The following is a 52,378-nucleotide window of genomic DNA, read 5'->3' as shown; positions in this document are numbered from 1 at the left end:
TCGAGTCCTACAACGGCTTCTCGAAGTGGCTGTCCTTCGGCGGCGATGTCATCGCCGAGAACGATCCGGACGAGCAGCAGAAGCGCCTACGCTACAACGACATGGTCGCCTCCTCGGTGATTCTGCAAAACACCGTCGATATGATGCGCATCCTACAGAAGCTCGCCCATGATGGCTGGCAGTTTACCGATGAGGACGTATCGTTTCTGAGTCCTTACCTGACCAGCAACGTCAAACGCTTTGGGGAATTCAACCTGAAACTCAAGCGCCCGCCGGAACCCTGGATCAAGGACTCCATTTTCCAGCAGGCTGCGGGTTCAATTCGTGGGCAACAGATGCCCCCTAGCAACGTTGAGGAGACGAACTGATGCACATTCCGCCCGCTTCATTTCGAGTGACACCCTATGGGGAAGTGGATGCCAAGGCACTTGATGCCCTGCGCGAGAGCTATGAGACCTCTCAATTGCTGAACGTGGTGGACCGGCTGGATGCCTGCCTGAGTGAAATCGGAGGAATCGGCAGCATTCGAGAAGACTTCTTACGCCTGCATGCCATGGCCATGACGGTACTGGAGGGTTCCCCCCTCACTGTGACTACCAGTGATGTCGACAGTATTTGGGAGCAGGCGATGAGCCTTCAAGAGGATATTTCTGCTTTATGTTCTTGCTTGCAAGCGGGTTCTAAATACGTTGTCCCTTTGGCAGCACTTGCTCCGGACTATCAGGACTAGACCATCAACGATGGCCTCTGCCGTGCGGATGGACTGCCGGCAGGCGAAAACAAACTGTCGATAGCCGGCCCAAGGGTATCGTTAACTGGATGTTAGGCATCAACCTTCCCTTGCAGCGCTTTGATCGCGTCCGCCACTTCATCAAACACCACTTCTGGCGCTATTCGGCCCCAAGCTCGGATCACGTCTGCGAGGCGATTCGGTAGGGCTGCCACCAGAAATACGGGACGGTTGCCGCGATCACTGAAAGTTCCCTCAGCGGCGCACTCAAGCTGAATTCGCTCTGCGGCATTCAATATGGAGTAGTCAGGTAGAGCTGCAAGCAGGCTCTTTGCGTTAGGAGTCAAAAGTTGTCCGGGCATAGGCGCTCCTTGAGGCTGCAGAGTGTGCGAACCAGTGCGTTGGGCGACGTGGAGTTGTCACCGAGCTGGATCACTGCGACAAGGGTGGAATGTGGATGAGTCCAATATCGCAATAAGTTTGGCCGTACCGATATTGAAGCCAGACGCCCTCATCGACCAAGCAAAAGGGATGAGATTCGTTGACGACGAGGCGCTACACCTCATGGGGTGCTGAACATCGTTGGCGGTGGCGCCGGGGTAGGGGGCGCTTTCAGTACTCATCCGGGCATCGACAAACTGTCCTTCACGGGCAGGAGCGCCCAGGGATGGGCGCTTACTGCGGCTGACAGTCGATATGACCCTAGTTGCATGCCCTTCCTCAACCCGTAGGACGCATCAATATCGCCCAGGCCTCGGCGGTGAAGCGATAGCTCTTGTCCGCCTGATAATCGATGACCCGCTCTTCGCACAACCGCTTGAGCACTTCGCGCACGCTGATGAACGTACATTCCACCGCCGATGACTCCAGCCAGGCATGGGTCCCGTTGACGCCTATTGAGCGGCCCTCCCTGTTGGCGATCAGCAGGGCGTCGATTACCTTGAGGCGGATCAGACTGGTGCGCAGGCCATAAAAGCCCAGCAACTCGCGGATGGGTTTGTTGGTTTTGCGCTCCAGTGCAGAGGGTTCCTGAACGTTCATTGCCTGGCGGTCGTACATGCGAACAGTCCTTTTCGATAACGTTTCGACAGTTGAATGGCTGATGTTGTTTTTGACGTTTTTTTACCAATCGCTCCATTAGAGTGCCCCTTTCGGTCACGCAGGTAAGGGTCGATGAAACCTTCCAGCCCTCACGAAACAGATGATGAAATCCTCACCCATGCCGCACACTGGTGCCTGCGCCTAAGTGACGAAACCTGCACCGCCAGCGAGCGTGCGACGTTCCAGCAATGGGTCCAGGCCGATCCGCGCCATGCGTTCGAGTACGCAAAAATGCTGGAAATCTGGGAACTCAGCGAGGCACTGCCAGACAACCCGGGCACCTCGAAAAAACTGCTGACCGATCCGCCCTCCCGCCATCACGGCGTGCTCAAGATGTAATCCTCTCAACTCACGCCCTCCTGGACACTGACCGCCCGACGCAAGCGCTCGGCCTGCCGCAGTACCAATACGAAAAATACCGGCACGAACAACACCCCGAGCACCGTCGCCGCCAGCATCCCGCCTATCACCCCGGTGCCGATCGCCCGCTGGCTGGCAGCGCCAGCCCCAGTGGCCAGCGCCAGGGGTACGACGCCAAGAATGAACGCCAATGACGTCATTACAATGGGTCGAAAACGCAGACGCGCCGCCTGGGCCGCCGCCTGGGCCAGGCTCATGCCCTGAGCGTGCAGCGCTTTGGCGAACTCGACGATCAGAATCGCGTTCTTCGCCGCCAAACCGATGATGGTGATCAGCCCCACCTTGAAGTACACGTCATTGGGTAGGCCCGTGACCGTCACCGCCGCCACGGAGCCGAGCATGCCTATAGGGACGATCAGCAACACGGCGAAGGGAATCGCCCAGCTCTCATAGAGCGCCACCAGCACCAGCAACACCATGGTCATCGACAGGCCCACCAGCATCGGCACCTGATCGCTGGCCTGCTGCTCCTGTAACGACAGGCCGGACCACTCCAGGCTGAAACCGGCCGGCAACCGACGGGCGATTTTGCGCAGCTCCTCCATCGCTTGCCCGCTGCTGTAACCCGGCGCGGCTTCACCGGAAAAACGCAACGAGGCCGAGCCGTTGTAGCGACCGATCTGCAACGGTCCGACCTGCCATTCGAAACGGGTGAAGGCTTCCAGCGGCACCAGGCGGTTCTGTCGATTGGACACCTGCAGGCGCAACAGCGCTTCGGGGTTTGCCGGCTACTGCCATCTGCCTGGACGATCACTCGTTGCATCCGCCCCTGATTGGCGAATTCGTTGATCTGTTCCGACCCCAGCGCCGAAGACAACGCTGCACTGATCACATCAAAACTCACGCCCAGGGCCTCGGCTTTTTCCCGGTCGATGCTGACCTTGATTTGCGGCGCATCGGCCAGGCCATCCTCGCTCAGGTGACCGATCACCTTTGATACCCTGGCCGCCTCAATCAACTGATCCCGCGCTTTCAACAGCGCTTCGCGCCCTTTTCCCGCCAGATCCTGCAAGCGCAGATCGAAACCGCTGGCAGTGCCCAGACCGTCCACCGGCGGCGGTACTACGCTGTACAGGGTGCCGTCGGCCACGTCTTCGAAGGCTTCATTCGCACCCCGCGCCACTGCCTTGCTCGACTCCCCACTACCGCGTAGCGACCAGTCCTTGAGGGTGACGTAGGACATGGCGGCGTTAGCGCCTTCCCCGGAAAAGCTAAAGCCCATGATCGCCAACACATGATCGGTGGTCGGCTGCGCCAAGGCATATCGCTCCCAGGCCTGCACCGTGACGTCGGTGCGTGAAGCCGAAGCCGCGGGCGGCAACTGGATATCGGTGACGATGTAGCCCTGATCCTCGGACGGCAGGAACGAAGTTGGCAGCTGTGCGTAGGCAAACGCCAGCACCAGCAGCAACAACAGATACAACCCCATGCTGCGGGCGCCGCGTCGAATCCAGCTCGCCCCCAGCCGTTCATAGCCTTGGGCCATGGCTTCGAAACGTCGGTTGAAGGCGTTCATCCAGCGATGGCTGTGGCTCTGATGCGCCGGGTCTAAAGGCTTAATCAGCGTGGCGCACAAGGCCGGTGTCAGGGTCAGCGCAAGGAACCCGGAAAACAGGATCGACACCGACAACGCCATGGCGAACTGCTGATAGATGATACCCACCGACCCGCCCATGAACCCCAGCGGCAGGAACACCGCCGACAGCACCAGCGTGATGCCCACAATCGCCTCGCTGATTTCCTTCATCGCCTTACGGGTCGCGGCCTTGGGCGCCAGCCGTTCCTGGCGAATCAAGCGTTCGACGTTCTCCACCACCACAATGGCATCGTCCACCAGAATGCCGATGGCCAGCACCATGCCGAACAGGGTCATCATGTTGATCGAGAAACCCAGCGGCGCCATTACCGCAATGGTGCCCAGTAGGCAGACCGGCACCACCACCGCCGGAATCAGCGTGTAGCGCAGGTTTTGCAGGAACAGCAACATCACCAGGAACACCAGGACCATGGCTTCGATCAGGGTGTAGATCACTTGCCGGATCGCTACATCGACAAAATATGAAGTGTCGTAGGGCACGCTAAGGGTCATGTTCGCCGGCAAGGTGCTCGACAGCTGTTCAAGATGCAGCTTGATCGCCTTCGCCGTTTCCAGCGCGTTGGCTTGCGGTGCCAGCTGCACCGACATGGCCGCCGCCGGCTTGCCGTTGAGGCGCGCGTCGAAGCGGTAGTCCTGTCGCCCTAGCTCGACCCGCGCCACGTCATGAATGCGCACGCTGGAACCGTCGTCATTGGCCCGCAGCACAATGTTGCCGAACGCCTCCACCGATTCGAGCTGCCCCTGTACCATCACCGTCGCCGTGATGTGCTGGTCGGCCGGCCCCGGTCGTTCGCCCATGCTGCCGGCGGGCACCTGGGCGTTCTGCGCGGCAATGGCCTTGCCGATATCGGCCATCGACAGGTTGTAGCCCACCAGTCGCGCCGGATCGATCCAGATGCGCATGGCCCGTTCAGCGGTGTACATCTGTACCCGGCCGACCCCGTTCACCCGACGGATTTCATTGTTGACGGCGCGGGCGGCATAGTCCGCCAGACCAATGGAATCCTGCTGGTCGTCGGTGTAGGACAGGGCATACACCAAGAGGAAATTGGAGCGCGACTGCTCCACCTTCAAACCTTGCTCGATCACCGCCCGGGGCATGCGCCCAATTACCCGTTGCAGGCGGTTCTGCACGTCGACCTGCGCTAGGTCGGCCTCGGTGCCCGGCTTGAAGGTGATGGTGATGTCGGCCCCGCCGTTGGCGCTGTTGGACTCGTGATAGATCAGGCCCTTGAGGCCATTGAGCTCTTCCTCGATCAGACTGGTGACATTCTGGCTGACGATCTGTGCCGATGCGCCGGGATAGCTGGCGCTGACCACAATCTGCGTCGGCGCCACGTCAGGGTACTGGTTGACCGCCAACGTCCCCAGGGTCAGCAACCCGGCAAGGGATATGAACAGCGCAATGACCCAGGCGAAGTTCGGACGGTTGATGAAAAAATCGGGCATCGATTGCATCCGTCAGTTGGGGGCCTGCTGCCCGGCCAGCGTTTCAACTTTGACCATTGTCTGGACGTTGACCTGTGCTTCGATGTTGACCTGTGTGCCGGTGCTGACCTTGTCGACGCGCTCGATCACCACCTGCTCGCCAGCCGCCAACCCCGAAGTGATCTGCCAGTCGGAACCTTGCATCGTTCCGGTGCTGACCACCCGCTCGCGCACCACGCCACCTTTGTCCACTAGCATCAACCGCGCCTGACCGTCGGCACCTCGCTGCACCGCCTGTTGCGGCACGAACAAGGCTTGTGGATCGACCCCGGCCGGCGCCACCACGCGCACGTACATGCCCGGCAGCAGTAGATGGTCCAGGTTGGGGAATTCGCCGCGCAGCGTCACCTGCCCGGTGCCGCGATCCACGGAAATATCGGAGAACATCAAGGTGCCACGGCGCACCTGCGCCGGGTTGCCCACCTGCAGCGTCACTTCGGCAGAACCGCTATCGCTCAGTGTCAGGCGCCCGCTGGCCAGCGCCTGTTGCAACGCCACCACCTGTTCGGCCGGTTGGGTGAAGTCGGCATAAATCGGGTCCAACTGCTGAATCCGCGCCATTTGCGTTGCCTCGTCTTGCCCCACCAGAGAGCCCTCGCTGACCAGGGCACGACCGATACGGCCACTGATCGGTGCACGTACCTGGCAGTAACCGAGGTTGAGCCGGGCGGTGGTCAGGTCAGCCTGGGCCGTCAGGCGATTGGCCTGGGTGCTCTTGAGGTCGGACATGGCGTCATCGAATGCCTGCTGGCTCACGGCGTTGATTGCCACCAGTTGTTTGAAACGCTGGACCTGGGCGTTCGCGCGATAAACATCCGCCTCGACTTTGGCGAGTGCGCCTTCGGCGCGCATCAAAGCGGCCTTGAACGGTGCCGGGTCGATGCTGAAGAGCAACTGGCCGGCCTTGACGTCGCTGCCCTCCTGAAATTGGCGGGTCAGCACCACACCGGCCACCCGTGCGCGCACCTCGGCGATGCGCACCGGCTCGATCCGGCCTGGCAGATCCGTGGTCATGGCAAAGGACCGCGGCTGTACCGTCAGCGTCTTCACCCGCGGTACCGCCACACTGTCTACGGCAGGTGCCTTTTGATCACCACAAGCGCTTAACGCAAGCACCGCCAGCAACAGCCAGACGGGCTTCATCGAGGCAAAAAACGTGTGCATTGCCACTCCCTGTCCAATGAAAAAAGCCCGCCGATTGCAATCGGCAGGCCCCTCTTTCGCGATGCCTCAGCGTAACGGACGCGCATTGATCGCAGCCGCCGCACAGAACAGGATCTGCGCGACGAAATCGATCTCCTGCTCGGTGATGATCAGCGGTGGCAGGAAGCGCACGGTGGCGCCGTGGCGACCACCGAGCTCCACGATCAGGCCGTGTTGCAGGCACGCTTGCTGGAAGGCCTTCGCCCGAGAGGTGTCCACCGGCGGATGGCCCTGGGCATCGCGGTCCCCCTGCGGGTCGACGACTTCCATGCCCAGCATTAGGCCCCGGCCTCGCACGTCGCCGATCCAGTCGAATTCGCTTTGCAGGCTCAACAACTGTTTGCGCAAGTGCGCGCCAGCCTTTTCGGCATGTGCCACCAGGCCCTCATCGCGGATGAAACGCAAGGTCGCGGTGCCAGCCGCCATCGCCAGCTGGTTGCCACGGAAGGTGCCTGCGTGGGCGCCCGGTTGCCAGACATCGAGGGAATCGTTGTAGACCATCACCGACAACGGCAGGCCGCCACCGATGGCTTTAGACAGGGTGATCACGTCCGGGGTGATGCCCGAGTACTCGAAGCCGAACATCCGCCCGCTGCGGGCGATGCCGCACTGAATTTCGTCGACGATCAACGGAATGCCATGGGCTTGGGTCAGGCGGCGCAGTTCCTGCAACCAGCGATCGGGGGCGGTGATAACCCCGCCTTCGCCCTGGATCGGTTCGAGGATCATTGCCGCTGGCGCGGTCACGCCGCTTTCCGGGTCGTTGAGCAGGTGCTCGAGATAGCGCACGTTCAGGGTCACGCCCTGCTCGCCCGCCACGCCGAACGGGCAACGGTAATCATGGGGGAACGGCAGGCGTTGAACGCCTGCCATCAAGCCGCCAAGAGCATTTTTCGGCGACAGGTTGCCGCTGATCGACAGCGTGCCCAGCGTCATGCCGTGGTAGGCCCCTTCAAAGGCGAGTACCGAATGCCGCCCAGTGGCAGTGCGGGTCAGCTTCAGTGCTGCTTCCACCGCATCGGCTCCACTGGGGCCACAAAACTGGATGCGCGCGTTTCGCGCAAAATCAGCTGGCAGGCAGCCGAAGACTTCCTGGACGAATGCGTCCTTCACCGGGGTCATGAGGTCCAGGGTGTGCATCGGCAATCCCGAGGCCAGCACCTGGGTGATGGCTTCGACAATAACCGGATGGTTGTGCCCCAGCGCCAGGGTGCCGGCACCGGCCAGGCAATCGACGAATACCTGTCCGCGACTGTCCCGCACATAGATACCGTGCGCCCTTTCCAGCACAAGCGGAATGCGCCGAGGGTAACTGCGGGCGTTGGACTCCTGCTGTTGCTGGCGTTCCAGCAGCGGCGTCGGATCAAGGCAGTAAGGGCTCGACAGACCGGTATGCGCCAGGCGTAGCTGTTGGGCGCCACCGGATGTGGCATTCGAAAAAGCACTCATGATTTCCTCCAGGGAGGCTGGGTTTGGAAAGGACCGGGGCTGCCTGAAAACGATGGTTTCAGGTAACGAGAGCCGTGAAACCGGACGAGGGGAATCCTTTCCCCTCGTCCATGGGTTTACATGTCGTAGCGCAAGATCAGACCCGCTGTGCGCGGAGCCCCGACATCGATGATGTCGCCACTGCGGTTGTTGGTGACGTATTCCTTGTCGAAGGCGTTCTTCACGTAGCCGGATACCGCGACGTTCTTGGTGATCTTGTACTCGGCGTTGAAGTTGGCCAGCCAGTAGTTGTCGGCCTTGCGCTTACCGGTAACCTGACCCGCGTCATCGAACTCGTACTCAGACGGGGAAGTGCTCTGCCAGACGACATCGGTGTTGAGGGTCACACGGTCATTCCAGCGATAGGTAGCGCCTAACGCCATCTTGTACTTGGGCGAAAAGAGGAAGTCCTCGCCGCTCATGTCCCGGCCGTCGCTGGTGACGAAGTCCTTGTACTTGCCATCAGTCACCGAGGCACCGGCGTTCAGCGTCAGCTGTTGGCCGAAGTCTTTTTCAACGGAGACTTCCAGACCCTTGATGTCACTGCGACCGGCGTTGAATACGTCAAAGAACTCGGTTTGCGGGTTCACGACACTGACCTGTTGGTCCTTCCAGTCGGTGTAGTACAGGTTGGCGCGGGTACGCAGGGTCTGGTCCATGAAAGAACCGCGGTAGGACAGCTCGTAGTTAGTGGTGTATTCCGGATCGTAGGCTTGGTGACCGCTACCGGCCCGGACGTTGACGCCGCCGCCGCGATAACCTCTCTGCACCATGAAGCCGACGAACTGATTGTCGGCCAGCTCGTAGTCGATACCGAGTTTGGGCAGCACCGCATCGGAGGTCTGCTTGTCTTTGCCCGGTGTCGAGAAATCATCCTGCTTGACGTCAGTGTCGTTGGTCTCGTGGTCGTAGCGCAGACCGGTGATCAGCGTCCAGCGCGGGGCGAAGGTCCAGTTGATTTCACCGAATACGGCCTTGTTCTCGATCGTCGTATCACCCTTGACATCGCCAAATGGCTCGTTATCGAAAAACAACCGGTCGTGGAAATTGTTGGTGTTGTGGCCGTAGTAGAGGCCGGCAAAACTCTTCAACGTATCCGAGTTGTAGTTCAGGCGCAGTTCCTGGCTGAACAGGTCGCCATACTGCTTGCGCAACACCACCTGATTGTCGACGGAGGTCTGGTCGAAGTCCAGACGGGCGTCGTAGTCGGAGTCGGTGTTGGCCGTGAGGCTGGTGATGGACCAGTTATCATTGAGACGGTAGTCGATCTTGGCGCTGACGGTGTCCTGCTTGAGTTTGTCGTAGGCGTCAGTGTTGGAGTCGATTTTGTAATAGCGGATCCTGTCGCCCTGGCGAACCACCGAGTTATCGCCCTTGCGGCTTTGATCGTGGGCATAAGTCAACAGCACATCAAGATCGTCGTTGGGCAGAACCAGCAACTTGCCACGGTAGTTCGCGGTGCGGGTCTTGTTGGCATCGTCGCCGTTGAAGAGGTTGTCGATGTAGCCGTCGCCTTCCTGGTAATCCACGGCTATGCGACCGGCTATCTTATCGTCGACGATCGCGCCACCACCGGCCACCGCGCCACCGCGCTCACCGTAGGTACCGCCATTGGCCTGCGCCGAAAAGCTCGGCACGAAGGTCGGGTTCTTGGTCTGGATGACCACCGCACCAGCCAGGGAGTTGCGGCCCTGAGTGGTGGATTGCGGACCGAGGAATACTTCGACCTGCTCGACGTCCCACAGCGGCATCGGGCTCAGGGTCAGTGCGCGGTTTGGCTGCACGGCACCATCGACGAATACCGAGACCGCACCATTGAGCGCAGCCGGGCCCTGGTCATCGAAGCCGGAGACCGGCACGCCACGGATACCCCAGTTTTCGTTGCCGGAGGTGTTGTAGACACCCGGTGTGCGGGCAAACACATCGACCAGGCTATGGTCTTCCTTCTCGCGCAGTTGCTTGTCCGTCACCACAGCGACACTCGACTGGGTTTTCTCCAGGGAGCGGTCGATTTTTTCGCCCTTCACCGTGATCGGAGCGATCTCCATCGTGTTCGACTGTTCCGCCGCCCATACGCCACTGGACATGCACACCGCCGACCCCACCGCCAACGCAATTGTACTCTTTTTGAAATTCACGCCTCGCTCCCCTGCGACAGATATTTGTTGTTCTTGCCGAGTGCACAAATGCGCTTGAACACCAGCGGAGGCGGAGTCTAATTCAAAAAAAAAAATAATGGAATAAGATTGATAACTACTCTCATTTGTAATAAAAATGCAGCCCTGTATCAATGACAATACATTTCAGCCGGACATCAAGCGTAGCAACCTCTGCCCAGTTGACCAGGTTTGCCAACGCTGCTCCGCATGAATGAAAAAAAGAAAAAAAGGATGCGCAGGATGATTTCAATCGAACACCTCAGTGTGCGTTCCGAGCCCTTGCCCCATGCTTCAACAGTCGACCTGGAGTCGACGTTGCCGGTGCTGGTACAGGCAAAACCGGGACAGTCGATCCATGATCTGGAGGTATCGATCTGCGACATGCTGGACCAGGCGCTGACCACGGTTGGCGGCATCCTTTTGCGCGGCTTCACCGTCCCCACTCCCATCGATTTCAAGCATTTCGCCGCCAGCTTCGGCGCACCACTGGCCAGCTACGAGTTTGGCTCCACGCCGCGCAGCAAAGTGTTCGCCGGGGTCTACAGCTCCACTGAATACCCGGCCCACCAATTCATTCCTTTGCACAACGAACAGGCCTACACCCGGCCCTGGCCTTCGCGCATCTGGTTCCACTGCATCAAGGCCAGCGAAACCGGCGGCGAAACGCCGATTGCCGACAGCCGCCTGATCTACCAGCGCATGCCCGCCGAGATCCGCGAACTGTTCGCCAGCCGCGAGCTGCTCTACGTGCGCAACTACAGCGGCGCGCTGGACCTGCCCTGGCAGAAGGTGTTCAACACTGAAGATCGCGCCCAGGTCGAGCGTTACTGCCAGGACAACGACATCGAATGGGAGTGGAAAGCCGACGGCGAACTGCGCACCCGCCAGCGTTGCGCGGCGGTGCTGCAGCACCCCGAGACCGGTGAGTGGGTGTGGTTCAACCAGGCGCACCTGTTCCATGTCTCGGCGATCGAGCCGTCCGTGCGCGCTAGCCTGCTGGCTGCCGTGGGTGAAGAGGACCTGCCGCGCCACGTGTACTTCGGCGACGGCTCGGCCATCCCCCATGCAGTGCTCGACACCGTGCGCGAGGTGTATCGCCAGACCTCCATCAGTTTTCCGTGGCAGCCCGGCGACATCCTGATGCTCGACAATCGACTGGTCGCACACGGCCGCAACCCTTACACCGGTGACCGCAAAGTCATCGTTGCCATGGCGTGAATTGCACATGTTTTCTTTCAAACACTGGATCGAAGTGCTGGAAACCAACGCCCGGCATTTTCCACAGCGTGCGGCCCTGCACTTTTTGCCGGACGGCGTCGAGATCGGCGAAACCCTGACCTTTGCCCAACTGCACGAACAGAGCCAGTCCCTGGCGGCGGCGCTGCAAGCGCGTTATGCACCGGGCGATCGCGTGCTGTTGATGCTGCCGACCTGCCTGGACTACGCCCGTGCGTTTTGCGCCTGTTTGTATGCGGGCATGATCGCCGTGCCGCTGTTCCCGCCGCCGTCGCGCAAGCCTCGTCATCTGGATCGCGTGCGCAATGTGGTGGTGGATGCCGAACCTGCGCTGATCCTCGCCCCCGCCGATCACTGCCAGAATCTGCTGGAGCTGGTCGAAGGCCGCGTAGACGTGTTGACGGTCCAGTACCTGGGCACACCGCCGGCCAGTCAATGGACACGCCCGGATGTCAACGGCGCGACCGTCGCATTCCTGCAATACACCTCGGGCTCCACCGGCACACCCAAGGGCGTCGAAGTGCGCCATCGCAACCTGATCGCCAACGTCGAGTTGATGCGCCAGGCCTACGGTTTCGATGAGCAGGGCGCCATGGTCAACTGGCTGCCGCTGTACCACGACATGGGCTTGATCGGCGGCATGCTGGCCCCGCTCTACAGCGGCATGCCCTGCTACCTGATCGCCTCGCAGACCTTTGTCAACGCGCCATCGACCTGGCTGCAAGCGCTGAGCCGTTACCGCGCCACCGCCAGTTTTGCGCCCAACTTCGCTTATGCGCTGTGCAACCGCGTGGTCAGTGACAACCTGATCGCGCAACTCGACCTGAGCGCCTGGCAACATGCAATCAACGGCGCCGAGCCGATTCACCCCGGCACCCTCGATACCTTCGCCCAGCGCTTTGTCGCTTGCGGTCTGAACCCGCTGGCAATCAGTCCCGGTTACGGTCAGGCCGAAGCCACATTGTGCGTCAGCGCCACGCCGGCCGACGCCTTGCCCGTGGTGCTGCGCCTGGACAAGGCCGTGCTTGAAACCGGTCGTGTGGCCCTGGCGGCAACCGATGCCGCCGCTGTCGAGTTCGTCGCCTGCGGCTACCCGCAAGCCTTGCACGACATCGCCATCGTCAACCCGCACACCCATGAACGCTGCGGCGTCGATCACATCGGCGAAGTCTGGCTGAGCGGCCCAAGCAACGCCGAAGCCTACTGGAAGAACCCTGAAGCCAGCCGCGAGGCGTTCGAAGCACGCATCGTCGGTGAACCCGGTCATTACCTGCGTTCCGGCGACCTGGGTTTCATGCACGAAGGTCAGGTCGTGATTTGCGGCCGGGTCAAGGACCTGCTGATCCTCAACGGGCGCAATCTGTACCCCCACGATCTCGAATTCGCCATCACCGATGCCGAGCCGGGCATCCGCACGGGGCGCATCGCCGCGTTCTCGGAGATGGACCCTGTGCTGGGTCGCGAGAAGCTGGTGATCGTTGCCGAGCCCCAGCGCAAATTCGTTGACCCGGCGCATCATCCAGCGCTGTTTGCGTCGATACAAAATGCCGTGCGTGAAGCCGCCGACTGCGGCATCGACCAGATCGTGCTGGTGGAAGCCGGCACCATCCCGATGACCACCAGCGGCAAAATCGCCCGTCAGGGCGCGCGCAAGCAGTTGGCCGCTGGGACCTTGAGCATCATTGCCCAGTACGGCGGACAAACCGCGGTCCTCAACGAACGCCTCGAGTTTGCGCAGTTGCGCGAGCGCGCCGCCCAGCCCACACCAGACGCCCTGACTGCCTGCCACCTGTGGCTTGCGCAGACGCTGCATGAGGTCAATCCGTATCTGAGCGTCGACTTCGACAAAAGCCTGATCGGCCTGGGCCTGGACTCCATCAGCGTTGCCGACTTCGCCGCCCGCCTGTATCAGGATCTGGGCTGGAACCTCGACACCCAGGGTCTGTTCGGTGAACAGACCCTGAATGACTGGGCGCAGGCTTTGCTGGGTTTCCTGAATGAGTCCGCCCCGGACGCCGTCGCCTCGACAAAACGCTCCAGCGACCATCAACTTCACGCCCGACAATCCTTCGCGCAAAGCCGCCTGTGGTTCCTGCGCCAACTGAACCCGGACGACACCCGCCACAACCTGGTCCTGCACCTGCGTTTGCAAGGCGCGCTGGACACCGAAACCCTGGCAGCACGACTCAATGCCCTGGTCGATCGCCACAGCGTCCTGCGCACGGTCTACCACGATGGCGTCGACGGTCCGCAACAACGGATCTTGCCAGCGACGGCCGTGCCACTGACCTGGCACGACTTGCGCTTTCAACCGGTGGCGTTGCAACAGCAAGCGATCACCGACCGCCTGACACAGGAACACGCGACGCCGGTCGACCTGCAAAACGGGCCGTTGCTGCGCGCGCATTTGCTCAGCCGCGACGACGAGCAGCACAACCTGTTACTGACCCTGCACCACATCGCCTTCGACGGGCGTTCAGCGCAGGTATTGCTGGCCGAACTGGCCGGTTCGATCAACGCCGAACGGCCGGTGCAGTACCTGGATTTCGCCCAATGGGAAGCCGGGCACTGGAGCGAACAACGCATCGCGCACGAGCAACAGTTCTGGCGCGAGCACCTGGCTTCGGTCCCGCAAACCCTAGAACTGGGCGGTAATGGCCAGGGTCTCGGCGAGCACAGCCTGAACTTCACCCTGCCCCAGACCACCTGCGAAGCCTTGACGCTGCTGGCCCGCGAGCACGGCATGACCCTGTTCATGCTGCTGCTGGCCAGCTATCAACTGGTTCTCAAGCAACTGGGTGGCCAGCAACAATTCCTGCTGGGCACCGATGCCAGCGGCCGGCCTTTGGCCGAACACAATGACGTCATCGGCTTCTTCGTCAACCAGTTGACCCTGCGTTGCGACCTGCGCGGCGAACCGACCCTGGCCAGTTTCCTTGGCCGAGTGCGGGATGAGGCGCGGCTGGCCTACGCCCATCAGGGCTTGCCCTTCGATCTGGTGGTGTCTGCACTGGCGCCGCAGCGCCGTCCCGGTCACTCGCCACTGTTCCAGGTCAAGCTCAACTACCAGCCGTCGCGGGTGAACCCGACCGATATCGCCGGTGCGCGCATGACCTCGCTGGACGTGGCACAGGCGCCAGGCGATTTACACCTGGTACTCGATCTGGTGCACGGCGTTGACGGCATCGACGCCACCCTCAAGTTCCGCGGCGAATACTTCGACCGGGATCGTGCCCTGCGCCTGCAACAGTTGTGGACTCGCCTGCTGGGCGAGAGCCGCGATCTGCTCGACCAGTCGCTGCCGGCCTTGGCCGAACGCCTCGACGCCTGGGATCAGGCCTTCCAGCGTGAAAGCCAGCAGTCCCAAGCCAAAGCCGGTCGCAGCCAGATGCTGCAAACCAAACGTCGTTCATTGACCCTTTAACCGAGTTGGATGCCTTTATGTCTATCGTGCCCCCACCGTCCCGCGCCCTTGGCGGCGTGCGTCGCAAAGCCATGAACGTCTCGGAACAGCAACTGGTCAGCGAGCGCTTGCTCAGCCCGGACCACGCCTTGCCACTGGTGATCGAGCCCGCCGTCAGCGGTGTCGACCTGGTTGCCTGGGCAGCCAGGGAGCGGGAGAATCTTGAGCAAAAACTGCAGCAATACGGCGCCCTGCTGTTTCGCGGTTTCTCCGTGCTGTCGGTGGAGCAGTTCGATCAGGTGATCGCCGCCCTCTCCCCCGGCGCGCTGGAATACATGTTCCGCGCCTCACCGCGCACCCGTGTCGGCGGTAACATCTACACCTCGACCGATTACCCGGCCGACCAGATGATTTTCCCGCACAACGAACACTCCTATTCGCCACGTTTCCCGTTGCGCCTGTTCTTTTACTGCCACATCCCGTCCGAAACCGGTGGCGAAACCCCGATCGGCTCGACTCGCGCAGTGAAAGCAAAAATCAGCCCACAAATCGAAGCGCGCTTCCGGGAAAAGGGCGTGCTGTATGTACGCAACTACGGTGACGGTTTCGGCCTGCCATGGCAGACCGTCTTCCAGTCCGAAGACCGAGCCGAAGTGGAGGCCTACTGCGCCAGCGTCGGCATCGAAGTGGAATGGAAAGAAAACAACCGCCTGCGCACCCGCCAGCGCGGGCCGGCAGTGGTGCGCCACCCGCGTACCGGCGAAGAGGTATGGTTCAACCACGCCACCTTCTTCCACATCAGCACCCTGCCGCCGGCGATCCGCGATTCGTTGCAAAGCAATTTCACCGATCTCGACCTGCCCACCAACACCTTCTATGGCGACGGCGAACCGATTGAGCCCCAAGTGCTGGAGTCGTTGCGATCGGCCTACCTCGATTCGCTGGTGCGATTCAGTTGGCAGCAGGGCGACGTGTTGTTCATCGACAACATGCTCGCCGTGCACGGTCGCGAACCCTTTACCGGCAAGCGCGCCATCATGACCGGCATGGCTGAAGCCCTGCTGCAAAGTGACGTCGCCGTCTGATTTTTTCCACGGGCAAACAAGCTGACTTACGCAGGCTCACCTGATCTCGATCAGTGGCCCTGCGTGCCGCTGTCGCCCCGGTTTATCCCCAATTCCCAGTCGAGTTGAACATGAGCGGACTTCAAGGTTTTCGTATTTCGCCGCAACAGGCGTCTGTGTATCAGCACATCAACGGCGCAGCCGGGCACTCGCTCAGCTGTCATTTGCAGTGGTCGCTGTCGCGCCCGGTGACGGCAGACAGCCTCAACCGACGCCTTTGGAAGTTGATCGCCGACAGCGAAATCCTGCGTACGCGACTGGTGGCGGTGCCGGGGCTGCGTTACCCGGTGCAGGTGATTCACGACGTCGTTGAATTGCAGGTCACCGTGCAGGACCTGCGTCAGCTCGGCAAGATTGATCAGGAAGCGGCACTGACCCGCCTCGCCACGCAGGCCCATGACTGGACATCTCCGCTGGCCGTGACACTGGTGCAGTTGTCGGACGAGCTGTCGGTGCTGGACCTGGCCGGCGCCAGCAGCCACTTCGACCTTGCAAGCCTTAAGCTGTTGTCCCAGTTGCTGTCGCAAGAGGTTGATCCCGAACTCAGCGAAACACTGCAATACGCCGATTACGCCGAATGGCGCTGGAGCCTGACCGAAGACGAACCCGACCACCCGGGGTGAACTTCTGGAAGCCGTTGGCCGAGAGAACAGCCAGCCTTGCAACTGTCGCTGGAGTCCGCATCGGGCAGCGGCTTTGCCCCGCAAAGCGTGGATCTGGTCATCCCTGACAGTCTCGCCCGTCATCCGGCCCTGACGTCGAATCTGATGCTGACCGCCTGGGCGGCGTTGCTTGGACGTCTGGCAGGTCAACAGCAGGTTGCGCTGACGGTGATCCTCGAAAGCCGTGGCCCGGAACTGGAAACCACACTGGGCCTGTTCGAACAGTGCCTGCCGCTGCGTTTTGATCTGGACGCGCAAGCGACACTGCTGGAGCAAGGCAAGACCGTCGGCGCCACCCTGGAGCGCAGCGCTGGCTGGCAGGATTACTACACCCACGATCTCAACGGCGGTTATGCGTTTGCCTGGCGTCAGTGTGATGACCGGGAACGCTTTGCCAGTGCGGTATTGAACCCGGTGAAAGCCTGCCTGAATGTGCATCAGACCGTGGACGGGCTGAAGGCGCATGTGGTTTACGACCGCCACACGCTGAGCCGCAATGCCGCTGCCTGTCTCGGCGAGCAATGGCTGCAACTGTTGCAGGGCGCTCTGGCGCAGCCGCAACAGACCTTGTCGCAACTGCCATTGAGCGGTTCGCTTCAGGCCCAAACGATCGACGCCGAACTGACTCCGCCTGATATTGAACCGGTCACCTTGGTTGAGCTGATTGCCCGCCAGGTACAGCAACAACCGAACGCCATCGCCCTGAGCGACAAGGACGGCGACCTGAGCTACGCCGCGCTCGATGCCTGCGCAACCCGGCTGGCTCATGAGCTGCGCGAGGCCGGCATCGGCGCCGACGTACCGGTGGGCATCCTGTTCAGCCGTGGCAATGCGGCGATTGTCGCCATGCTGGCGGTGCTGAAGGCCGGTGGCGCCTATGTGCCGGTCGACCCGACCTATCCGGCGGATCGCCGCGCCTACATGCTCGCCGACAGCGCCATCGCGCACATCGTGGTCAGCGCCGAACTGGCCGACATCGTGCCTGCCAGTCTGCAGCGTTTTGTTCTGGACGACCTGACCCCGGCTGATATCAGCGACCTGCCGCCACTGCCAACGCCCCAAGCGGATGACCTGGCCTACCTGATCTACACCTCCGGTTCCACCGGTGCGCCGAAAGCCGTGGAAATCAGCCACGGCGCCCTGAGCTTCTCGACCCAGGTGCGCATGGCCGCATATGCCAAACCGGTGCGCGCTTACCTGCTGCTGTCGTCGTTCGCCTTCGACAGCTCAGTGGCGGGGATTTTCTGGACCCTGGCCCAGGGCGGACGCCTGGTCTTGCCGGCCACCGGCGAAGAGCTCGAGATGCCACGCCTGGCGCAACTGATCGCTCAACACCAAGTCAGCCACGGCCTGTCGCTGCCGTCGCTGTATCAGGCGCTGCTCGACCAGTTACAGCGCACCGCCGACACCGACGGCCTCGAATGCTGGATCGTCGCCGGCGAAGCCTGCCCACACTCGTTGAATACCCAACACGGCCACACCCCTGCCGAATGCGCAACTGGTGAACGAATACGGCCCCACCGAGGCCACGGTCTGGGCCACCTACGAGGTACTGGACCCCAGCCGCGAGCTGAGCATCGGCCGGCCGATTGCCGGCATGGACCTGCGGGTGCTGAACGAACACGGCATCGCCAGCGGCATCGGTGAGCCGGGGGAAATCGTCCTCGCCGGCCCGACCCTGGCTCGGGGTTATCGCAACAAGCCGGAAGAAACCGCCAAGGCCTTCGTCACTTTGGCCTGCGGCACCCGCGCCTACCGCACCGGCGACCTCGCCTGCTGGCTGGCGGACGGGCGCCTGGCGTTCCTCGGTCGCAAGGACCATCAGGTCAAGCTGCGCGGCTACCGCATCGAGCTGGGTGAAATCGAGCGTCAACTGTGCAGCCACAGCGACGTGCGCGAAGCGGCGGTGATCGTTCAGGAACACGCCGCCGGCAAGAGCCTGCTGGCCTACGTGCTGGCGGCTCACGGCTATGCGCCGGACTCGGAGGCGATCAAGCGCTTCCTCGGCGAACGCCTGCCTTCGTACATGGTGCCGGCGCGGGTGTTGACCCTGCCGACCTTCCCGCGCACGCCGAACGGCAAGCTCGACCTGCGCCAGTTGCCCGACCCGACCAGTTCGACGAAAGCGCCTTCGTCGCACCGCGCAACGCCATGGAAACGACCCTGCAAGCCATCGTCGCCAATGTGCTGAAGCTTGAGACCGTGAGCATCACCGAGAACTTCTTCGCCATTGGCGGCGACTCGATTCTCAGTCTGCAAGTGGTGGCCCAGGCCTTTGAGCAAGGTATCGCGCTGTCCGCCAAGCATGTGTTCGAAGGCCAGACCATCGCCGCCATGGCTGAAGTCGCCCAGCCGGTGACGGCGCAAAGCGTGCAAGCGCAGCCCGAGAGCACCGAGTTCAGCGCCTCGGGCCTGTCCGATGAGGAAATGCAGGCGCTGATGGCCGAACTCGACGAAAACGAATTTTGATCGGCCGTGCACCACGCCGCACCGTCGCCCCTTTTTCCGCAGGACGTTTGTGATGACCACCGAAAAGAACAATAGCAATCCGATCGAAGACATCTACCCGCTATCACCGTTGCAGCAAGGAATGCTGTTCCACTCCCTGCTGCACGAAGATTCCGGTGTGTACCTGATGCAGGATCGCTACCGCATCGGCGGAGCCATCGACGAAGTGGCGTTCCTGGAATCATGGCGTCAAGTAGTGGCGCTGCACCCTTCCCTGCGTGCCAGTTTCCAGTGGAAAACCCAGAAGCAACCGGTGCAAGTGATCCACCGCGAGGTCAAGGTGCCCCTCGACACCATCGACCTGCGCGGCCTGGCCCCCCACGAACAGGAAGCGCGGATTCGCACCTTGTTGGCGGACGAACAGAAAACCGGCTTCAACCTGTCGAAGCCGCCGCTGATCCGCTTCCGCCTGGTGCGGCTGGGCGATGAGTCCTACGAGTTCATCCGCAGTTTCCACCACATCCTGATGGACGCCTGGTGCATCTCGCTGGTGACCGTGGACTTCCTCAAGGTCTACGAAGCGCTGTGCAACGACCGCACGCCAGAGCTCAAGGCGCCGCGTCCGTTCCGTGACTACATCCAGTGGCTGCAACGCCAGGACGCGACCAAGGCCGAGCAGTTCTGGCGTGGCCAGTTGCAGGGGCTCAACGCACCAACACCACTGACCGTGGACAACGGCGTGACCCGCGACCGCTACACCGACGCGGTGCTGGTGGACGACCGGCTGATTCACCTGACCGAGCAGGAAACCCAGGCCCTGGCGGCATTCTGCCGCAGCCGCCGCATCACTCAGAACACCTTCTTCCAGGGCGTGTGGTCGCTGCTGCTGTCCCGTTACAGCGGGCAACGGGACGTGCTGTTCGGCGTCACCGTGGCCGGACGTCCGGCTGAATTGACCGGTGTCGCAGAGATGATCGGCCTGTTCATCAACACCCTGCCGTTGCGCGTTTCAGTGGACCCCGAGGCGTCGCTCGGCCAGTGGCTGAGCGCGCTGCAAGGGCTGAACGTCGACATGCGCGACTATGAGCACACGCCGCTGACCGACATTCAGGGCTGGAGCGACTTCCCCCGGGGCGAAACCCTGTTCGACAGCATCCTGGTGTTCGAAAACGCGCCGATCGACGAGCAGATCCTGGAGGGTGGTTTTCAGTTCAGCCTCGATGGCATGGACCACAGCGTACACACCCACTACGGCCTGACCGTGGTGATTCTGCCCGAAGAGCGACTGGGCATTCGCGTGTCCTACGACCGCGAACGTTTCGAAGCGACGACCATCGAGCGCCTGCTCGGTCATTTCGCGACGCTGGTTCGCGGCATGCTCGCCGCGCCGGACGCAACACTGGGCAGCTTCGAATTGCTGGCCAGCGATGAGCGCCAGCAACTGCTGGGCGAATGGGCCGTCAACCCCCACGAATTTCCACTGGAGCAAAACTACACACAGCTGTTCGCCGCACAGGTCGCCCAGCGTGGCGATCAGGTTGCCGCGATCTGCGACGGCGAATCTCTGACCTACAACGAACTGGACCGGCGCGCCACGCGCCTGGCCCACGCCCTGCGCGAAGCCGGTGCCAGCGAGGACCGATTGGTCGCACTGGTTGCCCCTCGTGGCCTGCCGTTGTTGACCATGATGATCGCGGTGTTCAAGGCCGGCGCCGCGATGCTGCCGCTGGAAGTCAATCACCCGCCGGAGCGCCTGCGGGAAATCCTCACCCTGTCTCGCGTACCGCTGTTGGTGGCCAGTGAAGCGTGCAGCGGCTTGCTCGACCGGTTGCTCAGCGGTCTGGACCAAGCGCCGGACGCGCTGCTCGCCGAAGCCTGTTGGCGGACCGGTAACGAGGAGCCGTTGCCGGTGCTCGGTGGCCCGGACAGCTTGGCCTACGTGCTGTTTACCTCGGGTTCGACCGGTACACCCAAAGGCGTGATGATCGAACAACGGGGCATGCTCAATAACATCTTCGGCAAGGTGCCGGCCCTAGGCTTGAACGCCAATGACCGGATTCCGCAAACCGCTTCGGTGGCCTTCGACATTTCCGTGTGGCAATTCCTCGCCGCACCGGTGCTGGGTGCCACCGTGCAGATCCTGCCGGACGAAGTGGCCCATGATCCGCAACGCCTGCTGCAAGTGCTCGCCAGCGACCGCCTGAACGTGCTGGAAATCGTCCCGAGCCTGATGCGCACATTGCTCGCGCTGTGCCCGTGCGACCTGCAACTGCCTGACTTGCGCTGGGTACTGCCCACCGGTGAAGCGCTGCCGCCCACCGTGGCCCGCGACTGGTTCGCGCGCTTCCCCGACATCGCGCTGATGAACGCCTACGGCCCGGCCGAGTGCGCCGACGACGTGGCGTTCCAGCCGATTGTCGAAGCGCCGGATGCCGACGTCAGCCACATGCCCATCGGCCAGCCGACCGCCAACAACCGTTTGTATGTGCTGGACGAATCCCTGCGTCCGGTGCCCGTCGGCGTGGCCGGGGAAATCTGTGTCGGTGGCGTCGGCGTTGGCCGTGGCTACCTGCACGACCCGCAACGCACCGCTGACGCGTTTATCGATCACCCACAACTCGACGGACGCATCTATCGCACCGGCGACCTGGGACGCTGGCGTGCCGATGGGGTGATCGAATACCTCGGCCGCCGCGACCAGCAAGTCAAGCTGCGTGGCCACCGCATCGAACTGACGGAAATCGAACACCGTCTGGCCCAACACCCGAACGTACGCGAAGCCGCCGTGCTGCTGCGGGAAAACAGTGTCGGCGAAGCCTGGCTGGTGGCTTACTGGTCGGCTCACGACGAATCCCTGGGCAGCGATGGCCTGAGCGAGCATCTGCGCGGGCAATTGCCACCGTACATGGTGCCGGCGGCGTTCGTCTGCCTGGAGCGTCTGCCGCTCAATGCCAACGGCAAGGTCGACCGCAAGGCCCTGGCCGCCCAGGAACTGAACTGGCAGGCCGACACCCAGGAAAGCATCGCCCCGCGCAACGAACTGGAAGCAGCCGTTGCCAAGGTCTGGGCCGAAGTGCTGGGCCGCGACAGCGTCGGCGTCGAAGACAACTTCTTCACCCTCGGCGGCCACTCGCTGCTGGCCACGCAGATCGTTGCGCGGCTGCGGGCGCATTTCAAACTCGACCTGCCATTGCGGGTGCTGTTCGAACAACCGACCGTGGCGTTGCTGGCGCTGGCGATTGCCGCGCGCCAGACCGCGGCCACCGCGCCGCAAGCAGCGGCGAACCAGGGGCTGACAGCCCGCCCACGTCCGGCATTGCTGCCGCTGTCGTTCTCGCAACAGCGTTTGTGGTTCATCGAGCAACTGACGCCAGGCACCACGCTGTTCAACATCCCGTTCGCCTTGCACTTGAAAGGTGAACTCGACGTCGCAGCCCTGCACGCCAGCCTCAACGATTTGCTGGCGCGCCATGAAATCCTGCGCACCGGTATCCGCAGCACCGACGGCGTACCCTGCCAGCACATCAGCGATTCGCTGCGCATCGAATTGCCGTTCGATGATTTGTCCGGCCTCGCTGCCACCGCCCGCGAGGGCGCGCAGTTCAACGCCTTGCAGGACACCTTCGAGCAACCTTTCGACCTGACCAATCCGCCTTTGCTGCGCGCGCGCCTGTTACGCCTGGGGCCGGGGGAACACGTGCTGGGCATCGCCCTGCATCACCTGGTGTCGGACGCCTGGTCAGCGACCATCGCCCTGCGCGAACTGGCCCTGGGCTATGAAGCCCGTTGCAACGGCAAAGCGGCTGAGCTGCCGGCCTTGCCGGTGCAGTACGCCGACTTCGCCCTGTGGCAACGAGAGCATCTGCAAGGCGCAGAACTCAAGCGCCAGCTCGATTACTGGACCCAGACACTGGACCGCAGCAACAGCGAAGGCAGTCCTTTGCTGGCCTTGCCGACCGATCTGCCGCGACCTTCGGTGCAGACCTACCGCGCCGGTATCGTGCAGCGCGAACTCAGCGCCGATCTCAGCGCCCGGGTACAAGCCTTTGCCAGCCGGCTCGGCACCACGCCATTCACCGTACTGTTCGCCGGCTTCGCCGTGCTCATGCACCGCTTGAGCGGTGATGCCACGGTACTGATCGGCACGCCGGTCACCCACCGTGAACAACCGGGCACCGAAGGCTTGCTCGGCATTTTGCTGAACAACCTAGCCATCCGCGCCGACTTCGAAGCGCAAGCCGACTTCTCCGCGTTGGTCGGCCAGGTCGCCACGCGTCTGCGCGAAGGCCTGCAGCATCAGGACCTGCCGTTCGAGCAACTGGTGGACAGCCTGCAACTGCCGCGCAGCCTCAGCCATGCGCCGCTGTATCAGGTGATGGTCGCCCAGCAACTGGCCATGGAATCGCGGTTGCGCTTCCCGGGCCTTGAGTTCGAAGTCCTCGACACGCCGCTCAAGCAATCGGAATGCGATCTGGACCTGCACGTGCTGTGCCCGGCCAACGCGCCGATCCAGCTGGAGCTGATGTTCGCCCTGGACCTGTTTGTCGCCGACAGTGCGCGGCAGACCCTCGCCCGCCTCGAACACCTGCTGGAACAAATGCTCGTCGAGCCGCAACGCCCGGTGGCCGCCCTGCCGCTGCTGATGGCGGCGGAATGGCAACGCACCGTGGTCGAGTGGAACCGCACCGACATGGACGTGCCTCAACACCTGACCTTCGCCCAGCTGTTCGAACAGCAGGCCGAGCGCACCCCGGACCGCGATGCCCTGTGCTTCGAAGGCCAGAGCTTGAGCTACGGCGAACTCAATCGCCGGGCCAACCAGGTCGCGCATTACCTGCGCAGTCGTGGCGTGGTCGCCAATCGTCCGGTGGCGTTGTGCGTCGAGCGTTCGCTGGAGCTGCTGGTCGGCCTGCTGGGCATTCTCAAGTCCGGTGGCGCCTATGTGCCGCTCGATCCGACTTACCCGGTGGATCGCCTGGCCTACATGCTCGAAGACGCGCAACCGGCGCTGTTCCTCGGCCAGCAAGGGCTGCTGGAGCAGTTGGGCGCCGACCTGCCACGCCTGCGCCTGGACACCGACGCCGCGCTGTTCGCCGATCAGCCGGACAACAACCTCGCGCCACTCGCCGGGCCCGACGACCTGGCGTACATCATGTACACCTCTGGCTCGACCGGTAAGCCCAAGGGCACCCTGGTCACCAACGGATCGGTGGTCAACCTGGCCTGGGCGCGCATTCATGGCTTGTACCGTCGCTACACCGACCAGCCGATGCGCACCAGTTTCAACTACTCGTTCGCGTTCGACAGTTCGGTGGCAGAACTCATCCTGCTGCTCGACGGCCACAGCCTTTACCTGACCCCGGAAGAAGTGCGCTACGACCCCGAGGCCCTGGCGCGGTTCTTCCGCGACACCCGCCTGGACGCGTTCGAATGCACCCCTGCGCAGCTCAAGGCTTTGCTGGAAAGTGACGGCGTGCGCCGTGGCGAGGTGTACCTGCCGCGCTTCGTGCTGTTCGGTGGCGACGCCGTGGACGCGCAACTCTGGCAGCGCCTGCCGTCGATTGCCGGCAGCCGCTTCTTCAACACCTACGGCCCGACCGAATGCACCGTGGACGCCACCGGCTGCGCGGTGGACGACTTCCCGGCGCGCCCGATCATCGGCCGGCCCATCGCCAACGTACGCACCTATGTGCTCGACGCGTGGCTGAACCCGATGCCGGTGGGCGTTCCGGGCGAGCTGCACATCGGCGGCGCGGGCGTGACCCTGGGCTACCTCAACCGCACCGAACAGACCGCGAGAGTGTTCATCGACGACCCGTTCTCGCCGCTGCCCGGCGCGCGCATGTACAAATCCGGCGACCTGGTGCGCTGGATGCCCGACGGCCAGCTGGAATACCTGGGACGCATGGACCATCAGGTGAAAATCCGTGGTTTCCGCGTCGAGCTGGGGAAATTGAAGCCCTGATCGGCGCCCAGCCCGGCGTGCGTCAGTCGGTGGTGCTGGCCCGTGAAGACGTGCCCGGCGACAAGCGACTGGTGGCTTACGTCACCTGCGACGGCCAGGCCGACGTCAACGCGTGGCGCAAAACCCTCGGTGCCGCCCTGCCCGACTACATGGTGCCGTCGGCGTTCGTGGTGCTCGATGAGTTGCCGCTGACCGACAACGGCAAGCTCAATCGCAAGGCCCTGCCGGCGCCGGACATCCAGGCCGAACCGGACGCCCAGGACCCGCCACGTACGCTGGCCGAACAACAACTCGCTGTGCTGTGGTCCGAACTGCTCAACGTGCCGCTGACACAGATCGGTCGCGACAGTCACTTCTTCTACCTCGGCGGTCACTCGCTGTTGGCGGCGGTGCTGTTTGCCCGCCTGCGTCAACAGTTCGCCATGGTTCCGGCACTGCGTGCAGTGTTCGAACACCCGACGCTCGAAGCCCTGGCCGCATTGCTCGGCGAGCCGCTGCAAGCGCCGGCCGCGACCTGGACAGCAGCGGCACGTCCGACCCGCCTGCCGCTGTCTTTCGAACAGCAACGCCTGTGGTTCCTCGAACAACTGAGTGCCGGTGGCGGTGAGTACAACGTGGTCAGCGCCGTGCAGTTCGACGGTGAGCTGAACGTGTCGGCCTTGCAGGCGGCCCTGAACGCGGTGGTAGCGCGGCATGAAATCCTGCGCAGCCGCATCGTGCGCGAAGCCGATGGTGAACTGGCGCTGGTCATCGAACCGCAGGCCCTCATCCCGCTGCGCGTGGCAACACTGCACGCCAACAGCGCCGAGGCCTGGGAGCAACTGGGCGTTGAGGCGACCCACTCCGAAACCGGGTACCGTTTCGACCTCGCGACTCAGCTAACGATTCGCGCCACGCTGATTCAACGCAGCGGCCACGCCCAAGCGCTGTTGCTGCTGAACGTGCACCACTGCGCCACCGATGACGCGTCCAGCCAGAACCTGCTGGATGAGCTGGCGCGCTTCTATACCGCCCATTGCCAAGGCAGCGTTGCCGAGTTACCGAACCTGGCCCTTCAATACCCGGATTACGCGCTCTGGCAGCGTGAACCAGGCCAGCAGGCACTGTTTCGCGAGCAGCTCGACTACTGGCGCACGCAACTGGAGGATGGCGACTACCTGCTGGACCTGCCAACCGAACAGGCTCGTCCGAATCAGCTCGATCCGGTCGCCGGTGCCGTGCAATTGCAACTGCCGCAGGAACTGGCTGGACGCTTGCGTCAGTTCGCCCAACAACGCGGCGCCACCCTGTACATGCTGATGCTCGGCGCCGCCCAGTTGTTGCTGGGACGTTATGCCAACCAGCGCGACGTGCGTTTCGGCAGCCCGGTCGCACAGCGCCCGCTGGCCGAGTTGCAGCCGCTGATCGGTTGTTTTGTCAACACCGTGGTGATGCGTACCGACCTCGATCCGACACTGGATTTCGAAGGCTTGCTGAGCCAGGTGCGCAACCGCGTGCTGGACGCACAGCAACATCAGGATGTGCCGTTCGATCAGGTGGTTGAAACCCTCAACCCTGCGCGCAGCCTCGGCCAGACGCCGCTGTTCCAGGTGTTGTTCGTGATGCAGAACGCCGACGCCTCGGCCAGCCAGTGGCCGCAATTGCAGGTGCAAGAACGGGCAGTGACAGCGCAGTCCACCAAGTACGACCTGAACTGGGAAGTGCATGACGGTGAAGTACTGTCGGTGCTGCTGGAATACCGCGCCGCGCTGTTCAGTGAAACCACGGTCAAGCGTTGGCTGGCCCAATGGCAACAGCTGCTGGAAGCCATGCTCGACGCTCCGCAGACCCGTCTCGCCGACTGGTCACCATTGACGGCGACCGAGCGCAAACAGCAACTGATCGAGTGGAACGCCACCGAACGCCACTACCCCGGCCCGGCCAACCTGCACACGGCCCTGAGCCAACAGGCTGCCCTGAGCCCCAACGCCCCGGCGCTGGTATTCGAAGGCCAACGCCTGAGTTACGCCCAGCTGGATCAACTCGCGCAACAGGTGGCTCGTGCACTGCGCGCCGCTGGTGTCGGTCGCGAGTCCATCGTCCCTGTGTGCATGGAGCGCTCCGTGGAGATGGTCGTCGCCCTGCTCGGCATCGTGCATGCCGGCGCGGCGTGGTTGCCGCTGGATCCGGAATTGCCGGCAGCGCGTCTGGCGTTCCTCATTGAAGACGCTGATGCCCAAGTCACCCTGACCCAGCCACAGTGGCTGGCGAAACTGCCGGCCGGGCACAGCGCCTGGACCCTCGACACCTTGCCACAGGCGCCCGCGGGCGAACCGCTGAGCGTTGAACCGGGTGACCTGGCCTACGTGCTCTACACCTCCGGTTCCACTGGCCAACCCAAGGGCGTGATGAACGAACACGGCGCCTTGATGAACCGCCTCTACTGGATGCAGGACGCCTTCCCTATTGGTCCGAACGACCGTGTGTTGCAGAAGACGCCGTACAGCTTCGACGTGTCGGTGTGGGAGTTCTTCTGGCCGCTGATCACCGGCGCCACGCTGGTCATCGCCCGTCCGGACGGCCATCGCGATCCGGCTTATCTGAGCCAGTTGATCCGCCAGGAACAGGTCACCACCCTGCACTTCGTGCCGTCGATGCTGCGCGCCTTTGTCGAAGAGCCGACTCTGGCCGACTGCGTTAGCTTGCGTCAGGTATTCGCCAGCGGCGAAGCGTTGCCGGCGGATCTGGTGAGACGCTTCATGGGCCAACACCCGGCGGTGCTGGTCAACCTGTACGGTCCGACCGAAGCGGCGATTGACGTTTCCGTGTGGCGTTGCTCGGTCGATAACGTGATCGTGCCGATTGGCAAACCCATCGCCAACCTGCGCCTGTACATCCTCGACGAAGCCATGCAGCCGCTGCCCATCGGCAGTATCGGCGAACTGTACATCGGTGGCGTCGGCGTCGCTCGCGGCTATCTGAAGCGTGCGGACCTGACCGAGGAACGTTTCCTCGTCAGCCCGTTCATTGACGGTGATCGCCTGTACCGCACCGGCGACCGTTGCCGCTTCCTCGCCGATGGCAACATCGAATACCTCGGCCGTCTCGACCATCAGGTGAAACTGCGTGGGCAGCGGATCGAGCTGGGGGAAATCGATGCTGAGTTGCTGAGCCAACCGGGCGTGCGCGATGCGGCCACGCTGCTACTGGATCAACGACTGGTGAGTTTCTGGTGTGGTGACGCCGAGGAAGCCGCATTGCGCGCCGCTTTGGTCGACAGCCTGCCGTCGCACATGGTCCCTGGCCTGCTGGTGCAAATCGACAGCCTGCCGCTCAACAGCAACGGCAAGCTCGACCGCAAGGCGCTGGCCGCCACGGCATTGCCGCAAACCGCCAGCGACCAACCGCGCACGGCGCCGCGCAACGCCACTGAAACCGTGCTCTGCGAATTGTTCAGCGAGCTATTGGAATGCTCGTCGGTGGGGATTGAGGATCACTTCTTCCAGCTCGGCGGTCATTCCTTGCTGGCCACCCGTCTGGTCGCCCGTGTACGTGAACGCCTCGGCGCGACGTTGCCGCTGGCACTGGTATTCGCCCAACCGACAGTGGCGGCTTTGGCCGATCATCTGCGCGCAGCGGCTAACACCTACGATCACTTGGGCGAACTGATTACCGCTCAACCGCGTCCGGCAGCATTGCCGTTGGGTCTGGCACAGCGACGGTTCTGGATGCTCAGCCGTCTGGTGCCGGATTCGCGCGAGTATCACATGCCGTTTGCCCTGACCTTGCGTGGCGAGATTCAGGTTCAAGCCTTGCGCGAGGCGTTCGAGCAAGTCAGCGAGCGTCACCTGGTGCTGCGCAGCCGCATTGTCGAAATCGACGGCGAACCGCAGCTGCTGATCGACGATCAGGGCCCGGCGCTGGCGGTCACTTCAGTCACCCAACATGACTGGACCACGGCCTGCTCCGATGCCGAAACCGCCTTGATGGCACCGTTCGATCTGGCGGCCGCCGCACCGTGGCGCGCACAGCTGCTGCAACGTCAGGACAGCGACGAAAGCCGCTTGCTGGTGTGCCTGCACCACAGCGCCACCGACGGCTGGGCGATGCAGTTGCTGATCGACGAACTGGCCCAGGCCTACACCGCCGCCCTGCGTGGCCAAGTACCTGCATGGACGGTACTGGACATCGACTATGTCGATTTCGCCCTGTGGCAACAGCACCCGGACACTCAAGCCCGGCGCAACGAAAGCCTGGACTACTGGAAAAACCATCTGGGCCAGGACGACTACCAGCTCGACCTGCCGCTGGACCATCCTCGGGTTGCCGAAGCGGACCGTCGCGCCGGGCAACTGACCGTCAGCCTCGGCCGCACGCGTGCCGAAGCCATCCGCCAGTTCGCCCGCCAACGCGGCACCACGGCCTATGTGGTACTGGCCAGTGCCCTGAGTGCCCTGCTCGCCCGCTACAGCGGCCAGCGCGACATTCGTCTCGGCACCCCGGCCGACCAGCGCGACCAACCGCAAACCCAGGCGCTGCTGGCCTGCTTGGTGAACACGCTGGTAATCCGTAGCGACGTTGATCAACAAGCCCCGGCCGAGCAATTGCTCGCTGGCCTCGAAGCCAACCTGCGCGCCGCCCAGGCCCATGCCGACCTGCCGTTCGCCACGCTGGTGGGTGCTGTGGCCCAACGTCGCGACCTGAACCGCACGCCGCTGTTCCAGGTGATGTTCTCGCTTAACCACGGGCGCATGGACAGCAGCCAGTGGCCGGGCCTGAGCATCGAAGAACAAACGCTGCCGGTGATCGACGCCAAGTTCGAACAGAGTTGGGAAGTCCAGGACGATGGCAGTGACATGACCCTCGCCCTCGAATACCAATCGGCACTGTTTGACCAATCGACGATGCAGCGCTGGAGCACGCAATGGTGCGCCTTGCTGGATGCGCTGGTGGCAGCGCCGCAGCGGCCGCTGGTCGAGCTGTTCCCGCAACAGCAGGATCAGCAGCAGCTGGATCGCTGGAACGCCACCGAGCGCCTCTATTCCGGCCCAACCAACCTGCACACGGCCCTGACCCAACAGGCCGCCCTGAGCCCTAACGCCCCGGCGCTGGTGTTCGAAGGCCAGCGCCTGAGCTACGCCGAACTGGATCAGCGCGCACAACAGGTCACTCGTGCCCTGCGCGCCGCCGGTATTGGTCGCGAGTCCATCGTCCCTGTGTGCATGGAGCGCTCCGTGGAAATGGTCGTCGCCCTGCTCGGCATTGTGCATGCCGGCGCGGCGTGGTTGCCGCTGGACCCGGAATTGCCAGCAGCGCGTCTGGCGTTCCTCATCGAGGATGCCGATGCCCAAATCACCCTGACCCAGCCACAGTGGCTGGCGAAATTGCCGGCCGGGCACAGCGCCTGGACCCTCGACGCCTTGCCACAGGCGCCAGCGGCGGAACCGCTGACCGTCGAAGCAAGCGATCTAGCCTACGTGCTCTACACCTCCGGCTCCACCGGCCAGCCCAAAGGCGTGATGAACGAACACGGCGCCCTGATGAACCGCATCCACTGGATGCAGGACGCCTTCCCCATCGGCCCGAACGACCGCGTGTTGCAGAAAACGCCGTACAGCTTCGACGTGTCGGTGTGGGAATTCTTCTGGCCGCTGATCACCGGCGCCACGCTGGTCGTCGCCCGTCCGGACGGCCACCGCGACCCGGCTTATCTGAGCCAGTTGATCCGCCAGGAACAGGTCACCACCCTGCACTTCGTGCCGTCGATGCTGCGCGCCTTTGTCGAGGAACCGACGCTGGCCGACTGCGTTAGCCTGCGCCAGGTCTTCGCCAGCGGCGAAGCGCTGCCGGCGGATCTGGTGCGGCGTTTCATGGGCCAACACCCGGCGGCGCTGGTCAACCTGTACGGCCCGACCGAAGCGGCCATCGACGTCTCGGTGTGGCGTTGCTCGGTCAATGATGTGATCGTGCCGATTGGCAAACCGATCGCCAACCTGCGTATGTACATCCTCGACGAAGCCATGCAGCTGTTGCCAATCGGCAGTATCGGCGAGCTGTACATCGGCGGTGTCGGTGTCGCTCGCGGCTACTTGAAACGGGCGGACTTGACCGAGGAACGTTTCCTCGCCAGCCCGTTCATCGACGGTGATCGCCTGTACCGCACCGGCGACCGTTGCCGCTTCCTCGCCGACGGCAACATCGAATACCTCGGCCGTCTCGACCATCAGGTAAAACTGCGCGGGCAGCGGATCGAGCTGGGGGAAATCGATGCGGCCCTGCTGAACCAGCCTGCCATCACTGGCGCCTGCACCCTGGTGATCGACAACCGACTGGTGGCGTTCTACAGCGCCAGTGCGCCGCAATCGGAGCTGGGCGCAGTGCTCTCCGCCGAATTACCGGCCTACATGATCCCGGCGGTGTGGGTCGAAGTACCGGCCCTGCCGCTGACCACCAACGGCAAGATCGACCGCAAGGCCCTGGCGGCCCTGTCATTGCCACAGACGCAGGAAGACCGCGTTGCACCGCGCAATGAGCTGGAAGCGCTGCTCTGCCAGCTGTTCGGCGAACTGCTCGGCGAAGCGTTGACCGGTGGCCGTGAAGTCGGCACCTCGGACAGTTTCTTCGCGTTGGGCGGTGATTCGATCCTCGGCCTGAAGCTGATTTCGCGACTGCGTGAACAGGGTTATTCGCTCACGCCAAAAGACCTGTTCCGCTCGCCGACCCCGGCAGCGTTGGCGCAGGTGGCCAGTCCTTTGTTGACCTTGGCCGAACAGGGCGACGTGACCGGTGCCATGCCGCTGATGCCGTTGCATCAATGGTTCTTCGACCAACAGCAACCGCAAGCCGCGTACTGGAACCAGTCGGTGCTGGCCGACAGCGACCGTCGTCTGGACGCAACACTCGTGCAGGCTACGCTGGATCGTCTGGTGGCCCATCACGACGCCTTGCGCCTGCGCTTCACCGAAGTGGACGGTCAATGGCAGGCGCACATCGCGCCGGTTGCGCCAGCTTCATTGACGTGCTGCGACAAGCCGGAGCAACTGCAGCAAGTCGCGCAAAGCCTGGACCTGCAACACGGCCCGCTGTTCGCCGCCGCCCTTTTGGAAGGTGAACCACAGCGCCTGTACCTGGTGGCGCATCACCTGGTGGTCGACGCCGTGTCCTGGACACCGTTGCTGGAAGATTTCCAGCAGCTGTACCTAGGGCTGGAGCGCGGCGAGACGCCAAGTCTGCCGGCGAAAACCACGTCCTACCGACAATGGGCCGAGCACATGCACGCCTACGCCGCCAAGGTCAGCGCCGAACAGCGCTACTGGAACACCCAGACAGCGGTGAACGCCGCGCCCGTGGCCACAGTCGCCGAACGGCAGACCCTGTCGGCCCGTTGGGATGCCACCCGCACTCACCAATGGCTGACCGAGTCCCACGCGGCCTACCGCACGCAACCGGAAGAGCTGCTGATCGCCGCCCTCGCCGCGACCCTGGCGCAAGCCGAAAGCCGTGCCGACATCGTCGTCGATCTGGAGCGCCACGGTCGCGATGCGCCGTTCGAAGGCCTGGACGTCAGCCGCACCGTTGGCTGGTTCACCACCCTGTACCCGCTGCGCGTGAATTCCAGCGGCGCCCCCGGCGACCGGGTGCGCAACGCCAAGGAAGCCTCGCGCGCCGTACCGGGCCAGGGCCTCGGTCACGGGCTGCTGCGCCAGCGTGGCGCGTTGCCGCCAAGCCGTGGTGACGTGCTGTTCAACTACCTGGGACATGAACAGGCACCCGAGGGCTGGTTGCGCGCCAGCCACCTGACGCCACCGTCGGAAGTGGCCTTGGCCAACCGGGTGAACCATGGTCGTGAAGTGGTGGCCTGGCTGGAAGACGGCGAGTTGCGCATCGAGTGGCACAGCGTCACGCCGACTGCCGACAGCCGATTGCCGGCTCGTCTTCTGGAGCACCTGCAAGCACTGGTCGAACATTGCCTCGACCCGCAGGCCGGAACCCTGATGCCATCGGACTTCCCGCTGGCCAAAGGCATGAACCAGGCGACCCTCGACACCCTGCTCAAGCGACTGGGGCCGAAGAAGTGAGCCCCGTCATCGCCCTGTACCTGACTTCGGAGTGCGCCGTTCGCGGCGCACGTGCCCCTTCGTATTTCTGGATTGAACACTGCTGCCATGCATGACCAAATCGAAAACATCTATTCGCTGACGCCCCTGCAAAAAGGTCTGCTGTACCACGAGGCCTATGCCCCCGAGTCGCGGGTTTACTACCAGCAGATGAACATCGGCCTGGCCGGTGAGCTGGACATCAACGCCTTCCGCCAGGCTTGGCTGACCCTGATCCAACGCCACGCAGTGTTGCGCACGGCGTTCCTCTGGGAAGAGCTGGACGACGCGTATCAGGTCATTCTCAAGGAAGTCGATCTGCCGTTGCGCGAGGTTGATCTGCGCGGCAACTCCCAAGGGCTTGCTGCCCTGGCGGCCGAGGATCACGGGCAGGCATTCGAACTGGGCGCCGCACCGCTGATGCGCCTGACCCTGGCACGCCTGGACGACCGGAACGGCCAGGCACACTGGTCGCTGCTGTGGACCCACCATCACCTGTTACTCGACGGCTGGAGCGTGGGCTCGCTGCTGGCCGAGTGGCGTGACCTGTATCGCGCCGCACGCCGTGGACAACCGGTGGTACTGGAAACCGTGCGGCCGTTTCAGGATTACGTCGCGTATCTCGGCGAACGCCCTTCGGCGGACGAGTTCTGGCGCAGCCGCCTGGCGGACTTCGCCAACACCACCCGCGTACCCGAACTCGATCCGCGTGGCCTGCTGACGGACCCGGTCGAAGCGCATCTGCCCTGCACCGAACATCAGCAGACACTGGATGCCGCGACCACCGCGCGCCTGAGCGGCTTCGCCCGGGACAACAACCTGACCGTCAACACCCTGTTGCAAGCGGCTTACGCTTACCTGTTGGGTCGCCACAATGGCAGCGACCAAGCCTTGATCGGCGTCACCGTGGCCGGGCGTCCGCAGCGCTTGAGCGGTGTCGAGCGCATGGTTGGGCTGTTCATCAATACCTTGCCGCTGCGCGTGCGCTGGAACGATGCACCCACCGTGGGCCAGTGGCTGGCGGGCATCCAGGACTGGAACGCCGAAATGCGCGAGCACGACCACACGCCGCTGGCCGGTTTGCGCGCCTTGACCGCGTTGCCACCCGGTGGCGAATTGTTCGAAGCGATCATGGTCTTCGAAAACTTCCCGTTCCCCCGGGAGCTGGATCAGATCGACGACAACCTGTTCGGCCTGCCCGATGCCGAACACGCCGCGCCGTTGCGCCACACCGGCGGACGCAACAACTACCCGATGTCGTTGATCGCCTCGATGGAAGGCGACTGCTTGCAGCTGCACCTGGTGCATCAGCGCAAACGCCTGTCCGATGCCGCTGGTGCGCGGCTGTTGCAGCAACTGGTCACGCTGCTCGACGAACTGAGCCGCGATGCCTCTCGGCCACTGGCCGACGTGCCGCTGTGCCCGGCAGAGGAACTGAGCCTGACCCGCACCTGGGGCAACGGTGCAGCCCTTGATTTGCCTGAGGCCCCACTGCACGAACTGATCGCCGCCCAGGCTCGCCGCCATCCGCAGCGTGAGGCGGTGCGCGATGCCAACGCCGCGTTGAGTTACGGAGAACTGCTGGAAGCCTCCAGCGGACTGGCCGGTGCCTTGATCCAGCGCGGTCTGCAACCGGGCGATCGCGTGGCACTGGCCCTGCCCCGGGGCAACGACGCAGTCGTCTCGCTGCTGGCGGTGATGCAAGCTGGCGGCTGCTTCCTGCCGCTGGACCTGGGCCAGCCAGCCTCGCGCCTGGGTGCGCTGATGGCCAGTGCCGACGTGGACTTCATCATTGGCGCGCCGACCTTCGATACCGCTTCTGCGCAGGTGATCGACGTCGCGGCCCGCGCCACCGGTATCGAACTGCCGGCGGTGGATCAACAGGCCTGCGCCTATGTGATCTATACCTCCGGTTCCACCGGCACGCCAAAGGGTGTGCGCTTGTCCCACCGCGCGATCGTCGCCTATGTCAGCGGCATTCTGTCGGAACTGGGTTGCGCCGAGGCGCAACAACCGTGGCGCCATGCGCTGCTCTCGACCCTGGCCGCCGACCTGGGTTACACCCAGTTGTTTGGCGCGCTGGCCAGCGGTGGCAGCCTGTTGCTGGTGGACGATGACACCCGTGCCGACCCGAACGCCCTGGCCCGGCTGTTCAGCGAATTTACCCCGGATCTGGTCAAGCTCACGCCCAACCACCTGCATGGACTGCTGGCGGCTCATTCAGACGCCCATCTGCTGCCCCGTCGCGCCCTGCTGCTCGGTGGCGAAGCGTTGCAAGGTGCCTTGCTGGAAACCGTCCGTTCGCTGCGCCCGGACCTCGCGGTCTACAACCACTACGGCCCGACCGAGAGCGCCGTGGGCATCTGCCTGTCGCGCATCGATCTGCCACTGGCCGGGGTCCAGCCGCTGGGCCATCCACAACCGAACCGCCAGTTGCGTGTCCTCGACAGCCAGGGTCAAGCCTTGCCGGTCGGCGTACCCGGCGAGCTGTGGGTCGGCGGTGAAGGCCTGGCCATCGACTACCTGGGCGACCCGGCACAAACCGCCGCCCGTTTCGCCGCCATCGCCGACCTGCCCCGCGCCTACCGCACCGGCGACCGTGTGCGCTGGCTGGAATCCGGCGAACTGGCGTTCCTCGGGCGCGTCGACAATCAGATCAAGCTACGCGGCTACCGCATCGAACTGGGCGAAGTCGAGGCGCAGATCAAACGCCTGTCGAGCAACATCGAGCAAGTGCTGGTGCGCGTGGTGCAACCAGCCAACGAGACACCGCGCCTGATCGCCTGGCTGGTGGCCAGCACCTCTCTTTCGACCGATAAGCTGCGCTCTGACCTGGCCCTGCGAGTACCGGATTACATGGTGCCGGCGGACTTCATCGCGCTGGACGCGATCCCGCTGAACGCCAACGGCAAGCCGGACATGGCCCGCCTGCCACTGCCCGACGCTCCGGTCAGCCAGGACAGTTACGTGGCGCCGCGTGATGCGGTGGAAATCGCTTTCGCGGAAATCTGGCAGGACGTGCTGCAAGTCGAGCGTGTCGGCATTCATGACAACTTCTTCGCCCTGGGCGGCGATTCGATTCTCAACCTGCAAATCATCGCCCGCGCCCACCAGCGCGGCATGAAGCTGACGCCCAAGCAGCTGTTCGAAAACCGCACCATCGCCGAGATCTCGGCGGTGCTCAGCCAAGGGGCGAACTACAGCCGCGACACCACCAGCGCCGCGCGCAATGTGCCGCTGACAGCGGGTCAGCGTGCCCGCCTCGAAGCCGGGCCGCTGGCGGCTGACTGGCGCTGCGTGGCGCTGCACTCGCCGATCAGCGTCGAGGTGTTGAACCGCGTCGTGCTGGCTTTGCAGAAGCAACACCGGGCGCTGCAACTCGGTTTGGCCGAGCAGGCCGACGGCAGCTGGTTGCAAACACTGCCAACCACGCCGAAACCGGCCGGTGCCAGCCGTCAATCACTGAACATTGACGACTCGAACGCCCTCAATGGTCTGGCCGAAACGCTCTTGGCCACACTGGATCACGCGGCAGGCGAAGGCTGGCACGCGTGCCTGTCGGAACAGGGCGACGCCGTGTTGCTGGTGACCCACGCCCTGCGCCTGGATGCTGCTTCCTGGGCGCTGCTGATGACCGACCTGGCGCTCGCCGTGGCACAAGCGCAGTACGACCGCGCAATCGAGCTGCCCCATCATGGCGGCCATCTGGATGAATGGGCCGAGCTTCAACAGGCCCGCGCCGGCGATGAAGACGGCCTGGAATCGGCCTGGGAATACTGGTTGCAGTACGCCGGTGAAAGCCTCTCGCCTGCCCCGCAAATGGACGCCCCGGTCTCGGCAAGTCGTGTGCGGATTGCCGATTCGCTAAACGCTCGCCTGAACCTGCTGCAACGTCGCAGCCATGCTCCGTGGTCGTCGCTGGTAGCCACCGCCGTCGCCGTGGAGCTGGCGGAACACGGCGCCGCTGAAGACGTCTGGCTGACCCTGGATCGCGGTCGTTGCGAGCGTGCGCGCCTGTCACTCGACAGTCCCCTGAGCCGCACCGACTTCGACCCGGCCACGGTGATTGGCGCCCTGAGCCACGCGGTTCCGCTGCGCCTGAGCGTCGCACCGGCCGCCAGCGCTGCCCAAGCGCTCGCACAGGTCGATGCACAACTGGCCGCCGCGCCACACGCCGGCGACGATTACGGTGTGCTGCGCTACCTGGCCGACAACGACTATCTGCGCGAACCGTTGCTGAGCCTGCCGCAGCCGGCGGTGCATATCGTCATAGCCGGCGAATGGCTGGCCCATGAAGGACCGTTGGGCGAGGTCATCGCCGGCAGCGCGCCGGTCGATACCAGCGGCCTGACCCTGTCCGTCAGCCTGCAACAGGGTCACCTGCAAATCGATTGCCGTGGCCCCGGCGCCGAACACTGGGCCGAGGCACTGGAACAGCGCCTGAATCAACTGGCCGCCGAGGCCGAGCACGCCAGCCCCGGTGCCCATGCGTTCCCATTGTGCCGGGCCGCCGGCCATGACCTGTCCGCCCTGGGCGCCCACTTCGACTGGGCCGGCATCGACGACTTGCTGCCTCTGTCGCCGATGCAGGAAGGCATGCTGCTGCACACCCTGCTGCGTCCCAACAGCGGCATCTATTTGATGCAGCAACGCTATCGCTGGGACGGCGACCTGGACCGCAGCGCCATCGAATACGCCTGGGCGCAGCAATTGGCCCGGCACCCGATGCTGCGCACCGGTTTCTGGTGGCAGGACGGCAAGGCCGCACTGCAATGCGTCTACCGCGACACCGACCCGGCGTTTGCCTGGTACGACTGGCGCGGGCTCGACGAAGCCAGCCGCCAGCGCCAGATGAATGCGGTGCTGGATGCCGAATGCCGCCAGGGCTTCGACATGCGCCGCCCGCCGCTGACCTTCCTGCGGGTGTTCCAGGTCGCCGATCAGGAATTCCTGATCGTGCGCAGTTTCCATCACATCCTCACCGACGCCTGGTGCTTCGGTCTGCTGATGGCCGACCTGTTCGCCCACTACCAGGCGCGCGTCCTCGACCAACCGGTGGCACGTCCGCTGTTGCCGTCGTTCAGCAATTACATCCACTGGCTGCAATGCCAGGACAGCCGCATCACCGAGCAATTCTGGACCCGCGAACTGGCCGGTTTCAGCGCGCCGACGCCGTTGGTGGTGGACCGCCCGGCCGTGGCCGAGCAAGCGGTGGAAGCGGTGGCCAACCTCGACGTCACCCTGTCGATTGCTGACACCCGCGCCCTGACCGCGCTGTGCCAACAGCACCAGCTCACGCCCAACACCTGGATTCAGGGCGCCTGGGCCTTGCTGTTGTCGCGCTACAGCGGCAGCGATGACGTGCTGTTCGGCGTCACCGTGTCGGGTCGTCCGACCGAACTGCCGGGGGTGGAAGACATCGTCGGGCTGTTCATCAACAGCCTGCCGCTACGGGTCAAGGTGGATGATTCGCAAGCCGTGGTGCCGTGGCTGCAAGCGCTGTTCGCGCACAACTTCGAGTTGCGCGCCTACGAACATGCGCCGCTGGTGGATATCCAGCGCTGGAGTGAAGTCGAGCACGGCCGTTCGCTGTTCGACAGCCTGGTGGTGTTTGAAAACGCGCCGTTCGATGCCGGCCTGTCGGACCGTCAGGTAGACTTCAACGTCGACATCTACGAAGACCGGGTGCACACCAACTATCCGATGACGGTGGTGCTGTACCCCGGCGATCGCCTGGGCATTCGCCTGACTTACGATGCCGCACGATTCGACACCGACACCGTGCAGCGCATGCTCGGCCACTTGCGTCAATTGCTCACGCAAATGGTCGCCGAGCCTGAAGCGCCGCTGGGCTCGCTGTCGCTGCTGACGCCGGAAGAACACCAGACCCTGCTGGTGGACTGGAACCGCAGTGAGCTGGATTTCCCGCTGGACCAGACCTACGCGCAGCTGTTCGCCGGGCAAGTGGCGGCGCATCCGCAGCGCATCGCTGCCGTGTGCGGCGATGACAGCCTGACCTATGCCGAACTGGATCAGCGCTCCAATCGCCTGGCCCGTGCGCTGGTCGAGACCGGTGCCGGTCGCGACACGCTCGTGGCTCTGGCCGGCGAGCGCGGCCTGCCGTTGCTGAGCATGATGATCGCTGTGCTTAAGGCCGGCGCGGCCTACCTGCCACTGGATATCAAGCACCCGCCACAACGGCTGTGCGAGATTCTCGAACTGTCCGGCGCGAAGATCCTCATGACCAGCGCCAGTGCCGATCCAGTCATCGAACCGGCGCTGTCCGTCAGCAGCGCAACACCGATGCGCCTGCGCACCGAAGCGCTGTGGTTGGCGGGTGATGCAACGCCATTGAACATCGCGGGCAGCCCGGATGACCTGGCCTACGTGATCTTCACCTCGGGCTCCACCGGCACGCCAAAAGGCGCGATGGTCGAGCAACGGGGAATGCTCAACAACATCTTCGGCAAGGTCCCGACCCTGGGCCTGTCGAACGCGGACCGTATCGCCCAAACCGCCTCCCCGGCGTTCGACATTTCAGTCTGGCAGTTCCTCGCCGCGCCGATCCTCGGTGCCACGGTGCATATTCTGCCGGACGTGATCGCCCACGACCCCGAACGCCTGTTGCAGGCGTTGGAAGATCAACAACTGTCGGTGCTCGAAGCGGTGCCGACCATGATCCGCGCCCTGCTCGACCTGGCCGATGCCGATACACGACTGGCCTCGCTACGCTGGCTGCTGCCGACCGGTGAAGCCCTGCCGCCAGCCCTGGCCCAGGCCTGGCTGAATCGCTTTGCCCATGTGCCGCTGATGAACGCCTACGGTCCGGCGGAATGCTCGGACGACGTGGCCTTCCATCCGTTGACCGAAGTGCCGAGCGAAGCTGGCAATGCCATGCCGATTGGCCGGCCGACCGCCAACAACCACTTGTACCTGGTGGACGCGGCACTGCGTGCGGTGCCGGTGGGCGTACCGGGGGAAATCTGCGTTGGCGGTGTCGGCGTGGGTCGCGGTTACCTCAATGACCCGGAAAAAACCCGGGCGGCGTTTGTCAACCATCCATTCGAACCCGGTGCGCGCTTCTACCGCACCGGCGATCTGGGACGCTGGCGTGCGGACGGGGTACTGGAGTTCCTCGGTCGTCGCGATCAGCAGGTGAAAATCCGCGGTCACCGCATCGAGTTGGGGGAAATCGAAGACCACCTCGGTCGTCATCCGGCCGTGCAGGCAGTGGCGGTAATCGTCAACGCCGACCAGCGTGGCGACCTGCAACTGGTGGCCTACTGGGTTGGCGACGACACCCCGGTGGCGGCGCTGCGCGACTGGCTCGGCCAGCGCCTGCCGTCGTACATGGTGCCCGCCCATTGGCAACAACTGGAGGCTCTGCCGCAGAACGCCAACGGCAAGGTCGACCGCAAGCTGCTGACCGCGCGCACCCTGGACCATCAGGAGCTGAACGAGCAGCGGCCGCTCGGCAGTGAAACCGAGCAGCAACTGGGGGCGATCTGGGCGCAGATTCTCAACCTGACGTCCATCGGCGCCGACGACAACTTCTTCGCCCTCGGCGGACACTCGTTGCTGGCAACGCTGGTGGTGTCGCGGATCCGCAGCCAACTGGCGGTGGAGCTGCCGTTGCGCGCGGTGTTCGATCACCCGGTGCTGGAAAACCTCGCCCGCGCCATCGACAACGCGCACCTGCAAGCGGCGCCTGTCGCCCTGCCGGCAATCACCCAGGCTGCGCGTTCGCAAGCGCTGCCGCTGTCATTCGCTCAACAACGGCTGTGGTTCCTGGAACAACTGAACCCTGGCTCCAGCGGATTCAACATCCCGTTCGCCCTGACCCTGACCGGCGCGCTGAATGTCGAAGCCCTGCGCATGGCGTTCGAGCAACTGGTCGCTCGTCATGAAGTGCTGCGCAGTACCGTGCACAGCGATCACGGCGAACCGTGGCAGCGCATCGAAGCAGCGCAGGCGTTCGACCTGCCGGTCAGCGATTTGCAGCAGGTGTCGGCGCAAGAGCCGGAGATTCAGGCGCAACTGGCCGAGGTCTTCGGCCAGCCGTTCGACCTGACCCAGGCACCGTTGATTCGTGCACGTTTGCTGCAACTGGACGGGCAAACCCACGTGCTGGCCATCGCCATGCACCACATTGCCGTGGACGCCTGGTCCATCGCGCAACTGGTGGAGCAACTGGCTACCGACTACGCCGCGTTCGGCACCACGGCTGCGCGCATCGAAACCCCTGCGCTGCAATATGCCGACTTCGCAGTGTGGCAACGCACGCACCTGCCGGGCCCGGTCTGGCAGCAACAGCTGGGTTACTGGCGCCAGCAGTTGCAGACCAGTCCTGCGCCGTTGCTGTTGCCGGGTGCCCAGGTGCAGGTACAAGGCCACGGCTGCGCCCGTCATCGCAGCCGCCTGCCGGTGTCGCTCGCACAAGCCATCACGCAACTGGCGACGGCACGCGAGGCGTCGCCGTTCATGGTGCTGCACAGCGCGCTGAACGTGCTGCTGCATCAACAGACCGGACGCGAAGACCTGCTGGTCGGCACCGACATCGCCAACCGTCATCATCAACAAACCGAAGACATGGTCGGCTTCTTCGTCAACCAGCTGGTGCTGCGCTGTCGCGTGACACCGCAGCAGACCTTCGCCGAGTTGCTGGGCGATGCCCGGCGCGTGGCGCTGGACGCTTTCGCCCACCAGGACTTGCCGTTCGACGCTTTGGTGGCCGATCTGCTACCGCAGCGCGATGCCCGCTACACACCGTTCTTCCAGGTCAAACTGGTGGTGCAGAACACCCGCCAGCAAGACTTGCAACTGCCGGGGCTGGCGATCAGCGAGCGCGAACTGGCGCCGCAGGCCGCAGATGTCGACCTGCTGATCAACGTGGTGGATGACGGCGAAGGACTGCTGGTGGTCTACGACTACGACACCAGCCGTTACGCCGCTGCCTACATCGAGCTGCTCGACAGCCTGTTCGTCTGCCTGCTCGAACAGCTGGCGCAGAACGCTGAAATCAACGTCGCACAGTTGCTGGAACCACTCAATCAACTGCAACAAGCCTGCCGTGAGCAGGCCCAGGCAGCATTGCGCGAGGCCGGTAGCGCCCGCCAGAGCACGCTGGGCCAGGCCCGTCGCCGCAGTGTTGTGAAGGATGCCGAGCAATGATCGGTTTCCTCAAGTCCCACTTTTTTGTACAGGTCTCAGCATGACTCAGACTCACGAAGACACGCCGTTCGAAGGCTTTGAACTGTCGCCGCAGCAGGCGCACCTGTGGCGCTTGCAACAAGGCCGCCTGACCGCGACGGCGCAACGGGCCACTCTGCGCATTCGCAGCGAACAACCGCTGAACGGCGCAAGGTTGGACAGCAGTTTGCGCGCGCTGGTGCAGCGCCACGAAATCCTTCGTACTCGCTATCAGCAGTTGCCGGGGCTGTCGTTGCCGATGCAGGTGATTGACGATTCGGGCGCTGATTGGCAGGCGTTGGGCATCAAGTTGCAGCTCGATGCCGACGGCCGCGCGGCGACCTTGCAACTGCCCGCGCTGCATCTGGACAGCACCAGCCTCAAATATCTTGGCGAAGAATGGGCCTTGGGTTACCTGCAAGCAGCACCGCAGGACCCGCCACTGCAATACGCCGACTATGCTGCCTGGCGCCAGGAATCAGCGGACGACGAACAGAGTCGGCAGTTCTGGAATGAACAGCTTGGCGCGGTGGTGACCGACGTGCCGTTGCCGTGGCAGCGCTCGACGCCATCCGGGCCACTGGAACCTGGCCGGGTGCAACTGGCGCTGGATGACATCACCCGGCAACGCCTCGATCAAGTGGCAACCGACCTCGGTGTCAGCGCCTGCACTGTCGCGCTCGGCGCCTGGGTCGCGTTGTGGCAACGCTACAGCGAAGCCGAGCGCCTGACGCTGGCCTACGAAAATCAAACGCGCCCGGATGTGCTGGGCGATGCCCTCGGCCTGTTTTCCGAGCCTTTGCCACTGACCCTGGATACCGCGCCCGAACTGTCGTTCGCCGCGCTGTGCCAGCAACTGACCGAGCGAGTCGGCCTGCTCGGCGATGCGCGGGACAGCTATCCGAGCCATCTGGGCAACGTGCCGCCGCTGTCGGGCGTGGGCTTTCGCGAGCTCGCCGAGGCGCCGCACAGTGCCTTGAACGATGCCGGTTGGCAGATCGTCCTGGCTGACAGTGTCAGCGCCGGTTGCGCGTTACTGTTGCAGTATCAGTCGCAGTCATCCGCTGCCCTGTCGCTGCATTTTGACGCGTCACTCTATACAGCGGCGCATATCGAAATTCTCGCCGGGCAACTGCTGAGTGTGATCGAACACGGCGTGCGCGAGCCTTCCACCCGCCTAAGCCGTCTGGCAGCGTGCAGCGCCGCCGAGTTGCAGCGCGTGACCGGCCCGCTCGCTGCCTCACCGATGCTGACGCCAGCCCAGGAGCAGCTGTACGCCGACACTTTCGCCCTGCCGAATCTGGCTGCGTGTTTCTCCCTGGGATCTGCCGCCAATGCCCAGCGCCCGGCCGTCACCGGGCCGAGCGGCACCTTGAGCCATGCCGAACTGGATCAGCGGGTCAGCGCCCTGACCCAGCATTTGCTGGCATTGGACCTTGAGCCCGGAGCACGGATCGCGCATTTCCTGCCGCGAGACATCGATGCCGTGGTAGCGCTGGTGGCGATTTTGCGCGCTGGCGCCTGCTACGTACCCATCGACCCGTCCTACCCCGGCGAGCGCATCGAGCACATCCTGCGCGACAGCCAGGCTCGCCTGGTATTGACCCACCAGGCCCGCGTGCAAGATCTGCCAGCGGACTGGCAGCCTAGCGCGCTGGCAATCGATCAAGCCCTGCCTGCGCATTCGTTCAGGCCCGAGCCAACGGTGGCGCGGGATCAACCGGCCTATCTGATCTACACCTCCGGCAGCACCGGCCAGCCCAAGGGCGTGGTCATCAGCCACGCCAACGCCTTGCACTCACTGGCGGCGCGACTGGCGGGGTATCCGCATCCGGTGGAGCGCTTCCTGCTGCTGTCGTCGTTCGCCTTCGATAGCTCCATCGCCGGGCTGTTCTGGAGCCTGGCCCAGGGCGGTTGCCTGCACCTGGCCAGCGAAACCGAGCAGAAAGACCCGCTGCAACTGGCGCGCCTGATCCGCAACCACGGCGTCTCGCACTTGTTGGCGTTGCCGTCGCTGTACGCCTTGTTGCTGGATGAATTGGGCGACAGCCCGAGCTCGCTGAACACGGCGATTGTCGCCGGCGAAAGCTGCCCGCCCGCCCTGGTCGCCAGCCACTATCGCCGCCAGCCCGACGCACAGCTGTACAACGAATACGGCCCGACGGAAGCCTCGGTGTGGAGCACCGTCACCCTCTGCCAGCCGGACCGGACCGGTGGTTCGGTGCCGATCGGCCATGCGATCGCCCACACGCGGGTGTACATGCTCGACAGCGACGGCGCTCCGGTGGCACGAGGGCTCAAGGGGGAAATTCATATCGCCGGGCCGGGCTTGTCCGAAGGTTATCCGGGCCTGCCGCAGATGACCGCGGAGAAATTTATCCGCGCCACTCATCCTGCGCTCGACGGACAGCGCCTGTACCGCACCGGCGATTTCGCCTGGCAGGACGTGGACGGGCAATTGGTGTTCCTCGGTCGCACCGACTCGCAGATCAAACTGCGCGGTTACCGCATCGAGCTGGGCGAAATCGAAACCGCGCTGTGCAAGGTCAGCGGCGCGAGATTGGCAGTGGTCCTGCTCGACTCTACCCAGGCCGAACCGAGCCTGCGCGCCTTCGTCGAGTCAGCCAATTCCTTGCAAGCCACCGCCGTGCGCGAGTCCCTGGCGGCACTGTTGCCGGCGCACATGATTCCCGCCGACATTCAGTGGCTGGCGCAATTGCCGCGCACCGCCAACGGCAAGGTCGATCATCGCGCCCTGCTCGCCCGTGTACCGAATCGTAGCCTGGCGGCGTATTCAGCGCCCGAAGGGCATGTCGAACAGGTACTGGCGGCCGTGTGGCAAGAACTGCTGGAAGTCGAGGTGATCGGTCGGCATGACGACTTCTTCGCCCTCGGTGGCCATTCGTTGCTGGTGGTGCGCATGACCGCCAGATTGCGCGCCACGCTGGGGATCGAAGTGCCGGTCAACGTGATTTTCCAGCACCCGACGCTGATCGGTCTCGCCGAACAGATGGCCCGGCCCGACGACCGTGCCGCGGTCATCTCCTTGCAGGCCGGTGCCAAAGGCCGCACGCCGCTGTTCTGCCTGCACCAGCCGGCGGGCGGGGTTCATCATTACCTGCCAATGATCGCCGGATTGCCCGATGAGCTGCCGGTGTACGGCATTACCTTGCCCGAATCCCTGCGCCACCAGGACCTCGTCGCACTGGCCGGCGAGTACTTGCCGCAGATCCGCCGGATCCAGGCGCAAGGGCCGTATCGCCTGGGTGGTTGGTCCATGGGTGGATTGCTCGCCCTGGAGCTGACCCGGCAACTGGAGGCACAAGGGCAAACTGTGCAATGGCTGGGCTTGTTCGACAGCACCTTCCACGCCGAGGACGACTCACTGGAGTGGGATGCGTTGTACGCCGTGGTGCAGCAGGAACTGAGCAGTGACAGTCGCCAACGCCTCGCCGCGCTCGACCCGCAATGTCTTACGCAATTGCGCACGGCTACTGCCAGGTCAGGTCGCGTGGATCAACTGCGCTTCGCCCTGCTGCAATGGACGAGCGCCAATGGCCTGACCCTCAATGCCCCGCTGGCTTACGTCGAGCAGACCTTGAACGTGATGGCTGACGCACGCCGCTGGGTCAGCGGGTATTCCGTGCCAACCGTGACCGCGACCCTGAACCTGTGGTGGGCCGGACAGACTCTGGTCGAGCGCCCGGCGCTGCCTGCACAGTGGGACGCGATCAGCCATCGAACCTGTCATCATCACCTGGCCGCCGATCACGAGTCGATCCTCGGGCAACCTGCCTTCCATGAACAACTGAACGAGTCGCTGGCCACGGCCTCGACGGAAACCGCCGCATGAACCTGATTCTTTATCTCTACCGCCAATCGGCGCGCTTGCTGGCCCTGGCCTCGATCACCGGTGCACTGGGTGGCCTGGCCAGTGCCGGGCTGGTGATCCTGATCAACCGCGGGCTGGCCGACCCGACGCAGTTGCCGGAACTGGCCCTGGGCTTTTTCGGGCTGTGCGCCGGCATGCTGCTGAGCAAACTCTGCTCGGAGCTGTCGCTGCTGCACCTGACCCAAAGCGCGATCTTCCAGATGCGCATCGACCTCTCGCGCAAGCTGCTGGCCACCCCGCTCAAACGCCTGCAAGGCATGGGCAAACATCGGCTGCTGGTGATTCTCACCGAGGACGTGCACACCTTCACCGCGGCATTCGAGTGGGTGCCGCTGCTGTTCGTCAATGCCGTGGTGACCCTGGCGTGCTTCGCCTACCTGGCCTGGTTGTCCTGGTCGTTGCTGGCGATCCTGGCGTTGTTCCTGCTGGTCGGCCTGATCGCATTCCACCTGGCCGAACGCGGGCCGTTGAGTCATCTGGAACGGGTGCGCCAACAAAAGGACGTGCTCTACCAGCACTTTCGCAGCCTGATCGAAGGCAGCAAGGAACTGCAGCTCAACAATGCCCGTGGCGAGGCCTTCGTCGAGAAGGTCATCCGTCCGGGTGCCGACGAGTTTCGCGTGCGTTTCCTGCGCGGCATGGCCGGGTATTCGGTGGTGGCGAACCTCGGCACGCTGCTGTTCTACCTCAACCTCGGCGTGCTGTTGTTCGTCGTGCCGTTCTGGCTGCCGCAATCGGCAACCGTACTGGTCAGCTTCACCGTGACCTTGCTGTATCTTGTGCGGCCGATTTCCGACCTGATGATCGCCCTGCCATCGTTGCGCCAGGCGAGCATCGCGCTGAACCGCATTCGCCAACTGGACGCCGAACTGAGCGCCGAAGAAAAAGTGATCACCCTGGCCGCTAATCCATTCGCCAACGAAGGGCCGATGCGCCTGTTACTCAATGGCGCGTGCCACCGTTATCCGGGGGAGCACGAGGACCACCCGTTCATGCTCGGGCCGGTGGACCTGACTCTTGAACAGGGCGAACTGGTGTTCGTGGTCGGTGGCAACGGCAGCGGCAAGACCACACTGTCGATGCTGCTGCTCGGGCTATACGCCCCGGAAAGCGGTTGTGTGGTGCTCAACGGCGTGGAAGTGGACGACGACAATCGCGAGCAATATCGCCAGCACTTCGCCGCCGTGTTCGCCGATTTCCATCTCTTCGAGCACCTGCTGGGTGACGACGGGCCAGGCGCCGAGCATCGCACCGCTGAAGCGACACGCTATGTGAAGGCCCTCGGCCTAGGGCACAAAGTCAGTATCGTCGACGACCGTTTCTCCACCGTGGACCTGTCCACCGGACAACGCAAGCGACTGGCACTGGTATCGGCGTATCTGGACGACAAGCCGTTCTACCTGTTCGACGAATGGGCCGCCGACCAGGACCCGACCTTCAAGCGCGTGTTCTACATGGAGCTGCTGCCAGAGCTGAAAGCGCGGGGCAAGACCGTGATTGTGATCACCCACGACGATGCGTATTTCCAGCAGGCCGACCGTGTATTGAAAGTAGAGAACGGCCGCCTCACCCAGGTCGAAGCCCATGCGGCGTACGCCTGATGCCCCCCTGAGGGAGCTGTTAACCTACCCCGCTTTTTGGATTGCCAATCAGGACGCTTTTGATGTTCATCCAAGACATGATGTTGTTGGCCGCCCCCTACTGGTCGGCGCAAGGCCGTCGTCGCGCCTGGTTGACCCTGGCAATGGCCATGCTGGCGGTGGCCGGGATCATTGCCATCCAGGTGCGCTGGAACGAGTGGAGCCTGGGGTTTTACAACTCGCTGCAAAGCCTGGACGCCGCCGCGTTCGCCTATCACGTGGTCGAGCTGTTGGTCCTCGACGTCGCCTTCATCGCCTGCACCATGGTCAAGTTCCAGGTGCAACAGCGCCTGCTGATCAACTGGCGCGAGAAGCTGACCCAGACCTTCCTCGACAAATGGCTCGACAGCCAGCGCTACTATCGCAGCCGCTTTCACAGCGTGACCTATGACAACCCCGACCAACGCATCGCCGAGGACTGCAGGATCTTCGTCGAGCAGACCCTTGACCTGGGCCTGAACCTGCTGCAGGCGATCATCCTGGTGGTGCTGTTCAGCCTGATCATGTGGCGCATTTCCGGCACCCTGGAATTCGAAGTCGCAGGCCATGCCGTCGCCGTTCCCGGCTACATGTTGTGGCTGGCGCTGATCTACGCCGTGATCGGCAGCGGCATCGCGCACTGGGTCGGCAAACCGCTGATCGACTTGAATTTCCTGCAACAACGCCGCGAGGCGGACTTTCGTTTCGGCCTGACGCGCCTGCGCGAGGACGCGGAAAACGTTGCCCTGTCTCGTGGCCAGGGTTGGGAAAGCCGACAGTTACTGGGGCAGCTCGGGTTGTTGCTGGGCAACTACGCGAAGTTGGTTCGCTCGAAAAAACACCTGTTGGGCATCAATGCGGCCTATGAGCGATTTGCCTTCACCCTGCCACTGTTGCTGGTGTCGCCACGCTTTTTCTCGCGAGAGATTCAACTGGGACAACTGACCCAGATCGCTTCGGCCTTTGGCGAGATCCAGGCCTCCCTGTCATTCCTGATTCACAGTTACCCGCAAATCGCTGAGTGGCGGGCCACCCGGAGCCGTTTGTGCACCTTTTGGCGTGAGCTGGACGCGCTGCCCGCGCCAAACGACCCGGTCAACGGGCCCATCGCAGGACTGAGCCTGCACGATTTTGCGCCATTGAACGAACACGGCCTGCTGCTGTTCGAACCCCTGACACTTTCCCTCGCACCCGGAGATCGGCTGTTGCTGCGTGGCCCATCCGGGGTCGGAAAGACGACCCTGCTACGCTCGCTTGCGGGATTGTGGCCTCGCCATCAGGGCAGAGCAGAACTGGACCGCGAGGCGCTGCTCATCCTGCCGCAGAAGCCCTATCTGCCCGGTGGATCGTTGCATAAATTTCTGCTTGGTACCGATACGCGGGACAGCACCGGGATCGACCCATCACATCTGGATTGGGTACTTGAACTGGCACAACTACAGCACCTGCCCTTGCACGAAAGCGGCGACTGGAGCCGGCGCCTGAGCCCCGGCGAGCAACAACGCCTGGCGCTGGCCCGGGCCCTGCTGATCCAGCCGTCGCTGCTGTTTCTTGACGAAGCCACCTCGGGCCTGGATGAAGCCGCGGAACACAGAATGTACGAAGCACTGGCAGCCAGCACCATGACCGTGGTCAGCATTGGCCATCGCGATAGCCTCGGCGCCTGGCACACCCACGTGGTCGATGTGGTGCCGGCTGTACTACCGGACAGCAATGAGCCGTCAATGTCGTCTAAAGTACAGGGTGCAATCACCTACTGAACCGTGAAGCCCGGTCCTGAGCAGGCCAAGTGCGAAGAAGAGGCAAAAACAAGGGAGGAATGTACATGCATGGCTATGGAATGGTCGGAGATTTACTCCATCTGGCCCTTTATTTACTGAGCATTGGAATACGGGCCATTTTCTGTATCGTTTGTATTTTCAATACCAAACGCCGATTGAAAAGGCTGCTAGGCGCTCATGCGTTGCTGATCGGCCTGCTGTTTTTTCCAGTGCTGCCCGCCACCGTCGTCGGTGGCGCCCTGATCGCCTTCGGTATCGAAAGCCTGGTCTGGAGCCTGTGTATCGCTGGTGTCGGCCTGCCTTTGGCCGGATTGCAGTTCGTGCGGCGATATGCCTGAGTAGCGCTAACTCACTCAATCATTCTGGTAGATGTAGTGCAGGTAACTCACCTGCTCCGCCACTGGCAGGCGGTGCAGCTTGGGGCAGGATTCGCACAACACCGGCGGCTCTCCATTAACCGGCTCGTGCAGCTGGTAATGCAGACAACAATGCCGACGCAATGGCAGTCGGGGGACAACCTCCGGTGCCGGTGATTCGACCATGCGTTGCAGCGCTCGCAGCTTCAGGCGTCCGTCGTTGACGACTGCTTGCTCCAGCCATTGGTGGGCCTCGACGAATCCGTCCCTGGACAAGTCGGCATCCATTCTCGCGAAGGCACCGTCCCAGATAGCAACCATGTTGCCCCACAATATTTTCGGAGCCAGGCCACCGGCGGCGGCCAGGGTGACGAACAGCGGGGTCAGGTGCTCGTGGATCAAGCGCGACCAGTAAGCCGCCCGCTCTTTCGGGGCCAACGTGGCAGGTTGCACAACCAATCTCACGGCCTGGGGTGAACCCTCATCATCGTGCAGCAGCACAGCCTCCCCGCACCAAAAATCGACCGCGCCCTGACGGGTAAGGACGCAGGCGAATGCGGCCGGCAGAACGATGCTCATGTAGTTCATCGACCACTGCGAAACCACGGCCGCACGGTTCACCCCCGGATAAAGCAGGGCGAACCGTGTCAACAAGGGTTGCAGCAAGGCGGGATCGGCAACGCGGTTCAAGGCGATTGAGGGTCGTTCACCCGGTTCATTGCAGATGACCCGCGAAATGGGCGGCCAGGCCTGGTTTAGCCATTCTGGAAATTCGATGACGGGACTCCCGTGACTATCCCTGTTTAATGCAAACGATTAGCATTGACCGATCCTATCCGTCCTCCCTTGCAAACTCAACGTCGCCAGCGACCGGGTCCACAAAGACCTCATGCAAACTCTCCGCAATTTCTGGCGTCTCGTAGGGCCTTACTGGGCCTCGGAAGAAAAGTACCCGGCGTTGTTGTTGCTGGTAATCATCCGTTAGCAAACGAGAGCCATGTCAGTCTGGCAGCGCTAAGCGAATGCAATCTGGTAGTGACTGATCAAATCCACAGCTGACAACACGTGCTGGACTTGTTCAACTTCTATGGCCTCTCACCCGAGAGAGTACAAGGGGTTATGCCGAGATAAAGGAAAATTAGGACGTTCGCTCTGTAAGCACCTGTAATTATGCTGTTTTTATTATTTGCATTTTGAGGTTGAGGCTATGGCTTGCGCCGTAATAACGAGCCCGCCGCGTTTGCCTCGAAGGCTCTGGCCTCTTCGATATAGCCGTGGACGGTGCTGTCGTGCTGCCAGCCACCCTGTCGTTTGATCTCCAGAAAATCCGCCCCAGCCCGATGGGCGCTGGTGGCCAGTCCACGGCGTAGGCTGTGGCTGCTCATCTCGGGCACATACGCCAGCCCTGCGGCTGCGGCGCGTGCCGCCAGGATGGTATTCACGCTGCCCTCATGCAGCGGAGCCTCGCCGATTACACCCCAGCGGCTAATGCGCCGGAACAGCGGCCCCTGCTCGATTTGCGCGGAATCCAACCAGCAGCGTAACGCCTTCGCGGGGCAGCAGACGCTGTCGCCGTACGGGATCGCCTTGTCCAGTCCCTCGCCCTCTTGATCGGTCTTGGAGCGCGGCAGCGTGATCAGCACACCTTCCCGCTCCCACTGCAGGTAGTGCACCTCCAGCATGACCAACTCGCTGCGCCGGAACGCGCCGAAGTACCCCACCTGGAGCAAGGCTGTTGCCGCTGATGCGGAATTGAACCAGTTGCCGACGCAACGCTGACCCGATACCAAACGACGAAAATCCAGCATTGGTAATGGTTCACAAGGCAGCAGCCTGGGTCAGTGAAATTTCGGCAACTGGGTCAATCCTGCGCTGGCGACAACATCTAGCCAACTTAGGTGATCAATCAGCACCTCTAGATGCTTCCGTGAAGGTTTCCGTGGTGCCTGCTTCAATGCATTGAAATCACTCTGACGACGGCCAAAATCCGTCTCCAAAAGCTCTTTCAGCTGGTAGATCACCGCAATGGGGGTTCTGATGACTACTTAATTGTATATTGACTCCAGAGATTCGGCATGAACCCTTTCGGCAAGATCATTGAGGGCTGAGTAAGCGGGAAGCTCGTAATTTTGACGAATCAGCTCCTCGATCACGGAGTTGATGATGTCGGCACGCTGATCAAGCAAGAACGACATTGCTTTGGCGTGGTGCTCAGCGAGGTCTATTGCATCTGACCCATAAAATGCGATCACGCCTAGACGCGCTCGGACGGCACTCATGTGCCGATACTGCTGAAACCACTTGTACTCCGCGAGTTTTACCCTGCTCCGCTGACCTAATTCGCCACGGATGAAATCCACCACCTGATCAGGTACATCGGTAATGTCCGGAAAATATCGAAGTACCTGGAAGGTCTTGAGCAGGACGGCGAGATTGAGGTGA

General features: G+C 63.2%; 23 protein-coding genes and 3 pseudogenes (1 of these 26 only partly in view). 17 read left to right on the top strand and 9 right to left on the bottom strand.

Annotation, left to right across the window (positions count from 1 at the left end):
* Both RS887_RS25845 and tnpC read left to right on the top strand, forming a co-directional pair.
* A partial coding sequence (locus tag RS887_RS25845; RefSeq protein ID WP_322617606.1) for a Tn3 family transposase occupies positions 1 to 368 on the top strand: 368 nt, incomplete at its 5' end.
* Positions 368 to 730: a Tn3 family transposase post-transcriptional regulator TnpC gene (gene tnpC / locus RS887_RS25840; RefSeq protein ID WP_322617605.1), complete on the top strand. Its 363-nt coding sequence runs from the start codon at positions 368 to 370 to the stop codon at positions 728 to 730. The genes RS887_RS25845 and tnpC, both read left to right, overlap by 1 nt.
* Before the next feature lie 92 nt (positions 731 to 822).
* On the opposite strand, the gene RS887_RS25835 is transcribed toward tnpC, so the two are convergent.
* Positions 823 to 1,092, bottom strand: coding sequence for a hypothetical protein (locus RS887_RS25835; protein ID WP_322617604.1), 270 nt, complete (start codon positions 1,090 to 1,092; stop codon positions 823 to 825).
* 207 nt (positions 1,093 to 1,299) lie between these two features.
* Between RS887_RS25835 and RS887_RS25830 the strand changes: the two genes are divergently transcribed.
* Positions 1,300 to 1,461, top strand: a complete 162-nt coding sequence (locus tag RS887_RS25830; protein ID WP_322617603.1) for a hypothetical protein — start codon at positions 1,300 to 1,302, stop codon at positions 1,459 to 1,461.
* On the opposite strand, the gene RS887_RS25825 is transcribed toward RS887_RS25830, so the two are convergent.
* Entirely contained in the window at positions 1,451 to 1,789 is a 339-nt protein-coding gene (locus RS887_RS25825; RefSeq protein ID WP_322617602.1) for a fe2+ zn2+ uptake regulation protein, read from the bottom strand. The two genes, RS887_RS25830 and RS887_RS25825, sit on opposite strands and share 11 nt — an antisense overlap.
* 114 nt (positions 1,790 to 1,903) lie before the next feature.
* On the opposite strand from RS887_RS25825, the gene RS887_RS25820 reads away from it, so the two are divergent.
* A complete protein-coding gene (locus RS887_RS25820) occupies positions 1,904 to 2,170 on the top strand; it encodes a FecR/PupR family sigma factor regulator (RefSeq protein ID WP_322617601.1) in 267 nt (88 codons plus the stop codon).
* A gap of 5 nt (positions 2,171 to 2,175) precedes the next feature.
* Here the strand turns inward: RS887_RS25820 and RS887_RS25815 are convergent.
* From RS887_RS25815 to RS887_RS25800, 4 genes and pseudogenes are all read right to left on the bottom strand, one after another.
* A pseudogene (locus RS887_RS25815) lies at positions 2,176 to 5,297 on the bottom strand (multidrug efflux RND transporter permease subunit).
* 12 nt (positions 5,298 to 5,309) lie between these two features.
* Complete coding sequence (locus RS887_RS25810; protein ID WP_322617600.1) at positions 5,310 to 6,500, bottom strand: efflux RND transporter periplasmic adaptor subunit; 1,191 nt, start codon at positions 6,498 to 6,500, stop codon at positions 5,310 to 5,312.
* 66 nt (positions 6,501 to 6,566) lie between these two features.
* Positions 6,567 to 7,988: a diaminobutyrate--2-oxoglutarate transaminase gene (locus RS887_RS25805; protein ID WP_322617599.1), complete on the bottom strand. Its 1,422-nt coding sequence runs from the start codon at positions 7,986 to 7,988 to the stop codon at positions 6,567 to 6,569.
* A gap of 116 nt (positions 7,989 to 8,104) precedes the next feature.
* Positions 8,105 to 10,165, bottom strand: a complete 2,061-nt coding sequence (locus tag RS887_RS25800) for a TonB-dependent receptor (protein ID WP_322617598.1) — start codon at positions 10,163 to 10,165, stop codon at positions 8,105 to 8,107.
* A gap of 261 nt (positions 10,166 to 10,426) precedes the next feature.
* On the opposite strand from RS887_RS25800, the gene RS887_RS25795 reads away from it, so the two are divergent.
* The 13 genes and pseudogenes from RS887_RS25795 (at position 10,427) to RS887_RS25730 (ending at position 49,918) form a co-directional block, all read left to right on the top strand.
* Positions 10,427 to 11,404, top strand: coding sequence for a TauD/TfdA family dioxygenase (locus tag RS887_RS25795; RefSeq protein WP_322617597.1), 978 nt, complete (start codon positions 10,427 to 10,429; stop codon positions 11,402 to 11,404).
* Positions 11,405 to 11,411: 7 nt separating this feature from the next.
* A complete protein-coding gene (locus RS887_RS25790) occupies positions 11,412 to 14,846 on the top strand; it encodes a condensation domain-containing protein (RefSeq protein WP_322617596.1) in 3,435 nt (1,144 codons plus the stop codon).
* 17 nt (positions 14,847 to 14,863) lie between these two features.
* Positions 14,864 to 15,910: a TauD/TfdA family dioxygenase gene (locus RS887_RS25785; protein WP_322617595.1), complete on the top strand. Its 1,047-nt coding sequence runs from the start codon at positions 14,864 to 14,866 to the stop codon at positions 15,908 to 15,910.
* Between the two features lie 110 nt (positions 15,911 to 16,020).
* Complete coding sequence (locus RS887_RS25780; RefSeq protein WP_322617594.1) at positions 16,021 to 16,572, top strand: hypothetical protein; 552 nt, start codon at positions 16,021 to 16,023, stop codon at positions 16,570 to 16,572.
* A gap of 144 nt (positions 16,573 to 16,716) precedes the next feature.
* Positions 16,717 to 18,060: pseudogene (locus RS887_RS25775) on the top strand (AMP-binding protein); the annotation flags it as partial.
* A 52-nt stretch (positions 18,061 to 18,112) separates the two neighbouring features.
* The gene (locus RS887_RS25770) at positions 18,113 to 18,802 is read left to right on the top strand and encodes an AMP-binding enzyme (RefSeq protein WP_323131773.1); all 690 of its coding nucleotides are present in this window, start codon (positions 18,113 to 18,115) and stop codon (positions 18,800 to 18,802) included.
* Complete coding sequence (locus tag RS887_RS25765) at positions 18,763 to 19,080, top strand: phosphopantetheine-binding protein (protein ID WP_322617592.1); 318 nt, start codon at positions 18,763 to 18,765, stop codon at positions 19,078 to 19,080. Before RS887_RS25770 ends, RS887_RS25765 begins: the two co-directional genes overlap by 40 nt.
* Positions 19,081 to 19,132: 52 nt before the next feature.
* Positions 19,133 to 33,081 (top strand): annotated as a pseudogene (locus RS887_RS30660) (non-ribosomal peptide synthase/polyketide synthase).
* Between the two features lie 87 nt (positions 33,082 to 33,168).
* Positions 33,169 to 42,270, top strand: coding sequence for a non-ribosomal peptide synthetase (locus RS887_RS25750; protein WP_322617589.1), 9,102 nt, complete (start codon positions 33,169 to 33,171; stop codon positions 42,268 to 42,270).
* Between the two features lie 40 nt (positions 42,271 to 42,310).
* Positions 42,311 to 46,141 carry an amino acid adenylation domain-containing protein gene (locus tag RS887_RS25745; protein WP_322617588.1) on the top strand — a complete coding sequence of 1,277 codons (3,831 nt, stop codon included), beginning with the start codon at positions 42,311 to 42,313 and terminating at the stop codon, positions 46,139 to 46,141.
* A complete protein-coding gene (locus RS887_RS25740; RefSeq protein WP_322617587.1) occupies positions 46,138 to 47,781 on the top strand; it encodes a cyclic peptide export ABC transporter in 1,644 nt (547 codons plus the stop codon). Before RS887_RS25745 ends, RS887_RS25740 begins: the two co-directional genes overlap by 4 nt.
* A 62-nt stretch (positions 47,782 to 47,843) precedes the next feature.
* Positions 47,844 to 49,559 carry an ABC transporter ATP-binding protein/permease gene (locus tag RS887_RS25735; RefSeq protein WP_322617586.1) on the top strand — a complete coding sequence of 572 codons (1,716 nt, stop codon included), beginning with the start codon at positions 47,844 to 47,846 and terminating at the stop codon, positions 49,557 to 49,559.
* Positions 49,560 to 49,624: 65 nt separating this feature from the next.
* Positions 49,625 to 49,918, top strand: a complete 294-nt coding sequence (locus RS887_RS25730; protein ID WP_322617585.1) for a hypothetical protein — start codon at positions 49,625 to 49,627, stop codon at positions 49,916 to 49,918.
* A gap of 15 nt (positions 49,919 to 49,933) precedes the next feature.
* Here the strand turns inward: RS887_RS25730 and fhuF are convergent, their stop codons facing one another.
* The 3 genes from fhuF to RS887_RS25715 form a co-directional block, all read right to left on the bottom strand.
* Positions 49,934 to 50,626, bottom strand: a complete 693-nt coding sequence (gene fhuF / locus RS887_RS25725; RefSeq protein WP_322617584.1) for a siderophore-iron reductase FhuF — start codon at positions 50,624 to 50,626, stop codon at positions 49,934 to 49,936.
* A gap of 515 nt (positions 50,627 to 51,141) precedes the next feature.
* Positions 51,142 to 51,744, bottom strand: a complete 603-nt coding sequence (locus RS887_RS25720) for a site-specific integrase (protein ID WP_322617583.1) — start codon at positions 51,742 to 51,744, stop codon at positions 51,142 to 51,144.
* Positions 51,745 to 51,981: 237 nt separating this feature from the next.
* Positions 51,982 to 52,378: the 3' portion of a DUF4158 domain-containing protein gene (locus RS887_RS25715; protein ID WP_322617582.1), read on the bottom strand. 128 nt of this gene lie beyond the right edge of the window; only the last 397 of its 525 coding nucleotides appear in the window; its start codon lies beyond the right edge, outside the window — the gene reads right to left on this strand; the stop codon is at positions 51,982 to 51,984.

Source organism: Pseudomonas sp. BIC9C (assembly GCF_034541995.1).
Lineage (GTDB): Bacteria > Pseudomonadota > Gammaproteobacteria > Pseudomonadales > Pseudomonadaceae > Aquipseudomonas > Aquipseudomonas fluorescens_CC.
The sequence above is the reverse complement of the archived record's forward strand: the minus strand, read 5'-3'. Positions and strand labels throughout refer to the sequence as shown.

Excerpts from the sequence above, each read along its gene's own strand:
- RS887_RS25820 (WP_322617601.1), top strand. The coding sequence starts at position 1,904 with ATGAAACCTTCCAGCCCTCACGAAACAGATGATGAAATCCTCACCCAT.
- RS887_RS25790 (WP_322617596.1), top strand. The coding sequence starts at position 11,412 with ATGTTTTCTTTCAAACACTGGATCGAAGTGCTGGAAACCAACGCCCGG.
- RS887_RS25765 (WP_322617592.1), top strand. The coding sequence starts at position 18,763 with ATGGAAACGACCCTGCAAGCCATCGTCGCCAATGTGCTGAAGCTTGAG.
- RS887_RS25805 (WP_322617599.1), bottom strand. The coding sequence starts at position 7,988 with ATGAGTGCTTTTTCGAATGCCACATCCGGTGGCGCCCAACAGCTACGC.
- RS887_RS25825 (WP_322617602.1), bottom strand. The coding sequence starts at position 1,789 with ATGTACGACCGCCAGGCAATGAACGTTCAGGAACCCTCTGCACTGGAG.
- RS887_RS25745 (WP_322617588.1), top strand. The coding sequence starts at position 42,311 with ATGACTCAGACTCACGAAGACACGCCGTTCGAAGGCTTTGAACTGTCG.
- RS887_RS25810 (WP_322617600.1), bottom strand. The coding sequence starts at position 6,500 with ATGCACACGTTTTTTGCCTCGATGAAGCCCGTCTGGCTGTTGCTGGCG.
- RS887_RS25795 (WP_322617597.1), top strand. The coding sequence starts at position 10,427 with ATGATTTCAATCGAACACCTCAGTGTGCGTTCCGAGCCCTTGCCCCAT.
- tnpC (WP_322617605.1), top strand. The coding sequence starts at position 368 with ATGCACATTCCGCCCGCTTCATTTCGAGTGACACCCTATGGGGAAGTG.
- RS887_RS25720 (WP_322617583.1), bottom strand. The coding sequence starts at position 51,744 with ATGCTGGATTTTCGTCGTTTGGTATCGGGTCAGCGTTGCGTCGGCAAC.
- RS887_RS25780 (WP_322617594.1), top strand. The coding sequence starts at position 16,021 with ATGAGCGGACTTCAAGGTTTTCGTATTTCGCCGCAACAGGCGTCTGTG.
- RS887_RS25740 (WP_322617587.1), top strand. The coding sequence starts at position 46,138 with ATGAACCTGATTCTTTATCTCTACCGCCAATCGGCGCGCTTGCTGGCC.
- RS887_RS25750 (WP_322617589.1), top strand. The coding sequence starts at position 33,169 with ATGCATGACCAAATCGAAAACATCTATTCGCTGACGCCCCTGCAAAAA.
- RS887_RS25785 (WP_322617595.1), top strand. The coding sequence starts at position 14,864 with ATGTCTATCGTGCCCCCACCGTCCCGCGCCCTTGGCGGCGTGCGTCGC.
- RS887_RS25835 (WP_322617604.1), bottom strand. The coding sequence starts at position 1,092 with ATGCCCGGACAACTTTTGACTCCTAACGCAAAGAGCCTGCTTGCAGCT.
- RS887_RS25730 (WP_322617585.1), top strand. The coding sequence starts at position 49,625 with ATGCATGGCTATGGAATGGTCGGAGATTTACTCCATCTGGCCCTTTAT.
- RS887_RS25735 (WP_322617586.1), top strand. The coding sequence starts at position 47,844 with ATGTTCATCCAAGACATGATGTTGTTGGCCGCCCCCTACTGGTCGGCG.